The organism is Pannonibacter carbonis (assembly GCF_003012935.1).
GTDB lineage: Bacteria > Pseudomonadota > Alphaproteobacteria > Rhizobiales > Stappiaceae > Pannonibacter > Pannonibacter carbonis.
The window spans coordinates 460,184-502,342 of record NZ_PUDR01000001.1 but is presented as its reverse complement, the minus strand read 5'-3'; the positions used below and the strand labels follow the sequence as shown (position 1 = coordinate 502,342).

41 protein-coding genes, 1 tRNA gene and 2 rRNA genes (1 of these 44 running past the window's edge) are annotated in these 42,159 nt (G+C 64.1%); 20 read left to right on the top strand and 24 right to left on the bottom strand.

The window, feature by feature from the left end; all coding sequences use genetic code 11:
• The 4 genes from C8348_RS02275 to C8348_RS21865 form a co-directional block, all read left to right on the top strand.
• Positions 1 to 102: ribosomal RNA gene (locus C8348_RS02275) — 23S ribosomal RNA — on the top strand; the annotation flags it as partial.
• A 296-nt stretch (positions 103 to 398) separates the two neighbouring features.
• A 5S ribosomal RNA gene (gene rrf / locus C8348_RS02270) occupies positions 399 to 513 on the top strand.
• A 76-nt stretch (positions 514 to 589) separates the two neighbouring features.
• A tRNA-Met gene (locus tag C8348_RS02265) sits at positions 590 to 666 on the top strand.
• Between the two features lie 403 nt (positions 667 to 1,069).
• Entirely contained in the window at positions 1,070 to 1,699 is a 630-nt protein-coding gene (locus tag C8348_RS21865) for a hypothetical protein (protein ID WP_157950352.1), read from the top strand.
• A gap of 89 nt (positions 1,700 to 1,788) precedes the next feature.
• Here the strand turns inward: C8348_RS21865 and C8348_RS02255 are convergent, their stop codons facing one another.
• From C8348_RS02255 to C8348_RS02200, 12 genes are all read right to left on the bottom strand, one after another.
• Positions 1,789 to 2,394 (bottom strand): cupin domain-containing protein, encoded by a 606-nt coding sequence (locus C8348_RS02255; protein ID WP_106751631.1) that lies wholly within the window; start codon positions 2,392 to 2,394, stop codon positions 1,789 to 1,791.
• Positions 2,395 to 2,585: 191 nt separating this feature from the next.
• Positions 2,586 to 3,344, bottom strand: coding sequence for an SDR family NAD(P)-dependent oxidoreductase (locus C8348_RS02250; RefSeq protein WP_106751630.1), 759 nt, complete (start codon positions 3,342 to 3,344; stop codon positions 2,586 to 2,588).
• Positions 3,345 to 3,370: 26 nt separating this feature from the next.
• Entirely contained in the window at positions 3,371 to 4,564 is a 1,194-nt protein-coding gene (locus C8348_RS02245; RefSeq protein WP_106751629.1) for a M20 aminoacylase family protein, read from the bottom strand.
• Between the two features lie 2 nt (positions 4,565 to 4,566).
• Positions 4,567 to 6,429 (bottom strand): dipeptide ABC transporter ATP-binding protein, encoded by a 1,863-nt coding sequence (locus C8348_RS02240; protein WP_106751628.1) that lies wholly within the window; start codon positions 6,427 to 6,429, stop codon positions 4,567 to 4,569.
• On the bottom strand, positions 6,429 to 7,328 hold the full coding sequence (locus tag C8348_RS02235; RefSeq protein ID WP_106751627.1) for an ABC transporter permease: 900 nt from the start codon (positions 7,326 to 7,328) through the stop codon (positions 6,429 to 6,431). The genes C8348_RS02240 and C8348_RS02235 overlap by 1 nt, the downstream gene beginning before the upstream one ends.
• Positions 7,329 to 7,337: 9 nt before the next feature.
• Positions 7,338 to 8,324: an ABC transporter permease gene (locus tag C8348_RS02230; RefSeq protein WP_106751626.1), complete on the bottom strand. Its 987-nt coding sequence runs from the start codon at positions 8,322 to 8,324 to the stop codon at positions 7,338 to 7,340.
• Positions 8,325 to 8,426: 102 nt separating this feature from the next.
• Positions 8,427 to 9,989, bottom strand: a complete 1,563-nt coding sequence (locus tag C8348_RS02225; protein ID WP_106751625.1) for an ABC transporter substrate-binding protein — start codon at positions 9,987 to 9,989, stop codon at positions 8,427 to 8,429.
• A 430-nt stretch (positions 9,990 to 10,419) separates the two neighbouring features.
• Positions 10,420 to 11,517, bottom strand: a complete 1,098-nt coding sequence (locus tag C8348_RS02220; RefSeq protein WP_106751624.1) for an N-acetylglucosamine-6-phosphate deacetylase — start codon at positions 11,515 to 11,517, stop codon at positions 10,420 to 10,422.
• Complete coding sequence (locus C8348_RS02215; RefSeq protein ID WP_106751623.1) at positions 11,514 to 12,761, bottom strand: class II D-tagatose-bisphosphate aldolase non-catalytic subunit; 1,248 nt, start codon at positions 12,759 to 12,761, stop codon at positions 11,514 to 11,516. Before C8348_RS02215 ends, C8348_RS02220 begins: the two co-directional genes overlap by 4 nt.
• 25 nt (positions 12,762 to 12,786) lie before the next feature.
• On the bottom strand, positions 12,787 to 13,698 hold the full coding sequence (locus tag C8348_RS02210) for an ROK family protein (RefSeq protein WP_106751622.1): 912 nt from the start codon (positions 13,696 to 13,698) through the stop codon (positions 12,787 to 12,789).
• A complete protein-coding gene (locus tag C8348_RS02205) occupies positions 13,695 to 14,768 on the bottom strand; it encodes an SIS domain-containing protein (RefSeq protein WP_106751621.1) in 1,074 nt (357 codons plus the stop codon). The genes C8348_RS02210 and C8348_RS02205 overlap by 4 nt, the downstream gene beginning before the upstream one ends.
• Positions 14,765 to 15,625 (bottom strand): DeoR/GlpR family DNA-binding transcription regulator, encoded by an 861-nt coding sequence (locus C8348_RS02200; protein ID WP_106751620.1) that lies wholly within the window; start codon positions 15,623 to 15,625, stop codon positions 14,765 to 14,767. The genes C8348_RS02205 and C8348_RS02200 overlap by 4 nt, the downstream gene beginning before the upstream one ends.
• A gap of 234 nt (positions 15,626 to 15,859) precedes the next feature.
• Here C8348_RS02200 and C8348_RS02195 point away from each other — a divergent pair, with 234 nt between their 5' ends.
• From C8348_RS02195 to C8348_RS02175, 5 genes are read left to right on the top strand one after another with little or no spacing between them, the layout of a single operon-like run.
• Positions 15,860 to 17,014 carry a Gfo/Idh/MocA family protein gene (locus C8348_RS02195; RefSeq protein WP_106751619.1) on the top strand — a complete coding sequence of 385 codons (1,155 nt, stop codon included), beginning with the start codon at positions 15,860 to 15,862 and terminating at the stop codon, positions 17,012 to 17,014.
• Positions 17,011 to 17,895, top strand: a complete 885-nt coding sequence (locus tag C8348_RS02190; protein WP_106751618.1) for a carbohydrate ABC transporter permease — start codon at positions 17,011 to 17,013, stop codon at positions 17,893 to 17,895. The genes C8348_RS02195 and C8348_RS02190 overlap by 4 nt, the downstream gene beginning before the upstream one ends.
• Positions 17,888 to 18,730, top strand: a complete 843-nt coding sequence (locus tag C8348_RS02185) for a carbohydrate ABC transporter permease (RefSeq protein ID WP_106751617.1) — start codon at positions 17,888 to 17,890, stop codon at positions 18,728 to 18,730. Before C8348_RS02190 ends, C8348_RS02185 begins: the two co-directional genes overlap by 8 nt.
• Before the next feature lie 23 nt (positions 18,731 to 18,753).
• Positions 18,754 to 19,962, top strand: a complete 1,209-nt coding sequence (locus C8348_RS02180) for an ABC transporter substrate-binding protein (protein ID WP_106751616.1) — start codon at positions 18,754 to 18,756, stop codon at positions 19,960 to 19,962.
• A 57-nt stretch (positions 19,963 to 20,019) separates the two neighbouring features.
• Positions 20,020 to 21,141: an ABC transporter ATP-binding protein gene (locus tag C8348_RS02175; RefSeq protein WP_106751615.1), complete on the top strand. Its 1,122-nt coding sequence runs from the start codon at positions 20,020 to 20,022 to the stop codon at positions 21,139 to 21,141.
• A gap of 258 nt (positions 21,142 to 21,399) precedes the next feature.
• On the opposite strand, the gene C8348_RS02170 is transcribed toward C8348_RS02175, so the two are convergent.
• From C8348_RS02170 to msrB, 4 genes are all read right to left on the bottom strand, one after another.
• Positions 21,400 to 22,683, bottom strand: a complete 1,284-nt coding sequence (locus C8348_RS02170; protein WP_198646882.1) for an SH3 domain-containing protein — start codon at positions 22,681 to 22,683, stop codon at positions 21,400 to 21,402.
• 127 nt (positions 22,684 to 22,810) lie between these two features.
• Positions 22,811 to 24,307: a protein adenylyltransferase SelO gene (locus C8348_RS02165; RefSeq protein ID WP_106751613.1), complete on the bottom strand. Its 1,497-nt coding sequence runs from the start codon at positions 24,305 to 24,307 to the stop codon at positions 22,811 to 22,813.
• A 156-nt stretch (positions 24,308 to 24,463) separates the two neighbouring features.
• Positions 24,464 to 24,970, bottom strand: coding sequence for a peptide-methionine (S)-S-oxide reductase MsrA (msrA, locus tag C8348_RS02160; protein ID WP_106751612.1), 507 nt, complete (start codon positions 24,968 to 24,970; stop codon positions 24,464 to 24,466).
• A 1-nt stretch (position 24,971) separates the two neighbouring features.
• Positions 24,972 to 25,418 carry a peptide-methionine (R)-S-oxide reductase MsrB gene (msrB, locus tag C8348_RS02155; protein ID WP_106751611.1) on the bottom strand — a complete coding sequence of 149 codons (447 nt, stop codon included), beginning with the start codon at positions 25,416 to 25,418 and terminating at the stop codon, positions 24,972 to 24,974.
• Positions 25,419 to 25,556: 138 nt separating this feature from the next.
• Here msrB and C8348_RS02150 point away from each other — a divergent pair, with 138 nt between their 5' ends.
• The 4 genes from C8348_RS02150 to modC all read left to right on the top strand — a co-directional run bounded on the left by C8348_RS02150 (position 25,557) and on the right by modC (position 28,634).
• The gene (locus tag C8348_RS02150) at positions 25,557 to 25,958 is read left to right on the top strand and encodes a winged helix-turn-helix domain-containing protein (RefSeq protein WP_106751610.1); all 402 of its coding nucleotides are present in this window, start codon (positions 25,557 to 25,559) and stop codon (positions 25,956 to 25,958) included.
• A 64-nt stretch (positions 25,959 to 26,022) separates the two neighbouring features.
• Positions 26,023 to 26,835, top strand: coding sequence for a molybdate ABC transporter substrate-binding protein (gene modA, locus C8348_RS02145; RefSeq protein ID WP_106751609.1), 813 nt, complete (start codon positions 26,023 to 26,025; stop codon positions 26,833 to 26,835).
• A 15-nt stretch (positions 26,836 to 26,850) separates the two neighbouring features.
• Positions 26,851 to 27,552: a molybdate ABC transporter permease subunit gene (modB, locus tag C8348_RS02140; RefSeq protein ID WP_106751608.1), complete on the top strand. Its 702-nt coding sequence runs from the start codon at positions 26,851 to 26,853 to the stop codon at positions 27,550 to 27,552.
• Positions 27,549 to 28,634 (top strand): molybdenum ABC transporter ATP-binding protein, encoded by a 1,086-nt coding sequence (modC, locus tag C8348_RS02135; protein WP_106751607.1) that lies wholly within the window; start codon positions 27,549 to 27,551, stop codon positions 28,632 to 28,634. The genes modB and modC overlap by 4 nt, the downstream gene beginning before the upstream one ends.
• Positions 28,635 to 28,653: 19 nt before the next feature.
• Here modC and C8348_RS02130 read toward each other — a convergent pair whose 3' ends face one another.
• The 4 genes from C8348_RS02130 to C8348_RS02115 are packed head-to-tail and all read right to left on the bottom strand — an operon-like array spanning position 28,654 to position 32,666.
• Positions 28,654 to 29,793 carry a DmpA family aminopeptidase gene (locus C8348_RS02130; protein WP_106751606.1) on the bottom strand — a complete coding sequence of 380 codons (1,140 nt, stop codon included), beginning with the start codon at positions 29,791 to 29,793 and terminating at the stop codon, positions 28,654 to 28,656.
• A 30-nt stretch (positions 29,794 to 29,823) separates the two neighbouring features.
• Positions 29,824 to 30,648, bottom strand: a complete 825-nt coding sequence (locus C8348_RS02125; RefSeq protein WP_106751605.1) for an ABC transporter permease — start codon at positions 30,646 to 30,648, stop codon at positions 29,824 to 29,826.
• A 12-nt stretch (positions 30,649 to 30,660) separates the two neighbouring features.
• On the bottom strand, positions 30,661 to 31,560 hold the full coding sequence (locus C8348_RS02120) for an ABC transporter permease (RefSeq protein WP_106751604.1): 900 nt from the start codon (positions 31,558 to 31,560) through the stop codon (positions 30,661 to 30,663).
• Complete coding sequence (locus C8348_RS02115) at positions 31,557 to 32,666, bottom strand: ABC transporter ATP-binding protein (protein ID WP_106751603.1); 1,110 nt, start codon at positions 32,664 to 32,666, stop codon at positions 31,557 to 31,559. The genes C8348_RS02120 and C8348_RS02115 overlap by 4 nt, the downstream gene beginning before the upstream one ends.
• A 191-nt stretch (positions 32,667 to 32,857) precedes the next feature.
• On the opposite strand from C8348_RS02115, the gene C8348_RS02110 reads away from it, so the two are divergent.
• Positions 32,858 to 33,919: a polyamine ABC transporter substrate-binding protein gene (locus C8348_RS02110; protein WP_106751602.1), complete on the top strand. Its 1,062-nt coding sequence runs from the start codon at positions 32,858 to 32,860 to the stop codon at positions 33,917 to 33,919.
• Positions 33,920 to 34,000: 81 nt separating this feature from the next.
• A complete protein-coding gene (locus C8348_RS02105) occupies positions 34,001 to 34,855 on the top strand; it encodes a MurR/RpiR family transcriptional regulator (protein WP_106751601.1) in 855 nt (284 codons plus the stop codon).
• A gap of 39 nt (positions 34,856 to 34,894) precedes the next feature.
• Here the strand turns inward: C8348_RS02105 and C8348_RS02100 are convergent, their stop codons facing one another.
• Together C8348_RS02100 and C8348_RS02095 are read right to left on the bottom strand one after the other, a co-directional pair.
• Positions 34,895 to 36,244: an aspartate aminotransferase family protein gene (locus tag C8348_RS02100; protein ID WP_106751600.1), complete on the bottom strand. Its 1,350-nt coding sequence runs from the start codon at positions 36,242 to 36,244 to the stop codon at positions 34,895 to 34,897.
• Positions 36,245 to 36,264: 20 nt separating this feature from the next.
• A complete protein-coding gene (locus C8348_RS02095) occupies positions 36,265 to 36,936 on the bottom strand; it encodes an HAD family hydrolase (RefSeq protein WP_106751599.1) in 672 nt (223 codons plus the stop codon).
• A gap of 137 nt (positions 36,937 to 37,073) precedes the next feature.
• Here C8348_RS02095 and C8348_RS02090 point away from each other — a divergent pair, with 137 nt between their 5' ends.
• Together C8348_RS02090 and C8348_RS02085 are read left to right on the top strand one after the other, a co-directional pair.
• A complete protein-coding gene (locus C8348_RS02090; protein ID WP_106751598.1) occupies positions 37,074 to 37,262 on the top strand; it encodes a type II toxin-antitoxin system HicA family toxin in 189 nt (62 codons plus the stop codon).
• 63 nt (positions 37,263 to 37,325) lie between these two features.
• On the top strand, positions 37,326 to 37,742 hold the full coding sequence (locus tag C8348_RS02085) for a type II toxin-antitoxin system HicB family antitoxin (RefSeq protein ID WP_106751597.1): 417 nt from the start codon (positions 37,326 to 37,328) through the stop codon (positions 37,740 to 37,742).
• Positions 37,743 to 37,747: 5 nt separating this feature from the next.
• Here C8348_RS02085 and C8348_RS02080 read toward each other — a convergent pair whose 3' ends face one another.
• Both C8348_RS02080 and C8348_RS02075 read right to left on the bottom strand, forming a co-directional pair.
• Positions 37,748 to 39,022, bottom strand: a complete 1,275-nt coding sequence (locus C8348_RS02080; protein ID WP_106751596.1) for a Tm-1-like ATP-binding domain-containing protein — start codon at positions 39,020 to 39,022, stop codon at positions 37,748 to 37,750.
• A gap of 18 nt (positions 39,023 to 39,040) precedes the next feature.
• The gene (locus C8348_RS02075; RefSeq protein WP_106751595.1) at positions 39,041 to 39,802 is read right to left on the bottom strand and encodes an IclR family transcriptional regulator; all 762 of its coding nucleotides are present in this window, start codon (positions 39,800 to 39,802) and stop codon (positions 39,041 to 39,043) included.
• A gap of 140 nt (positions 39,803 to 39,942) precedes the next feature.
• Here C8348_RS02075 and C8348_RS02070 point away from each other — a divergent pair, with 140 nt between their 5' ends.
• The 3 genes from C8348_RS02070 to C8348_RS02060 form a co-directional block, all read left to right on the top strand.
• Positions 39,943 to 40,899 (top strand): tripartite tricarboxylate transporter substrate-binding protein, encoded by a 957-nt coding sequence (locus C8348_RS02070; RefSeq protein ID WP_106751594.1) that lies wholly within the window; start codon positions 39,943 to 39,945, stop codon positions 40,897 to 40,899.
• Between the two features lie 75 nt (positions 40,900 to 40,974).
• Positions 40,975 to 41,514 carry a tripartite tricarboxylate transporter TctB family protein gene (locus tag C8348_RS02065; RefSeq protein WP_106751593.1) on the top strand — a complete coding sequence of 180 codons (540 nt, stop codon included), beginning with the start codon at positions 40,975 to 40,977 and terminating at the stop codon, positions 41,512 to 41,514.
• A gap of 13 nt (positions 41,515 to 41,527) precedes the next feature.
• Positions 41,528 to 42,159: the 5' end (the start) of a tripartite tricarboxylate transporter permease gene (locus C8348_RS02060; protein ID WP_106751592.1), read on the top strand. 856 nt of this gene lie beyond the right edge of the window; 632 of the gene's 1,488 nt are visible here — the first part of the coding sequence; the start codon lies at positions 41,528 to 41,530; the stop codon falls past the right edge of the window.

Below are 42,159 nucleotides of genomic sequence, written 5' to 3'. Positions count from 1 at the left end.
TCCCTGAAGAGCCGTGGAAGACCACCACGTCGATAGGAGGCATGTGGAAGCACGGCAACGTGTGAAGCTGAGCCTTACTAATAGCTCGTTCGGCTTGATCACTCTCATTAATCAATGTCCATTCCATATAAATGTTCTCACGGACGGTCGCGCTCGCGCGCTGTCCTGCGAACCACGCGCGGCATCAACCGCGGCGGCACTCGGCCTTGCGAAGCATAGCTTCGTAATCCTTCGCCGCTCAGGGGCGTAGCCCTCCGCGAGGGCGGCCTAACGGCCGGCGGCCCTTGGCCTTGCGAACCTTCGGTTCGACACGTGCCTCGCACCGCCGATAACGCACAAATCATCGTCAGCAAAAACGCTGAAACAAGACCAGTTCCTCAATGTCTGCACTTCGCCGGCCTGGTGGCCCCAGCGGGGGGCCCCCACCCGATCCCTTCCCGAACTCGGCCGTGAAACCCCCCAGCGCCAATGGTACTTCGTCTCAAGACGCGGGAGAGTAGGTCGCCGCCAGGCCTGCAAAGTGCAAACAAACAAATCTCCAACACATCAAGAAACAAAGCTCCGCGGACAATACCGCAATACACCTCAACGCGGGGTGGAGCAGCCCGGTAGCTCGTCAGGCTCATAACCTGAAGGTCGCAGGTTCAAATCCTGCCCCCGCAACCAAAACTCACAAAAAATCACCATCACACCGATCTAAATTGCATCGGCAAAAGAACAAAAAAAGAACATAGACGCCGCGTCGCAGGATTGAATTGTCCGAGGCAGGAGCCCGGCGTACCCGTCGGGAAGGAACCCTGGCCCTCGAAGGCGTGCATCACGACCCATTCAAGGAGGTCGCCCTAGCTCATGTAGCGATATTCGGCGAGCGTCTTCAGAACCTTCCCAAGTTTCTCTTCTAGGCGCACGCCTGTCTGGACGCGTTCCATCATGATGCAGAAGCTGCTGTCGTACATTGGTAGCGCAAGCTGATTTTGCGTTTTTGAAAGCGAGTAAGCAGCATGTGACCTGTTGCCTTTCGTACCGACAGGCTCGAGACACCTCATGTCGGGTGTTTCTGCGATCAGCTTTGCTTTCTGATGACCTGCGGAAGCCGTCTTTTCAGAAGGTCAACAAGCTCGGGTTGCATGAACTCGAAACTGTCCGGTATATCAAGACAAACGAGCTTCCGAGCCTTGAGAGACCCGCCGGCCTGCCGTTTCAGGCGCACCAACTGCCGCTTCTCCATCACAACAATCACGTCGGCCCAGGCCAAATGCTCGGCAGTGAGCCTTTCGTCGGCGTCGGTACTAAGGCCGGCAAAGTCTGTTGGCAGTCCGAATTCCGCGGCCGCGATAGCTGCGGCGGTCGGGCTGCGTTTGCGTGCCTTGCCGCATATGAAAAGAACATTGGTCATGGCGCAATTGTCATCGATCGCAAGCTGGTTGGCCAGCGACGATTTGCTGTCGCTGCGATCCGCGCCGCGCCGCGACGTGGCTTCGCTGGCTTCTCAATCCACCTCGCCGCCACTTCCGGCCTGCCCGACGCCAATGTCGATCGCTTCAACGAGCTGTTTACCCGCACGGAAAAGGCCGTGACCGTCGACAGCCAAGGCGTCAACCAGTGCGTCTGTGGCACGGACAAGGCCGAGGAACTCAGTGAGCAGGACGTGCTGGGCAAAATCACAACATACGCGTGGCGAGAACGGGGGAGTGTATAGAAACGACCCCTCAAGCCGACCGGACCAACCCAGCCAGACACACGGTGGCGAATGCCCCCATCGGCTTCAATCTAGGACCGATGCTGACTCTAGAAGGTCGGCGGCGTGCAGACCCACAGGATGCTTGCCGGTTCACTGCCGATGTTGCGATAGGAATGCGGGATGTTGGACCGGAAGCAAAAGCCGTCGCCAGCCTCGAGCGCATAGGTCTGGTCGTTGAGATCGAGCGCAACCTGGCCCGCGATCACATAGCCGACTTCCTCGCCTTCATGCGTGATCGACCCGCCCGAGCGCCCGCCCACTTCAAGATGGTGGATGTTGCATTGCAGGAGGTGACCCTCCTTGTAGGGAATGATGCGTTCGAGCATGACGCCGCTGGTGCGTCCGTTGCTCTTTTCCAGCGAGATGAACGGGCGCTCGCCCTTGCGGAACACCACATTGTCCTGCGGCCCTTGTTCTTCGAACAGCCAGGAGATGTTGGTTTCGAGCGCGTGCACGAGCCGGTGAACCAGTGGCAACGACGGCATCACCTTGCCGTTCTCGATCTTCGACAGAAGACTTTCCGAACAGTCGCCTCGTTCTGCCAGCTCCTTGAGAGTAAAGCCCTTTGTCTGGCGTGCCAGCTTCAGCTTGATGCCAAGGTTGCGGCGTGCATCGCCGAGATCAACCGTTGAAGCAGCCTTGCTTCGTGTCATGCCCTTGTCCCCTTGCGGAGAAACTGTCTGGCGCTCCGTTGCGCCTGTTCCAAACCGCTCAGCGACCCGCTCGTGGTTCCCATGATGTCGCTCCATGCGGCGATATAAGCGCAGATGCGCTTGGTGATGCAACTGCCCCTACGCGAGGCAGGCGCCACTTTCCCCCGGCTTGTTCCCCGTCAATACGTCTTTCAGTGCGCCATGCCGCCATCGACCATCATCGACTTTGCCGTGATGTAGCGCGCCTCCTCCGAAGCGAGGAAGACATAGATCGGTGCAACATCTTCCGGCGTGCCCTGCCGGCCGAGCGGCACGACGCGGCGCACGATCTCGGCATGGGCCTCGACACCGCCCATCAGGTCGATGGCGGGCGCGTTGAACGGCGTATCGATCCAGCCTGGCAGCACCGAATTGACGCGGATGTTCTGCGGGGCCAACTCCTGGGCAAGGGCCACGGTGAAGGCGATCACCGCGCCCTTGGCCGCAGCATAGGATGCCATTCCGGCAGCACCACGCAGACCCGCCAGCGACGACGTGGTTATGATGGCGCCACCTCCCGCCCGTGCGATCGCCGGACCTGCATATTTGGCGGCAAAGAACGTGCCGCGGGCGTTGACGTCGAAGATCGCGTCCCAGGTTTCCGCATCGAACTGTTCGATCAGTCCGGTGCGCTGCAGGCCGGCCAGATAGACCAGCGTGTCGAGCCCGCCGAGGGTCGCTTCGGCCGTCTCGACGACGGACCGCACCGAGGCCTCGTCGCGGACGTCGCACTGGAGCGCGATGGCCGCGCCGCCGGCCGTGCGGCACAGCGCGGCGCAGGCTTCTGCCTCTTCTTTGTTGATGTCGGCGATCACCTGGCTTGCGCCATTGCGGGCGAACTCGATGGCCGTGGCCCGGCCGATGCCGGTTGCTGCACCGATGAGGAGGGCGCGTTTACCGGAAAGTCTCATGTCCTGTCTCCTTGAACCGGGTTGGGTCAGTTGCGTGCGCCGGTGCCAGGGGCATCCAGTGCCTCGCCGGCGACCTCGATCCAGTAGCGTGCGCCGATCGGGATCAGGTCGTCGTTGAAGTCGAAGTCGGGATTGTGCAGCGCCGTGTCGCGGCCGTTGCCGATCCAGGCATAGGCGCCGGGCCGGGCCTGCAGCATGAAGGCGAAGTCTTCCGACGCCGTGCTCGGGGTGAACTGCTCGACAATGTCCAGTCCACCGGGTAGCCGCCGGGCGGCCCTGACCATCGCAGCCGTGGCCGTCGTCTCGTTCAGGGTCACCGGATAGGCCGGCTTGATGTCGAGATCGATGGCCACGTCGTGGCTGCGGGCGATGCCCTCGGCGATCTCGCGCATGCGCCGGTGGGCGATGGCGCCGGCCGTGTCGTCGAAGTAGCGCAGCGTTCCCTGCAGGTCGACCTGGTCGGGCAAGGCATTGAGCGACTGGCCGCCATGGATCTGGGTCAGCGACAGCACGAGCGGATGGTGCGGGTCGATGGCGCGCGAGACGATGTTCTGCAGGCTTCCGGCCAGCGCGCCGGCCGCGACGATGGAATCCGTGCCGAGATGCGGCATGGCCGCATGCACGCCCCGCGCCCGGATCCGGAAGGAAAACAGGTCCATCGCCGCCATCATGGCACCCGGCCGGACGGCGACCTGGCCCAGCGGCAGGCCCGGCCAGTTGTGCAGCCCGAAGATGCTGTCCATCGGATAGCGGTCAAAGAGGCCCTCCTCGACCATCTTCTGCCCGCCGCCCGCGGCCTCCTCCGCCGGCTGGAACACGAAATGGATGGTACCGGCCAAATCTGTCTGGCGGCTCAGATAGTCGGCGGCGGCCAGCAGCATTGTCATGTGGCCATCATGGCCGCAGGCATGCGAGACCCCGGGTCGGAGCGACCGCCAGGGCACGGTGCCCGTCTCGGGGATCGGCAGCGCGTCCATGTCGGCGCGCAGGCCGATCTTGCGGCCCGGCCCTGTGCCCCGAAGCGTGGCGACAAGGCCGGTGCCCGCCAGGCCCTCGGCCACCTCGAGCCCCATGTCCCGCAACCGTCCGCCTACGAAGGCGGCGGTCTCATGCTCGGCGAAGGCCGTCTCCGGGTGACGGTGCAGATGCTGGCGCCAGTCCCGGTAGATCGGGAGACGTTCGGTGAGGAAGCGGGTCGGATCCGGGGTTTCTCGGGTCATGGTCACGTCTCGAGGCAGGCGGCGGCGCGCCCGGCAGGCGCGGGCGGCAGGGAGGGCGGCGGCAGGTGGCCGGGCTCGAGATGGCAGGCCGCCCCGTTGCCCTCGGCAGTGGCAACAAGATGCGGCTCCTCGGTGGCACAGCGGGCGGAGGCGAACGGGCACCGCGTCCGGAACGTGCAGCCGTCCGGGATATGGATCGGATCCGGCGGCTCGCCTTCCATCAGATAGGTCTCCGGCAGGAAAGGCTTGGGCTCGACCGTCAGGACGGAGCTCAGCAACGTGCGGGTATAGGGATGGGCGGGGGTCTCGAAGATCGTGTGATTGTCGGCAAGCTCGACAATGCGGCCGAGATACATCACGCCGATGCGGGCACAGACGCGCCGCACCATGGCAAGATCATGCGAGATGTAGAGATAGGTGATGCCGTGGCGCTTCTGCAGCGCCTCGAACAGGGCGAGAAGCCGCGCCTGCTCCACCTGGTCGAGCGCCGACAGCGTCTCGTCGAGGATCATCAGGCTCGGTTCGAGGATCAGGGCGCGGGCAATGTTGATGCGCTGGCGCTGGCCGGCCGAAAGGCCAACCGGCAGGTTGTCATAGAGATCCGGTGACAGTCCCACTTCGGTCATCACGTCGCGCACGCGCTGTTTCAGCGCTGCGCCGCGCGCCAGCCCGTGGATGCGCAAGGGCTCCTCAATTGTGCGGCCGATCGAGGCATGGGCAGGGATGGCGTTGTAGGGGTCCTGCAACAGCAACTGGAACCGCCGCCGCATCGCCAGCAGCGGCGTGCCCTTCAGCCCGGCAATGTCGCGGCCCTCGACCTTGATCGAGCCCTTGTCCGGCTGCTCGATGGAGGACAGCAGCCGGGACAGGGTGGACTTGCCGCAGCCCGATTCCCCGATCAGGCCGAAGCTCTCGCCGCGCCGCACATCGAAGCTGACGCCGCGCACGGCGCGCACTTGGTTCTCGCCGAAGAGCCGGGCACGGTCGCGCACGACGTAGGTGCGCTCGACGTCGCGCACTTCCAGCACGATGTCGCTGCCCGGGCTCGGTTCCGGGGTTTCGGCCTCAGCCCACAGCCGGGGCACCTTGGCGATGAGGTCGCGGGTGTAGGCATGCTCCGGCGCGGCGGTAATCCGTGCTGCCGGCTGCCGTTCGACGATGCGGCCGGCATTGATGACGATGACATCGTCGGCCGTGTCGGTGACGACGCCGAGCGACGAGGAGATGAAGACGATCGACGTCTCGAAGGCACTCTGCAGGTCGCGCAGCAGCCGGATGATCTGCGCCGCCACCGTCACGTCCAGCGGCTGGGTGATGTTGTCGGCGATCAGGAGCTTCGGATTGGACACCAGCGCGTCGACGATCATCGCCCGCTGCATCATGCCGCCGGAGAACTGGAACGGGTACTCGTCGAACCGGCGAACGGCCGAGGGGATGCGCACCGCGTCGAGCGTGTCGACGACGCGCTTGCGGGCATCCGCCTCGGAGATGCCGGGCTCGACTTCCTTGAGTTTCTCGACGATCTGGTGACCGACCGGAATGGTCGGATCGAGGGCGATGGTCGGGTTCGCGCCGATATAGGCGATCTCGCGACCGCGCAGGTTCGCCATCGCCTGTTCCGGCAGGGCGAGAAGGTCGCGGCCCTGATAGAGGACGCGGCCGGAGGTCAGCCGCAGCGGCTTGTGGATCCAGTTGATCAGCGCGTTCGAGAGCACCGTCTTGCCTGAACCGCTTTCGCCGATGATGCCAAGCACGGAGCGCGGCGCCACGTCGAAGCTGACATCGGAGAGGATCGGGCGGGATCCGGCTGCGCTGTCGAGCACGACCGACAGGCTCTCCACCCGCATGATTGGTTCGGTCGCCATCACAGTTGTCCCTGGAGCACGAGGTTGCGCGAGCGCTCGAGCACGCCGCCCATCAGGTTGAGGCTGGTGAGCGCGAGGGCGAGCAGGAAGCCCGGCACGATGGTGATCCACCAGGCGTTGAGGAGATACTGGGTGCCGGCCGAGATGATCGTGCCGAAGGTCGGCGTCGGCGGCTGGATGCCGATGCCGATGAAGCCGAAGATCGCCTCGAAGATCATCATCCGCGCGATGTCGAGCACGGCGACGAAGGCAATCGATGGCAGGATCGACGGAGCAATGTGTAGCGCCATGATCCGCAGGTCCGATGCGCCGAGGATCTTCGCCGCGCGCACATACTCCTTCTGACGCTCGGCGAGCGTGACCGAGCGCGCGACGCGGGCGTAGGCAGGCCAGCTGGCAAGCACCAGAACGGCAATCACCGTGAAGGCGTTTGGCCGCGACATGCCGAGGATGGTGATGGCGAGGATGACCACCGGGATCGACATCTGCACGTCGGTGATGCGCATCAGCACGACATCGACCCAGCCGCCGCGATAGCCGGAGTAGATGCCGATGGCGCAGCCGATCACGAACATGATGACCACCGAGACGATGCCGATGGCGAAGGCGTTGCGCAGGCCGATCAGCGAGCGCAGCAGCAGGTCGCGGCCGAGCTGGTCGGTGCCGAGCAGATAGGGATAGCGCCCGCCCTCCATGAAGATCGGCGGCAGGAAGCGGTCGGCCACCGTGATCTTCGTGGCCGATGCGTCGATGACGAACGGGGCGACCACGGTCAGCACGGCGAGGGCTGCGAAGATGAAGAAGGCCACCTTCATCTCGGTCGTCGCCCAGGCGCCGGCAAGGATGCGGTGGGCGACCGAACGGCTGCGGGGCCGGGCAGAGAGAGGGATGTCAGTCATCCGGGGTCCTCAGAACTTCAGGCGGCGGTCGATCGTCGTCGAGGCGAAATCGACGAGGATGTTGATCAGCACCAGGACGGCGCTGGCGAGGATGGCAACCGCCTGGATGATCGGGAAATCCCGCTGGAACACGGCGTTGATGGTCAGCAGCCCGATGCCCGGGAACGAGAAGATGTATTCGACCACGAACAGGCCGCCGAGCAGCATGCCGATCATCTGCGCGCTGAAGACATTGAGGAGCGGCACGGCTGCGTTGCGGACCACGTGCCGGTAAATCATCTTGCTGCGCGGGATGCCGCGCACCTGGCCGACGTTGAAATAGCCTTCCTGCACGTTCGCGGCGATCGACACGGCGATGGCGCGGATCAGGATCGGCGACATCTCGATGGCCATGACGATGGCCGGGATGATCGCATAGGCGATGCCGCGATAGCCGATGGCCGGAAGCAGCCCGGATTTCGCCGACAGCAGGTAGATCAGCACCACGCCGACCCAGATGTTGGGCAGCGAGACGAAGAAGGACGAGATGTAAAGTCCGAGCTTCTGTTGCCATCGTCCGGCATTGAGGCCGGCGGCGAGCCCGATCGGGATGGCGATCAGGAAGGCGAAGATCAGGCCGAGGCTGGCAAGGATCAGCGTGTAGGGCAAGGCGGTGAGGATGAGGTCCATCACCGAGGCGCGCTGCGACAGGTCCGGCGCACCGTCCTGAGAGCCGCCGCTCGCCCCGCCCTGCTTGCCGCGAATGAAGGAATGGCCGAAGTCACCGCTGGCGACCTGCACGATGAAGCGGCCGAACTGGACGGGAATGGGGTCACGCAGGCCAAGTTCGCGTGCTGTCTCTTCCATGGCCGTCGCCGTCGCCATCGGCCCCAGGATGATGCGGATCGGGTCACCCGGCGCGATGCGCAGCAGCGTGAAGATGACGAAGGCAACGAGCAGGACGATCAGCAGTCCCTGGCTCAGGCGCCTGATGAAGAACTCGATAGCAAATGCCATAGACGGGATTCCTGGCAGGGCCGGGGCCTGAAACGGACACGACGGGGTGTGCTGCCGGCCGGATGATCCGGCCGGCAGTCCGCTGTCTGGAGAGAGGCAGGCTTAGGAGATGGTCGCCTTGCGCAGGTCGATCGGCCCGTTTGGCAGGAACGTGACGCCGTCGACCTTGTTGCTCATGGCGCGAAGGAACACGCTCGAGAACAGGGAGATACTCGGTGCCTTCGCAGCGATCAGCGGCAGCGTCTCGGTTTGCAGGATCTTCAGCCGTTCTTCGGTGTTCGGCGCATTGCGCTCCTTGTCGAGCGAGGCGTCGATCTCCGGATCGTTGATGCCGTTGATGAGCGCGAACTGCGAGTGGTAGTTCGGGCGCAACACCAGGTCCGGCTCTGGCGAACCGGTGATCCAGCCGACGTCGACGATGTGGCCGGGGCCCTGGCCGTCGGCGCGGCGATAGAGCTGCTCTTCCCAGGCGGCAGGTTCCAGCGTGGTGAGCTTCACTGGGAAACCCTGCTCCTGCAGCATCGCCGAGATGAGCTCGCCGTATTCGCGCGTCTTCGGATAGAAGCCGACCGAGGTGATGTATTCGATTTCCGGCAGGCCCTGGCCGTTCGGGTAGCCGGCCTCGGCCAGCAGCGCCTGCGCCTTCTCCGGGTTGTATTCCGGGTAGCCCTCGACATCAGTGAAGCCGAACTTCACCGGCGACAGGTGGCAGTTGGACGCCTGGCCTGCCTCGCCGACAATGGCGAGAACCTGATCGCGGTCGATCGAGTGGAAGGCGGCGAGGCGCACGCGCACATCGTCGAACGGCGGCTTGTTGCAGCGGAAGTGCAGGTACTTGTTTTCGCTGGACAGCGAGCGGTCGGTCTTGATGCCGGCTTCCTTTGACAGCGAGACATACTGCTCGGGCTCGAGGCGCTCGGTCAGGTGGTACTGTCCGTTCATGAGGCCGAGCACACGGGTGTTGGCGTCCGGCACATAGGCCCAGATCAGGTTCTCGATCGCCGGCTTTCCTCCATGATAGCCGTCGAAAGCCTGGAAAGCGATCTGGTCACCGGTGGTGCTGACATACTTGAACGGTCCGGTGCCGTTCGGGCGCTGCTTCAGTGTGTCTGGATTGGCGACATCGTCTGCACAAAGGATTGGCAGGAACGAGGAGACATACCAGAAGTTCAGGGCAGGATAGCCATGAGCCTTGGTGGACAGCCGTACAGTGAGGTCATCGACGACCTCGACGTCAACGCGTCCCGGATACCAGGCCGAAGCCGGGCGGCTCGGGTCTGAGGCATACTCATAGGTCGCCTTGACATCCCGGGCCGTGAACGGTTTGCCGTCATGGAAGGTAACGCCTTCGCGCAGCTTGTATTCGAGTGTGAACTCGTCGATCTGGCTCCACGACACCGCGAGATCGGGCAGGATCTCGCCCGGGTTTTCTGGCGTCATCGGGCAGTGCGTCAGGCGGCCGAACAGGAAGCCTTCCGCCGTGATCTGCGGCGCGACGGTGTGCGAGCTTGGATCCCAGGACCCGGTCACTGTACCGGCGGCCGCAAAGATCAGCGTATTGGAGGCCTGTGCAAAGGCCTGCGAGAACAGGCTGGGCACCCCGATGGCTCCCGCGACGCCGACGGCCGCCGTACCTGCAAGAAATTGTCGCCTTGTCGTCTTCATGATGTGGCTCCCTCCGCTTTTTGACGCACGAAATCACTTCCCCTCCGATGAGGGAATGCGGGCCGCAACGCGCGTGAGTAAGCGATGGCGCGCCATGTCCGTGACCCTCCCCCAGCACCTGCCGAGCGAGCGCTGCAGCAGGTACGTCACGCACGGTAAAGAGGCTTGAAATGAAATTCAAGTAACTTGAATAAGCTGAAACTTGACTGAACGTGCAGTTTTTGACGGTGTCCGGTCAGCCAAGGGTACTGCCCTGCTATGCCCGGCGGCAGTGGAGCACGCCTGACCAAAATAGAGCCGAGTGCATCGGCCTCCTGACGTGAGAGGCCGATACACTCGGTGCCGGCAGCCGGATGTGCTGCGGAATCATGTTTGGAGTCGGGATGTAAATCCCCGGCTTTGGTGCAAGCCTTGCGCTGGCATCCTCTGATCAGGCGATCAGGCGCAGATCAGGTCCAAGCGCGATCATGTCGCCCGCCGGCAGGCCAGTTGCGATGCCGAGCGGCGGCAAGTTCATCGCCGCGCGCGGTACGTCGGTGGCCATGGCAATCGCCTCTGCCAGCGGCAGGCCGATGTGGTGATGCGCGTTGGCAAGGCTCGTCACCATGTCGATATGGGCGCCGGCCAGCGAGCCCTCCGCATTCACCAGCGCTCCGTCGCGGACGAAGATGTCCTGGCCGTAGATGGTGAAATGGTCAGGCCCGCCTACGGTCGCCATGGCGTCGGAGACGAGGAAGGTCAGGTTCTTCCCCGGCCGGGCGGCGCAGGCGATCTGAGCCATGCGCCAGTCGACATGGATGCCGTCGGCGATGAGCCCGACATGGGCATTCGAGCGGATCGCTGCCGCCACGATCCCCGGCGCGCGGGAGGTCATCGGCGGCATGGCATTGAAGAGATGCGTGAAGGCGGAAAGCCCCGCCGCCAGCGCCCTGTCCGTTGTTGTGGCGTCCGCTTCCGTGTGGCCGGCCGAGACGATGACACCGAGGTCGGCGAGCCGGGTGATGGTCTCGGGGGCCGTGCGCTCCGGTGCCAGTGTCAGCAAGACGGGAATACTAGCCGCCCGCAGCCGCTCGCAGTGGTGGATCGTCGTTTCGTCCAGCGGCCGGATGAAGGCTTCCTTGTGCGTGCCGCGCCGGGCCGGGGCGATGTGCGGGCCCTCGATGTGCAGGCCGAGAAAGCCCGGCGTGCCCTTCATCTCCAGCGCCGCATTGACGGCGCGGGCCAGCACCTCGGGCGCGTCGGTGATCACCGTCGGCAGGATCCAGCCCGTGCCGAGGCCGCGGTGCGCGGCGATGATCGCAGCCATGCCCTCCGGCGTCGGTTCGGAATTCAGCATCACGCCGCCACCGCCATTCACCTGCAGGTCGGTCAGGGCAGGCAGCAGCAGATAAGGCTCGGCATCCGGGCGCGCGTCATCGCTGCGGCGGGGCCGCACGGCGGTCACTGTGCCATCAGTCACCTCGACCACCTGTCCGCCTACCAGATCGCCATTCCGGTACAGAAGTTCCGGCGCAATCAGCCGCGTCATGCTGCCTCTCCCATGTAGGGCTCAAGGGCGAGCTGCACGCTCGAGATCAAAATGGCTCGGGAGAGCGGAATGCCGCGCCGCGCCAGATTTTCTGCAGTCGTGGCGACGGAGTGCGGGATGTAGGCCCGCAGCAGCGGTTCCGGAATTGCCGCGTTTGCCAGTCGCTCATGCAAGTCCTTGAGTTCCGACTGCGCGTCCGGTTCGTTCCAGTAGTAGCGGATGCGGTCGGCATAGCCGAAGTGGCGCAGCGCCCGGTCATCCGGGTAATGCCCTTTCCATGGCTTCGGGTTTGCCAGCATCAGCCGTTCCATTGTCGCGCTGATATGCGGTGTCCCATGCAGCCAGCTGTCGACATGCGACAGGCCGTACAGTGCCTCGCGCCAGGCAAAGGTCAGTGCCGGGCCCACCTTCAGAATGCCGAAGTGACGGCGGGCGAGATCCGGATAGACGTCTTTGCGCTGGTAGTCGGTCGAATGCGCCTCGAAGCAGAGGTCCGGATAGCCGTCCAGCGCCGCACTCAGGAGGTCAGGCTGCATCCGGTCGAAATGGTCGATATGTGCGGGGCCGAACTCCAGTCCGGGCTGCACGACCAGCCCGCGCACGCGGGCAAAGGCTGCGTCCAGACCCAGTGCGGCAAAGGCTTGCCGGTGAGCTTCCAGCGTTGCCCTCGCCCGTTCCGGCGAGGTCGGCGTGATGCCGTGCTCGTCGGCGCGGGCGCCGCCCGGAGGTGGCACTTCGGTGCCGATGACGTATAGCACTTCGCCCGGCGAGGTCTCCTCGCACACCTTGGCAAGCGCAGCGGCGCGTGTTGCCGCCAGCTCGTCGCCGACCTGTGCCGGCTCGCCGGCGCAGCCCTCCGAACAGTCGAGATGGATCTTGCGGAACCCGGCGCCTACATAGTCGCGCATCATCACCGCCGCATGGCCCATCGCCACGTCGGCCGGTTCTGACCGCCAGGCTTGCGGGCCCAGATGATCGCCGCCGAGGATGACCAGATCCATGTCGGATCCTGCAGCCGCCGCAATCTGTCCGACATAACGGGCGAAGTCCTGCGGCGTCATCCCCGTGTAGCCGCCAAACTGGTTCACCTGGTTGCTGGTCGCTTCGATCAGGACCGTCTGCCGCCGGTCTTGCGCCAGCATCAGCGATGCCATCAGCACATCCTCATGCGCGGAGCAGACGGAAGGCATGGCCTTCCCCGATCCCGCGCGGTTTGCGCGCAGGAAACTCGTCAGTTTGTCCATTTGTCAGTCCTATGCTGGCGGGCGTTCAGGCTGATGTGCTTGAGGCCGCGCGAAGAGCGATGAGCGCCATGCCGCGTCCGCCCGAGCTGTCGCCATGTTGGGCGATGCGCAGGGCAGGGGGCCGGCTGGTGCCGAGGCGCAGCCGCAGCAGTGCCTGCTCCAGCCGCGCAGTGAGGTCGGGCAGGCGGGAGACACCGCCGCCGAAGGTGATGCAGTCCGGGTCGAACAGCAGCTGCAGCGTGTCCAGCGCCTCCGCCGTCACGTCGGCCCAGATGTCCAGCACCTCGTCGCCGCGCGGATGAGCGGCAATCTCCGCCGCGCTCACCTCTTCCCCCAGTTTCCAGCGGGCAAGGTTCGCAATCCCCTTGCCCGACATGTAGGGCTCGAAACAGGCGCTCCGGCCGCAGCCGCAACGCCACTCCGGCAGGCCGTGCCGGCGGAGCGTGCGTGCGGGAACGCCGACATGCCCGATCTCGACGGCCAGCTGGTTGTGCCGTGGTGGCGTGCCGCCATCAATGGAAATCCCCGCGCCGACGCCGGTGCCGATGATCAGCCCGACCACGCAGCGGAATCCCTCGCCGGCACCGCCATTGGCCTCCGACAGCGCGAAGGACACGCAGTCGTTGCCATAGACGAAGCTCCGGCCAACGCTTGCCTGCAGCGCGGCGGCAATGTCGCGGCCCGAGGTCGGGATGTTCGAGGCAGTCGAGGCCCCGCTCACCGGGTCGACGATGCCGGGCAGGCCGATACCGATCGGCAGGTCGGCGCGGCCGGACTGGGCGATGAGCCAGCGCGCTTCCTCGGCAAGGCCCGCGATGAAGGCGTCGAAATCCTCGTGCCGCGTCGGGCTGCGGCGGCTTGTGACGAGGCGCATCCCTTCATCGAAGAGCTGCGCCTCCATCTTCGTGCCGCCAACGTCGATGCCGCCGCAGATCATCGGGCGAGCGCGTAAAGCTTCACGCCGGAGACGACGCGGCTGAGCGCACCACCGGCAAACGGGTTGTCGACGTTGAGACCCAGGCTGTCCGACCAGCGGGTCGCCAGAACCTGCGCAACGCCGACATAGAGCACGGCATCGACAGCCGCGACGCCTGTTCCGGCGATGCTGATGTCTCCGGCCGGACCAATCGTCAGCACCCGGTTGTCAGGAAACTGGCGGCGGATCTCGGCGGCGATGTCGGCGTCATAACGCGCGGTGTGGTGATCGGGGTGCAGCAGCACGTAGATGTCGCTGCCCGGCGTGATCGCGGCCTTCGGACCGTGCCGGAAGCCGAGCGTGCTGTCCCACTGCGTCATGGTCTGGCCGGCGGTGAGTTCCAGAATTTTCAGGGCGCATTCCCGGGCTGCACCGGTCAGCGCGCCGGAGCCGAGGAAGATTGCCCGTTCAGGGCGGGGCTGATCCAGTTTCGCCGCCCGGCCGAGAATGCTCTCCAGCTCCGTTGCAAGTGTCGCAATCTGTGCAGGAACGCTCCCGTGGCCCAGGATCGCGGCGGCCGACAGCAGCATGGTGGAGAAGCTGGAAGTCATGGCGAAGGCGCGGTCATGGGTTGCCTCGGGCAGAACCAGCACGCGCTGTTCGCCGGGCCCGGGAGCGGCCCGGGTCGCCAGGGCACTGTCAGCGTTGCAGGTGATGTGCAGCCGGTCGGCCTCGGGCAACAGCTGGTCCATCAGGTCCAGCATGCCGACCGTTTCCGAGCTGTCGCCGCTGCGGCCGAACTGCACCACCAGCAGGCGCTTGCCCGTCGGGCGGATGGTCGTCGGCGCGGCCACGTAATCCGTGGTGGCCACCGCAACAAGGCGCGGGCCATTTGTCATTTCGGCGGCGAGGATCTGGCCGATGAAGGCCGAGGTTCCCGCACCGCACAGCCAGACCTCGTCAACGCCGCGGCGGTTGATCCACCCGGCAATCTCGCGGGCCTGGCTGGCCAGTTCATTGGCAAAGCCGCGCCAGATGTCCGGCTGTGCGTGAATCTCGCGCCAGGTGTGCCATCGGGAGAGTTCGGTCATTCTGCGGCTTCCTTGTCCTTGGCAAAGACGAGCTGGACCCCGAGGTCCGCAATGGTCGTGGCGACGGGATCCTCGGGGTCGAGATCGGTGACAAGCACGTCAATCTCTTCCCAGGTGCAGATCCGGTGCAGGCTCGGCTTCATGAATTTCGACCGGTCGGCCAGCACGATCACGCGCTCGGCCGCCTGTGACATGGCTCGGGTCTGGTGCGCCTCATCCTCGCGGAACGTGGAGAGGCCGTTGATTGGATCAAGGCTGGTTGCGCCCATGATGAAGGTGTCGAAACGCATGCCGGCCAGCGAGGATTCAACCAGACGCCCGGTGAGGGATCTCGCATTGGGGCGGATCCGGCCGCCTGTCAGCATCACATCATGGCGACCGTGGCCCATCAGGGTCTGGGCCACGTTCAGGTCCGTGGTCATCACCGTCAGCGGATCCACCTTGTCCAGCAGGGCTGCGAGCAGTTCCACGGTCGAGCCGTTGTCGATGAGGATCGCCTTGTCGCCGGCAATCAATGGGGCGGCAGCCCGTGCAATGCGGCGCTTGCTCTCCAGATTGATCGTCCGGCGGTCCTGCAGGACGGGCTCGATGAAGCGTGGCTCGCTGCCGCTGGCGCCCGCCAGGGCAAGGGCCAGATCGATCCGAAACTCGGCCAGTCCGCTGTACCCGAAGTCCTTGCAGAACCGGATCAGAGTCGGTTCGCTCGTTCCAAGCGCAGCGCAGATCTCGCGGGAGGTCAGGCGAATGAACGATTCCGGTTCGGAGCGGACATAGTCGGCTATCCCGCGCAGCTTGGGCGTGAGCTTGGCATAGCTTGCCTCGATCTCCGCCAGAATGTCCCGCACCTGTCCAGCCATGGTCTCCGCCTGTTGAACTCGCTCACTGTCGATCGGGATCGAAAGAGGCGGTAAGAATTTTTGCTTGGCTAAAATAGAAACTAAAAATTTTAGCTGCAACAAAAAAATTAGTTGCGCATACCTAAAATCTGTGTTGGTTTGACTCAACTTTCTCCAGGGGGAGGCTTGTGCCCTGCACAAATATCAAGATGGTTCTTGATGTGTCTGGGCTTTTTGCAGCTTTGCGAGGGTGGAATGAAGGTCGCTGTAATCGGATTGGGTGCGCGTCTGGCGAAGCTGATGGCCGACTTTGTGTCGGTTGCGCCGGATTTTCAGGTGGTCGCCTATGTGGATCCGAGCGCGGACCGTGTTGAAAAGCTGACGGCATTGGGCATGTCGGCCAAGGCCTACCCTGACGCGCCGAGCCTCTATGCGGCCGAAGAACTCGACATGATCATGATCGGCTCGCCCAATCATCTCCACCTCGGCCATATCCGCGAAGCGCTTGAGACTGACGTCCAGCACATCTTTGTCGAAAAGCCGGTGGTGATCAGCAAGGCGGAAACGCTCGAGATCGCCCGGTTGATGGCGAAGCACGATGGTGCGCGCCGGCTGATGGTCGGGCTTGTGCTGCGCTATGCCCCGCTCTACCGCGCCCTGCGCAAGGCTCAGGCGGATGGCCAGATCGGCGAGATCATGTCGATCGAGGCGTCGGAGCACATCGCCCCGTATCACGGGTCGTTCTTCATGCGCGACTGGCGGCGCGATTCGGCGCTGTCCGGTGGCTTCATGCTGGAGAAGTGCTGCCATGACCTCGACCTCTACCAGGGCGTGGTCGGTGCAAGGCCGGTGCAGATCGCCAGCTTCGGTGGTCGCAAGAAGTTCCTGCCGGCCCACCGCCCGGCGACGGACCCGTCCTATCTCAAAGTGATGTCTCCACGCTGGAACGGCACCACCGACGCCTTTTCCGGCGACGGTGATCTCGTCGACTACCAGACCGCCATCGTGTCTTACGCCAATGGCGCGACAATGGCCTTCCACACCAACCTCAATGTCCCGGACGAGTTCCGCCGCTTCTGTGTCGTCGGGCGCGATGGCATGGCGGAAGGGGACTTCATCCGCAACTCCTTCCGCGTGACAGCTTCCGAAAGCGGCGAACGGCTGACCGAGTTGGCCGAACTTGGCAGCGGCGGCAATGCCCATCACTATGGCGCCGATGTCGCCATGGCGCGCGACATCCTCGCCTATGTGCGCGGGGAAGAGACCAGCCTGCCGGTGTCCGTCATCGACGCGCTGGAGGCCGGTGTCACCGCGCTCACCATGGATGAGGCACGGCGCGAGGGACGCGTCGTCGACCTCACCGGCTTCTGGCAGGACTTCGACGCCGCGCTGGCAGGGAAGGCCGCATGACCCGCCGGCGTGATCTCTTCCCCTATCTTCTCCTGCTGCCGGCGCTGGCGCTGACCCTTGCCATTGTGGCCTGGCCGCTGGCGGAGACATTCCGGCTCTCCTTCACCGATGCTTCGATGAAGCCGGTCACCACCTATGTCGGCTTTGCCAACTACGCGAAGATCTTTCGCAGCGGCTTTGAAGAAATCATTGGCCGGACGCTGCTCTGGGCGTCGCTGTCTGTGTCACTGAAGATCCTGCTCGGCCTGCTCGTGGCCGTGCTGCTGAACGCCGCCGTTCCCGGCCGCGCGCTGTTCCGCATCCTGGTGATGCCGCCCTGGATCGTGCCGATCGCCATCGGCGTGTTCATGTGGAGCTGGATGTACAACGGCCAGTTCGGGATGATCTCCGGCCTGCTGCAGCGCTTCGGCCTGATCAGCGAACCTTTCGAGTTCATGGCCTATGGCACCAGTTCCTTCATCGCCACCGTCGTCACGGATGTCTGGATCGGCGTTCCCCTCGTCTCGCTCTATTTCCTGGCCGCAATGCAGGGCATTTCGAAGGAACTGTACGAGGCAGCCTGGGTGGATGGCGCGAGCCGCCTCTACAGGTTCCGCCGTGTGACGCTGCCGCTGCTCCTGCCGTCGATCGCCACCATGGCACTGCTGTCGGCGATCTGGACCTTCAACAGCTTCGACATCATCTGGATCCTGACCGAAGGCGGCCCGCGCGGGGCCACCACAACGATGATCATCGACACCTACAAGACCGCGATCAGCCGCTTCCGCTACGGCGAAGGCGCGGCGCGGGCGGTGCTGATCCTCCTGTTCCTGTCGGCCTTCACCTCCGTCTACGTCTACCTGCTGCTGCGCCTGACGCGGAAGGGAGGCACCCATGATTGACCGTTACCGCTGGTACGAGCTGGTCCTCATCTACGCCGGCATCCTGCTGACACTGATCTTCCTGCTGGCGCCGTTCCTGGAAGCCTTCATGGTCAGCCTCAGGCCGCTGGAGTTGATCTTCCGCATTCCCTATCGGTTCTTCACCGACGACATGAGCTTTGATGCCTATGCCGCGATGTGGAGCAGCGTACCTGGTCTGCCGCTCTACATCTTCAACAGCTTCTTCATCGCCGTGTCCGTGACGGTGCTGGCACTCGCCTGCATCATCCCGGCCGCCTATGCGGTGTCGCGCTTCACCTTCTTTGGCCGCGACGCCATCCTCGCCGCTTTCCTCGGCATCAACATGATCGGCGCCGCCGTGCTGATCATTCCGCTCTACAAGCTGATGCTCTCGGCCGGGTTGCTCAACACCTATCTGGCGATGATCATTCCGGGTGCGGCCTTCTCCGTGCCCACCGGCATCTTCCTCATGCGCAGCTATTTCCTGCGCATCCCGCGCGAGCTGGAGGAAGCCGCTTATGTCGATGGCGCCGGGCGTCTCTACACCCTGTGGCGCGTGATCCTGCCGGTGTCCCTGCCGGGCATCATGGTTGTCGCCATCACCACCTTCATCGCCGCTTATGCGCAGCAGTTCCTGTTCGCCCTGACCTTCAACGCGGTCGATGCCTACAACCCGCTGCCCATGGGGCTCTACCAATTCTTCGGCCGCGAACGCGTGCTGTGGAATGAGCTGATGGCCGCGAGCCTGACAGGAATCCTGCCGGTGCTCCTCGTCTATCTGTTCCTGCAAAGACACATCGTGGCCGGGCTGACTTCCGGCGCGGTGAAGGAATAACAGTCACTTCTCGGGAGGAAAACATGCAACTCAAGACGCTTCTTCTGGCTGGCGTCCTGTCTGGCGTCGCCTTCGCGGCCCAGGCGCAGACCACACTTACCTTCATTAATTGCGGCGGCAAGGATGATCCGACCGCCCCGGTCCAGGCCAAGCACATTGCTGAATGGGAAAAGGCCAATCCGACCTTCAGGGTCGCCGAGGAATATCTGCCCTGGGGCCAGTGTCAGGAGCGCGCCACCACACTCGCCGGTGCCAGGAATGCGCCCGCTCTGGCCTACATGGGCTCGCGCACGGTACGCATGCTGGGCGCCGCCGACATGATTGTTCCGGTCAGCCTGTCAGACGAGGAAAAGGCCTCCTATGAACAGTCGGTTCTGGCCACCGTCTCCTTCGACGGCAAGGAATGGGGCCTGCCGCGCGCCTTCTCCACCAAGGCGCTGTACTGGAACAAGGATCTCTTCGCCAAGGCCGGCCTGCCGACCGACAAGGGCCCGCAGACTTTCGAGGAAGTGCTCGCTGCCGCCAAGGCGATCAAGGAAAAGACCGGTGCTGCTGGCTTCGGCATTCCGGCGGCCTCGTTCGACAACACGATGCACGAGTTCCTGAACTGGCTTTATTCCAACGGCGGCAGCGTCGTCGATGCCGAAGGCAAGGTCACCTTCGACAGCAAGGAAAACGTCGAGGCGCTCGAGTTCTACGGCGAGCTGGCCAAGTATGCGCAGCCAGGCCCGGTCGCCTATGACCGCGCCAAGCTCGAGCCGCTCTTCGCTGAAGGCGCGATTGCCATGTACACCAACGGTGGCTGGGGCCGCGCCCGGGCGGGGAACGTCAACTATGGCCTGGAGATGATCCCGGCTGGCCCGAGCGGCAAGAAGTCGACCCTGCTCATCACCGACAGCATCGTCGTGTTCAAGGGCACGGGCGTCGAGGAAGCTGCACTGGATCTTGCCAAGTATCTGACCACGCCCGAGCGCCAGTTCGAGATCGACGTGGCCGGTGGCTGGACCCCGATCCGCAACGTCGCCGGCGTGAAGGACATCGTCGCCAAGGATCCGTCCTGGACCGTGTTCATCGATGCCATCCCGACCGGTGGCCCGGAGCCACTGATGGTTGACTACATTGCCATGCAGGACGCCATGAACGAGGCAATCCAGTCGGTTGTCACGGGTGACGTCGCCGCCAAGGACGCTGTCAAGAAGGCCGCCGAGGCACTCGCCGACCTCAACAACTGATCCGGAATCGGACCGGGACGGGAGGCTCTGCCTCCTGTCCCATCACGGGAGGAATGTGTGGGACAGCTCAAACTCAACGCCCTTGTGAAGCGCTTCGGCTCGGCCGAAGTCATCAAGAGCGCAACGCTCGATATTGCCAATGGTGAGTTCGTCGTCTTCGTCGGGCCGTCCGGTTGCGGCAAGTCCACGTTGCTGCGCATGATCGCCGGCCTCGAGGACGTCAGCGGCGGTACCATCGAGATTGATGGCCGGGTGGTGAATGATCTGGCGCCGGTCGAGCGCGGAATTGCCATGGTGTTCCAGTCCTATGCGCTCTATCCGCATATGACCGTCTATGAGAACATTGCCTTCCCGCTGCGCGTCGCCAAGGCACCGCAGGCGGAAGTTGATCGCCGAGTCCGTCAGGCGGCTGAGGTGCTGCAGCTGACCACGCGGCTTGAGCATCGTCCGGGCCAGTTGTCCGGCGGTCAGCGCCAGCGCGTCGCCATCGGCCGGGCCATTGTGCGCGAGCCGCGCCTGTTCCTGTTTGACGAACCTCTGTCCAATCTTGACGCGGCCCTGCGCGCCGAAATGCGGTTAGAACTCTCCCGCCTGCATGCCCAGCTCGGCAACACGATGATCTATGTCACCCATGATCAGGTCGAGGCCATGACCATGGCGGATCGCATCGTGGTCCTGCAGGGAGGCGTGATCGAGCAGGTCGGCACGCCGCTCGAACTCTATCACAAGCCGGCAAACCAGTTTGTCGCCGGCTTCATCGGCAATCCGAAGATGAACTTCCTGCCGGCAACCGGCGTCGGAGTGACGGAGGCCGGTGTGCAGTTGCGCCTGTTCAACGGGCTGGAGCTGGTCGTTCCCGTCGACGGCGTGGTCGCTACCGGAGAGGCGCTGACCGTTGGCATCCGCCCGGATGACCTGCACCCCTCGGAAGTCCCGGGGCTCCAGGTTGTCCCTGAAGTGATCGAGCGGCTCGGCAATGTGTCGATCTGCTACGCCGATGCCGAAGGTGGCATTTCGGTCAATCTCGTGGCTGGCGGGTTGGCAGATCTCGCCCGTGGCAAACCGGTCAACATCGGCATTGACCCGGCTTGCTGCCATGTTTTCCGTTCGGACGGATCTGCTCTGGTCCGCCGTTTCGACATCACGCTCGCGCGCGACAAACCGCATGCGCTGGCCTGATGTCACGCCGCGATGGCCGTGGCTTGGAGAAGGATTGAACGCCGGCCGGAGCGGTGTTTCCCGCATCGGCCAGCTCGCCTGACGCAGGTGGTTTCAGCGTTCCACTGGACCACAAACGGCGAAGGGCTCACACGAACCAGTGCGCGGAGGGAGGCGGCCCCACACTGCCTGTCCCTCAACAAGCCTGGTCCCTCCCGTCGAACCTGGCCCGGCCGCACGCCGGGCCATTCTTTTGCGAGAGAGACGCACTGCCCTCCGTCAGCCACCGAACGGCAGGGCATCGGCGATCTCATAGCGTTCGCCGCCAATCCGGATCAGTGTCAGGTCGCCGACCCGTTCGGCCGCGAAACTCAGACCCGGATCTGTCGCCACCACCCGGCCGCCGCGAAACTCGATGAAGCGTTCGCGCCCCGATGGCAGCGAGATCCAGACTGCCGCGTTGCCGGGTTCGCCGCGCTGCGCCCGGAACGGACAGGTTCCCGTCGGCTGGCCGAGCGCGGTTGCGCAGGGCAACAGGCCGGTGATCTCCTGCGGCGGCCGCGGGCGTTGTGGCTGCACGGGCACCGGCGCGCCGGGGCCGGCAGGGGACCCGGCCTCGACAAGAAAGCGTCCGCTGACCCAGCCGGTCATCCGTTCGTTCAGGCCTGTCGCGATCTGGCACCAGCGGCTACCACCGGCCATCCGGCATCCCAGGTTGCGCACCACCATGCCGTTGGCAAGCTGGCTGACGACAGGATTGCCCGTGCCGGGTGCGCTGCGCATGTTCAGGGTGTCGGCGCCGGCCAGGCCGGTCACCATCCAGTAGTCAGGACCGCCGGCCAGGCCATCGGCAAAGTCCGGCTGCGGCGCGGGCTGCGGTGGCGGCGCGGGCGATGTGCGGACTTCGGCGATGAACCGCCGGTTCACCCAACCACTGATGCCCTCCTCGTTGCCGAGCGAAACCTTGCACCATTCTGTCTGGCCACCGGCCTCACAGCCAAGGTTGCGCAGCAGGGTTCCGTTCGGCAGTGCTTCGAGCACGCCAAAGCGCTGGCCCGGACCGGCGCGCATGTTCAACCTGTCGCCGGGCTGCAGGCCGGTTACCACCCAACTGCCGCGACCTCCGATTTCCGGGGACGGACGGGCAGGACCGTCGCCGCGCACGGCTACCGACAGGGTGAACCGGCTTGTTTCGCCGCGCCGGGCTGCGTTGCGCATCAGGTAGACCTGAATGCGATAGTCGCCACTCTGCCGCAGGACAGCCGAAAAGCGGTTGCCCTCTGACGGGCCGATGAAGATCGCGGTGTCGCCACGTGGCGGCAGGATGTTGAAATAGGTCGAGGCGTTGTCCGCGCTAAGGTCGACACTGAGCCGCTGCCCGCCACGGGCGCTCAGAATGTAGTCGATGCTTTCCCGGCCACGCAGGCGCCCGGCAATCTCGGCCGAGGACTGGCCGCGCGCGAATTCGACCCGCGCGCTCCGTGCTTCTTGCGCAGTCGCGGTAGTAAGGGGCGCCATCAGCAGACAGGCGAGACCAAGTAGTAGAATTGCCGGACGTGTCACGTCAGTCGCTCCGTTGCGCAGGGGACGGTCCGCTGACCATACGCGAATGGTCAGATGGCAGCATGTCTGTTTTATCACAGATCGTCGACAGGACGCCGCTGCTGTACGCGTCACAGAGCTTCGTCGATCAGGTGCCGCAGAAAGTGCGGTATTGGCCGAAGTCTGCCGGTGCCGGTTCAGCGAAGGCCTCAAGACCTGCGCGCTCCGTGAAGGGATCGGACAGCACATCCAGCAGGCTGTTGAACGGCGCAAGATCGCCCGCGACCGCCGCGGCCAAAGCTTCCTCAACCTTGTGATTGCGCGGGATGTACAGCGGATTGACGGCAAGCATTGCCCGCATGCGCTGCTCTGCGGGCATGGAATCCCGGTCAAGCCGCGCCGTGTAGGCTTGCAGGAATGCCCTGAAGCGCTCGCCGTCCTCACCCGCTGGACCCGGGTGCTCGGCCAGTCCGCCGGCGACGGCCGCCAACCGGCGGAACGTCAGGGTGTAATCGACAGCGGGAGCTTGTTCCGAAGCCCGCAGACTTGCCAAAAGGTCTGCGGCCAGCGTCGCGTCGCCCTCTTCTGCACTCTCAAGCCCCATCTTTGCGCGCATGCCGGCGGCCCAAGCCGCCTCAAACCGCTCCGGAAAACCGTTGATTGCTTCGCTCGCCTGGTCAATGGCCGTAGACTCATTGTCGTCGATCAGGGGCAGCAAGGCCTCGGCAAGCCGGGCAAGGTTCCACTGTGCGATGGCTGGCTGGTTGCCGAAGGCATAGCGGCCGTGGGTGTCGATCGAACTGAATACGGTTCGCGGATCGTAGGCGTCCATGAAGGCGCAAGGGCCGTAGTCGATGGTCTCGCCGGAGACGGTCATGTTGTCCGTGTTCATGACGCCGTGAATGAACCCGGTCAGCATCCACTGCGCCACCAGCTTCGCCTGCCGGTCGATCACCCTGGACAGGAACCCCAGCACCGCGGCGCCTGTGATGTCGCCGTTCTCGATGAGGTCGGGATCGTGCCGGGCAATCGTGTAGAGGGTCAGTTGGCGCAGACGGCTGACTTCGGATCTGGCCGCAAAGAACTGGAACGTGCCGACGCGGATGTGGCTGGACGCCACCCGGGCCAGGACAGCCCCAGGCAGGATCGTGTCGCGCAGCACCTGTTCGCCAGTGGCGACCGCCGCCAGTGCCCGCGTCGTCGGAATGCGAAGCGCATGCATGGCCTCACCGATGATGTATTCCCTGAGCACGGGGCCGATGGTCGCCTTGCCATCACCGCCGCGGGAAAACGGCGTACGGCCCGAGCCTTTCAGATGAATGTCGCGGCGCTGCCCGTTGCGGTCGATCACCTCGCCGATCAGCAACGCGCGGCCGTCTCCGAGCTGAGGGGAAAAGCCGCCAAACTGGTGACCGGCATAGGCTTGCGCCAGCGGCGCTGCGCCCTCGGGCATCTGGCTGCCGGAGAAGAGGACGGCCGCCTCGTCGTCCGGCAGGCTTTCCGGATCAAGCCCCAGTTCGGACGCCAGCTCCTTGTTTAACTTCAACAGCCGGGGAGCCGGCGCAACATCGCCGCGCCACGGCACATAGAAGCCATCGAGGTCGCGGGCGTAGCTGTTGTCGAAGGCGAATGTGGCGTGCGTCATGCGGACGGTCCGATCCCTAAAATTCTCATCAAATCTAAGGCTTCTTCGCCAGTTGGTCACGCCCGCAAGTCCATCTGGCGCCATCAGCGCAGCCTCAATCGGTTGCGCTGATGAACGCGGCGTTAATTCCGTCGATGAAACTTGCCAGCAGTCGGGTCACTCTGCGGCCGCACGCCGGGGCAAAACCCAGTTGGGACGCGGAAAGTGGCAGGTGTAGCCATTGGGGTAGCGCAACAGATAGTCCTGGTGCTCAGGCTCGGCCTGCCAGAAGGGGCCAGCCGGTTCGACTTCCGTCACCACCTTGCCCGGCCAGATCCCGGAGGCATCGACATCGGCGATGGTGTCCAGCGCGACCTGCTTCTGCGTCTCGTCGACGTAGTAGATTGCCGAGCGGTAGGACAGGCCGATGTCGTTGCCCTGGCGGTTCCGCGTGGTCGGGTCGTGGATCTGGAAGAAGAATTCCAGCAGGCGGCGGTAGTTGATCTTCGCCGGGTCGAACACGATCTCGATGCCCTCGGCATGGGTGCCGTGGTTGCGGTAGGTCGCATTGGGCACGTCTCCACCTGTGTAGCCGACGCGGGTCGCCAGCACGCCGGGCAGCTTGCGGATCAGGTCCTGCATGCCCCAGAAGCAGCCGCCGGCGAGAATTGCAGTTTCGCTCATGTCAGATGTCCTCTACCTGGTCGAGATAGGCACCATAGCCCTCGCGCTCCATGTCATCGCGGGGAATGAAGCGCAGGGCTGCCGAATTGATGCAGTAGCGCAGGCCGCCGCGGTCGCGCGGGCCGTCCGGGAACACGTGGCCGAGATGACTGTCGCCGTGGGCGGAGCGCACTTCCGTGCGGATCATGCCATGCGTGGTATCGGTGAGTTCGTTCACATGCGCCGGCTCGATCGGCTTGGTGAAGCTCGGCCAGCCGCATCCGGATTCGTATTTGTCTGAAGAGGCAAAAAGTGGCTCGCCCGAGACGATATCGACGTAGATCCCTGGCTGCTTGTTGTAAAGATATTCGCCGGTACCGGGACGCTCAGTTCCACTTTGCTGGGTTACGCGATACTGTTCCGGTGACAGCCGGGCAATGGCTTCTTCGGACTTCTTGTACTGCGCCATGTTTAAACCTCCGTCATCAATGAGCCAGATATGGTGCATTCCAGACGGTTTGCCCAGTTGCCGGATCTACACCTCAGCGTGAAAGTCCGGTGAGCGGATCAATCGTCGCCAAGTCAAAGGCAGTGAGAGCAGATCGTCATGACAAGTCCTTCGTCCATGCCCGCAAACGAGCCCGCGTCTGCCCCCTGGCCGAAGCTGCGCCTGCGGCTTGTCTTTGGCGACGACGCCATGCTTGGGCCGGGCAAGGTCGAGCTGCTTGAGTTCATTCGCGAGGAAGGGTCGATTGCAGCTGCGGGCCGGCGCATGAACATGAGCTACAAGCGGGCCTGGATGCTGGTCGAGCATCTCAACGCCGCTTTCCGGGAGCCGCTGGTCGACAGCTCCCGGGGCGGAGCAAAAGGCGGTGGCGCCCAGCTGACCGCCACGGGCGAGCGCGTCCTTGCGGAGTACCGCAAGCTGGAAGACCGGATCGCGGAGGCCGGATCCTCCGAAATCGACACGATCCGCTCGCTGCTGCGGGATATGTCTGACGAGAAATAACGCTTGCTCCAGAGGTCCGGTCTTGCAATGGTTCTTTTCCGGTCTGACGCATGCGGAGAAAATAATGCCCCGGCTTCCTGAGGTCTGGTTGCAATTCATTGCCAAGGGGCTTGGCACCGTCCTTGGCGCCGTGATCCTTGCCGTCGGGGGCTGCGGACTGCTCGTCTCGGCAGCCAAAGCGGCTGAGGTCACGGTCTTTGCCGCCGCATCGCTGAAAACCGTACTCGACGAAATCAATGCTGCCTATCAGGTCGCAGGTGGCGGCAGGGTGACCGTGTCCTATGGCGGCAGTTCTGCACTCGCGAGGCAGATAGAGCAGGGTGCCCCGGCCGATGTTTTCTTTCCCGCTGCCGCAGACTGGATGACCCGGTTACAGGAGGGCGGACTGATCCGGGAGGCAAGCCGGATAGACCTGCTTGGCAATTCGCTGGTTCTGGTCGCGCATGGTGCGGATGCTGCGAAAACAGAGATTAACGCCGGCCTCGATCTAGTTTCCATGCTTGGCGACGAAAAGCTGGCCATGGCGCTGGTGGACAGCGTTCCAGCGGGTATCTATGGCAAGAGTGCACTAACGTCGCTCGGGCTTTGGCCTTCTGTCGAAGCAAGGGTGGTCCAGTCCAACAATGTCCGCATCGCCTTGTCCCTTGTGGCCTCCGGCGACGCGCCATTCGGAATAGTCTATGCAAGTGACGCCAAGGCTGAAAGCAATGTCAGCGTTGTCGGTACTTTCCCTGCCGGCAGCCATGCCCCCATCGTTTTTCCGGTCGCTTTGACGGCTGATGCAAAGCCCGAAGCTGAGGCATTTCTCGCCTTTCTTCTCGGCGCATCAGCTCGTGCCGCATTTGAGCGGCAGGGTTTTAAGGTTCTGGCCAACTGAGGGACGAACCGGCTCATGCAACTGGAGTGGCTGAGTGCAGAGGAATGGCAGGCAGTGGTCCTGTCGCTCAGGGTGGCGTTCTGGGCCACGCTGGTCAGTCTGCCGCTGGGTATCGGCGTTGCGCTGGCATTGGCGCGGGGCCGGTTTCCCGGACGCCAACTGCTCAATGGCCTTGTGCACCTGCCGTTGATCCTGCCGCCCGTTGTGACCGGCTATCTTCTTCTGCTTACATTTGGCCGCCGTGCGCCGCTGGGCTCATTTCTCTATGACACTTTCGGCGTCGTCTTCGCCTTTCGCTGGACAGGAGCCGCACTGGCTGCCGGGGTGATGGCCTTTCCACTGATGGTCCGGGCAATCCGGCTGTCCATTGAGGCCGTGGATCCAAAGCTGGAACAGGCAGCCGCCACACTTGGGGCGTCGCGGGTCTGGGTGTTTGTGACCGTTACTCTGCCCTTGATCCTGCCAGGTATTATTGTCGGCGCGATACTGGCCTTTGCCAAGGCGATGGGGGAATTCGGCGCGACCATCACTTTTGTTTCCAGCATTCCCGGCGAAACGCAAACCATGTCGCTGGCTGTCTATACGCTCCTGCAAGTCCCGGGCGGAGACGCAGCGGCTTTCCGTCTTGTCCTCGTTTCCCTCGTTCTGTCGATTTCCGCGCTGCTCCTGTCGGAAGTGGTTGCCCAGCGTGTGGCGCGGAGGATTTCCGGACGATGACGCTCGATGTCCGCCTCAGGCACCGCTTTGCCGGATTTGACCTCGATGTCGCCTTCCGCAGCCCGGGCGGTGTGACCGCCCTGTTCGGCCGCTCAGGCTGCGGCAAGACCAGCATCGTGCAGGCCGTCGCCGGCTTGCTGCGGCCGGATGAGGGCAAGATCACACTCGCAGATGCTCAGTTGCTGGATACTGCCAGGCGGATCGAAGTTCCAGTGCATCGGCGGCGCATGGGCTACGTGTTCCAGGAGGGCCGCCTGTTTCCCCATCTCTCCGTGCGCCAGAACCTTCTGTACGGCCATTGGTTTACTGGCGGCGGCACGGCGACAGAGCTGTCGCGGGTGGTCGACCTTCTCGGGATTGCGGCCCTTCTTGACCGTGCGCCGGCGAGCCTTTCCGGCGGCGAGAAGCAGCGTGTGGCGATTGGCCGGGCCCTGCTTGCGCGCCCGCGTCTCCTCCTGATGGACGAGCCGCTTGCCGCGCTGGACGAGGCGCGCAAGGCGGAGATCCTGCCTTATCTCGAACACCTTGCCCGCGAAAGCGAGGTTCCGATCCTCTATGTCAGCCACTCGCTGGCCGAGGTCGCGCGTCTTGCGGCGCATGTGGTGGTGCTGGAGGCGGGCCGGGTGGTCCGCGCAGGGCCGGCTTCCGCCGTCCTGTCAGATCCGCTGGCGGCCGGAACGCTGGGTGCGGCCGGGTCTGGCGCGTTGCTGGAAGGTATCGTGCTTTGCCATACAGTCGACGGCCTGACCGAAGTCCGCATCGCGGCAGGCACCCTGCTGCTGCCGCGCCTCACGGCTGCTCCCGGATCTGCCGTGCGCCTGCGCATCTCGGCCGAAGACGTGATCCTGTCGCTGCAGGCACCCGTCGGCCTGTCCGCGCTCAACATCCTGCCAGCCGAAGTCCTGGCGCTTGAGCCTGCCGGGCCGGGCCGGGTTCTGGTGCAGCTGCAGCTTGGTTCAGACCGGCTGCTTGCGTCCCTGACCGAGCGCTCCGCCCTTGCGCTGGGCCTTGCACCCGGTGAGCCCTGCCACGTGGTGCTGAAGTCCGTCGCGCTGGCCTCGTCCGGTGATGCTCCGGACTAGAACCTCTGTTGTGCGGACGTCAGTCCTTCACCCGGCCATAGCGGCGCATGACCTCCACCAGGGCATCGTGGTCGATCGCCTGCACCAGCGCGATGTCGTGCTCGGTGCCGCCCAGGTCGCGCGCTGCGATCATGGAGTTGAGCACAGCCTCCTCCACGCCCTCCACCGCCGCCTGATAGACGGGATCGAGCAGGTCGTCGTTCACCATCTCCAGCGCGTAGCGGGCCGGGGCCTTGTGCGGCAGCGGCCGGGCATTGGCCGTGGAGAAGGCAAGGAAGATGTCGCCCGACGAATTGCCGCCGGCGGTGCCGCCGCGCGCAATGCCGAGCGCCCCGCGCCGGGCCAGACGCTTCAGCTGATGCGGGGCAAGCGGCAGGTCCGTGGCGATGATGATGATGATCGAGCCGCGCTCGTGGTCTTCCGGGCCGTCGCTGTCTGCCATCGGCATGTGACGTCCGACGGGCACGCCGAGCGGTGAGAACCACTCGCGGATGCCATGGTTCGCCTGCACCAGCACACCCACGGTGAACTCGGTGCCGTCAAAGGTCACCTTGCGCGAGGCGGTGCCGGTTCCGGCCTTGAAGCGATAGGCGATCATGCCCGTGCCGCCGCCGACATTTCCTTCGGCCACCGGTCCGGGTCGGGCCGCGTCCAGCGCTGCGCGGGCATCGGCTTCTGTCAGCGGCAGGCCATTGATGTCGTTGAGCACACCATCATAGGTCTCGGCGACGACAGGCATCAGCCAGAGGTGGTCGCCAGCGTTGTAGGTTTCGGGATGGCTGTCCAGTATCCAGCGGATCGCCGCCTGATGGCACGCGCCGACCGCATGTGTGTTGGTGATCAGCACCGGACCAACAAAGAAACCGCCGTCCTCGATCCAGTGGCTGCCGGTCATCTCGCCATTGCCGTTGAAGCGGTGAATGCCGGCATAGACGGGTGACGGTTCGGCCTCACGCGGGCGTGGAAGGATTGCGGTCACACCGCTGCGCACCGGCCGGCGGCGTCCAGGACGCGGGGCGTCCTCGATCACGGTGCGGAAGCCGACCTCGACGCCCGGCACGTCGGTGATGGCGTTGAAGGGGCCAGGCGTCCCGGGCAGGTCGAGGCCAAGATCGCGCGCGCGGGGGCTGCGGGGCGCGGAAGACGCGGTATGGGTCATGGGGCGTTTCCCTTGGAACGTCTTTGTGGTTCAGCGCTTGCGATTGCGCAGGTAGAGCCCGGCGAAGGCAATGGCGAAGGAGAACACCAGCATCATCACGGCCAGCGCATTGACCTCCGGTTTTATGCCCCGCCGCAACATGCCGAAGATGTAGATCGGCAGGGTCTGCGTGTTGGTGCCGGAGATGAAATAGGTGATCACCAGATCATCCATCGAGATGATGAAGGCGAGCAGCGCGCCGCCCATGATCCCCGGCATCAGCTGCGGGATCAGGATGCGGCGGAACGTCGTCCACTCGCTGGCGCCAAGATCCGCCGATGCCTGTTCGAGGCTCCGGTCCATGCCGGCAAGGCGGGCCGAGACGACGATGAAGACATAGGACGTGAGGAACGTTGTCTGGCCGGTGATGATCGTGCCAAGCCCGAGCTGTCCGCCGATGCCGACGAAAAAGATCAGCAAGGCAATGCCGAGAACAATGTCTGGCATCAGCATCGGCACGAACAGCAGCACCCGGTAGAAGCGCTGGGCCGCGAAGGGGTGGCGGTAGAGCGCGATCGCGGCACTGGTGCCCAGCACGGTCGAAAGCGCCGTGGTCGAAAAGGCGACGATGAAACTGTTCTTCACGGCCGCCAGCAGCTGTTCCGTCGTCTCGATGTAGAGCGCGGCCTCCGAGGCAGCGTTGCGAAGCCCCAGAATCTGCCGGTACCAGTCCAGCGTGAAGCCGGACCAGCGCATCATGTTCACCGGATCCGAGTTGAACGAATAGATGACGATCAGCGCGATCGGCACATAGATGAAGGCGAAGAAGAGGACGGTGAAAGCCAGCAGCGCTTTTGTCCCGAGGTGTCTGAACATGGGTCCTCTCCCTCAGGCGTGGCCGGAACCGGGCTGATCGGCCCGTTCCTGGCGAATGGCGATGAACAGCAGCACCAGCACCACGGCCATCACCAGCATGGCGAGCGCCGAGCCGAAGGGCCAGTTGCGAGCAGCCAGGAATTGCTGCTCGATGAGATTGCCGAGCATCATCGACTTTGCCCCGCCCAGAACGGCCGGCACGATGAAGTTCCCAAGCGCCGGGATGAAGACGATGATGCAGCCGCCGGCAATGCCCGGCAGGGTCAGCGGCAGGATGATGCGGCGGAACGTGTCGAACGCGCCCGCGCCCAGATCCTGCGAGGCGCGGATCAGCGTCCAGTCGAGCTTCTCGACGCTCGCATAGAGCGGCAAGAACATGAAGGGGATGTAGATGTAGACCATCCCCAGGATCACCGCGCCTTCGGTGTAGAGAAGGTCCAGTGGCCGGTCGATCAGCCCCAGCGCGCCGAGCGTTTCGTTGATGAAGCCGGTCGGACGCAGGATCAGCACCCAGATGAACAGCCGCACGATCAGGCTGGCGAAGAAGGGCAGCGTGATCAGGAACAGGGCGAAGTTCTTCCAGCGTTCGGGCAGGGCTGCGATCTGGAAGGCGGCCGGATAGCAGATGAGCAAGGTCACCGCGACCGTGATCAGCGCGATCGACACCGAGCGAGCGAAGATCGACAGATAAACCGGATCGAAGACCTCGAACTCCGGATCGGCAAAGCCAAGAATGCGACCGTAGTTGTGCGGGTAATAGGTCCACTCCACCCCGCCGTAGAGGCCCGGCATGAGGAAGCTGTAGACGACCATGATCGCCAGCGGGAGCAGCAGGAAGATCCCGAGAAACAGCGTGACTGGCCCTAGCAACAGCGCAAGCTGCTGCCGTTTGCGGGCCTTCAGCGTGCTCATGCCGCCTCGCTGACGGCCGGGAACAGATGCACTGATGCCGGGTCGTAGGTCAGCACCGCGCGGCGCCGGCCTTCGGCTTCCGCGATCCGTGACTGCTGCGATGCGGGCAGCGTGGCGACCACCTTCTGGCCATCGTCCGTGCGGCCGTGGATTTCGAACACCATGCCCATGAACACCACCTGGTCGATGCTCACCGGCAGCTCCGACAGGCCGTGGGTGCCGGTATCCGGCGCCAGTGCAAACTGCTCCGGACGGATCAGCGCCGTCACCGGCCCGCTCGAGGGCAGGGCCATGCGGGCATGGACCGTCAGGCCGGCGCTGGTGCGGACGATGGTCTCGGCCCCGCTGCCCGATCCGCTGCCGGTGAAGAGATTGCTGGCGCCGATGAAGGACGCGACGAAGCCGTTGGCCGGGCGATTGTACACCTCGCCGGGGCTTGCCAGCTGCTGGATCTCACCGCCGTTCAGGACGGCGATCCGGTCCGACATGGTCAGCGCCTCTTCCTGGTCATGGGTGACGAAGACGAAGGCGATGCCCAGTTCATGCTGCAGTGTCTTCAGCTCGATCTGCATGGCTTGCCGCAGCTTGCGGTCCAGTGCCGACAGGGGCTCATCAAGCAGCAGCAGCTTCGGCCGGGCGACAATGGCCCTTGCGAGGGCGACGCGCTGCTGCTGGCCGCCGGACAACTGGCGCGGCAGGCGCTTTTCCAGCCCGCCAAGGCCGACCATCTCCAGCGCGGCCCCGACGCGGGCGTTGCGCTCGGGCCGGGCAACACGGGCGATATCGAGGGCGTAGCCGACGTTGTCGCCCACACTCATATGCGGGAACAGCGCATAGCTCTGGAACACGGTGTTCACCGGCCGCTTGTTGGGCGGCCTGTGCGTCATGTCCTCGCCATCGATGAAGATGCGCCCGGCGTCCAGCTCGACGAAGCCGGAGATCGCATGCAGCAAGGTGGTCTTGCCGCAGCCGGAAGGGCCGAGAAGGGTCAGGAATTCGCTGGGTTTGACGCTGAGATCGATACCGGCCAGGGCCGTTACCAGAGTTCCTTCCGGTGAGGCAAAACTCTTTCGTGCCCCGTCAAGTCTGACGCTGCTGTGGTCCATGGTCCGGACTCCGCCACTGATGTTCCCCTGAACAGGTTTTGTTATTGAAGTACCTGTTCCATATTTTAGTTATCATGATATCGTTTGGATGCGGATGTCAATGCAGCGAGTTCGGCGAACCGGACCGCTGGCCCATTGGGGAACAGGGGCGGCAGCCGCGACCGCTGAATTCAACAGGGGAGTTTTGCAACATGACCACCAATCGCCGCCTGCCCAGCCGCGCGCTTGCCAGCACCGCACTCGGCCTTGCCTTTGCCTTTGCAGGCACGTTTTCCGCCGCCGCGCAGGGCACGCTGAACCTCTACAACTGGGGCGAATACATCAATCCGGAAGTGCTGAAGGCCTTCGAGGCGGAGACGGGCATCAAGGTCAATCTCGACACCTACGGCTCCAACGAGGAAATGCTGGCCAAGGTCCAGGCAGGTGGCACCACCTACGACATCGTGTTCCCGTCGGTGCACATGCAGGACATCATGGCCAAGCTCGATCTGCTCGAGAAGACCGACATCAACACCTATGAAGGCTTCAAGAACATCGAGCCGACGTTCCTGCGCGCCAAGTCAGACCCCAAGGGCGAATATTGCATGCCCTATGCCTGGGGAAGCGTCGGCATCGTCTACAACCGCGAGGTTCTGGGCAAGGACGTCACCGGCTGGAAGGATCTCCTCGCAACCGTCAGCGCCAAGAACCTCAAGTTCACGTTGCTTGATGACATGCGCGAAGTGCTGGGCGTTGGTCTCATTCTGAACGGCAAGTCGGTCAACTCCACCGACGCGGCCGACCTGAAGTTGGCGGCTGATACGATGATCGCGATGAAGCCGCACGTGGCGGCCTTCACCTATGACGCCCGCCCGATGGTGCAGGCGGGCGACGTCGCCGCCGGGCATTTCTTCGTGGGCGCGATGGTCGATGTCTTTGGCGCACCAGAGAAACTCGGCTACGTGATCCCGGAGGAAGGCGCGACCATGTACCAGGAGAACATCTGCGTCCTGAAGAGCGCGCCGAACAAGGACAACGCGCGCCGGTTCCTCGAGTTCTACACCAAGCCGGAAATCGTGGCGCTTAACATCGCCCAGCAGACCAACGGCACCGCCAATGCGCCGGCGCGCTCGCTGACGCCGGACAACATCAAGAACTCCAAGGAAATCAACCCGCCGGCCGAGGTGATGGCCAAGCTGCAGATCTTCGAGGATCTGGGGGCTGACCTGCGCAAGGTCGATCGGGTGTGGACGCAGGTGAAGACGGCGCAATAGTCTTTAGCCGAGTATGCAACATGTCAGTCACGGCGGCGCGTCTGCCGTGGCTGACTTTTCAGGCAAGATCGAGAGTAGCCCATGACACCGGTCGTTCTGACAAGGCTGAGATCGCCCGACGCGCGTCAGACCAAGTCGGACATTCTCATTGCCAACTATCTGGAGCGGAACCTTGCTGAGGTTCCGTTCGAAACCGCCAAGTCGATTGCCGAACGTGTCGGTGTCAGCCAGATGACCGTCGGCCGGTTCCTGCGCCGCCTCGGCTACAGTGGACTTGAGGAGCTGAAGCAGGATCTGCGCGAAGGCTCCGCCCGCACCGCCTGGGACGTGCGCGGCGGCTTTGACCGGCTGAAGGAGGATGCGCAGGACGGACGGCTTCTGGCGCAGCTGATCCAGCAGCAGGTTGATGATCTCACCCGCATGTACGAGATCACCACCGCGCCGCAATGGCAGCAGGCGGTTGACGCCATTGTCGCGGCCGAGGAGATCTACGTCGCGGCCTATCAGAATGTGCGCGGCGTTGCCCAGTATTTCGCGGCGCAGCTGTCCTATGCCCGGCCACGCGTTCAGTTTGTCGACGGGCTCAACGGCACCTATGCCGAACTGCTGGACGGCAGCGTGCCGAACCGGCTGCTGATCCTTGCCGACGTCCGCCGCTTTGCCGCAAAGGCCCAGCCCCTGGCCCGCGCGGCGCGGGAGGCGGGCGTGACTGTCCTGCTGATTTCCGACGACGCCTGCACCTTTGCCGATGACTGCGCCGATATTCCGATCATCATGCCCGGTGCGCGCGGTCCGCTCTGGGACGGTGCCGTGATGATGGTCGCCGTGTTCGATCTTCTCATCGCCAACCTGATCGTCGCCCTCGGCGACAGCGTCAACGCCCGGGTCGACCGGCTGACGGCGCTGCAGGACACATTCGGCGACTTCGAGGATTGAGCCCGGGAGACCCGGGCTCCTGTTGCGCCAATATGCCTCTCAGGCCTTGGAAAGGCCGGCCGCCAGACCGTCGGCGATTTTTGCGACATCGGCAGAGGTGATCACCAGCGGGGGCGACAGGATGATGTTGTTGCCCGACACCCGGATCATGATCCCCGCCTCGTAGGCTCCGTCGGCAACGGCGGCCATCACCTTCTTGTCGAGAGGCTTCTTGCTGGCGCGGTCGCTGACCAGTTCGAGCGCTGCCATCAGCCCCTTGCTGCGCACGTCGCCCACCACATCGAAGCGGGCCTCGAGGTTCGCCAGCACGGCGGCCAGTTCCTCGCCCCGGGCGGCGGCGTTGCCGGCGAGGTTCAGGCGCTTTGTTTCGGCAAGGGCGGCAAGCCCTGCCGCGCAGCCGACCGGATGACCCGAATAGGTGTAACCGTGGCCGATGGCGCCGAAGGAGGTGCGGTCCGCCTCGAAGACGTCTGCGACCTTCTGGCTGATCAGGGTGGCACCCAGCGGGAAGTAGCCGGAGGTGATGGCCTTGGCGATGGTCATCATGTCCGGCTTCACGCCCCACAGGCGCGAGCCCGACCAGGCCCCCGTGCGGCCGAAGCCGGTGACCACCTCGTCGGCGATCAGCAGGATGCCGTGCCGGTCGAGCACCTCGCGCAGCATCGGCATGAATGTCTCGTGCGGGACGATGACGCCGCCCGCGCCCAGCACCGGCTCCATGATGAAGGCGGCAATTGTGTCGCCGCCCTGGAAGGCGATCTCGTCCTCCAGCGCCCGAATGCAGAGTTTGGCGAGTTTCGCCGGATCGGTCTCGTCAAAGGGATTGCGATAGGTCCAGGGGGCGGGGATGTGGAAGCAGCCCGGCAGTAGCGGCTCGTAGTTGCGGCGGAAATTGGCGTTGCCGTTGACCGAGGCACCGCCGAAATGGGTGCCGTGATAGCCCTTCTTCAGCGCCAGAAATTTGGTCCGGTCGGCCTCACCCTTGATCTTCCAGTACTGCCGGGCAAGACGCAGCGCAGATTCAACCGAATCCGAGCCGCCGGAGGTGAAGAAGCTGCGCACCATGCCTTCGGGCGCGAAGAACTCCGCCAGCTCGTAGGCCAGCTCGATCGAGGGGCCGGTCGAGGTGCCGCGGAAACCGGAATAATAGGGCAGCTCTGCCAGCTGGCGGGCGATTGCTTCCTTCACCGGATCGCTGGAATAGCCAAGGTTGACGTTCCACAGGCCGCCGACCGCATCCAGCACTGACCGGCCGTCGATGTCGGTTACAGTCACGCCTTCACCCTTCATGATGACGCGGGGCGGATTGGCCTGCATCTCGGCCGGATGGGCCATGGGATGCCAGATTGAGCGGGCGTTGTTTTCCGTCAGGAAGTTCATGTCGCGCATGGCGCACTCCTCTTGGAGGATCAGAAGGGGGAGGGAAGACCGAGATGGCGGAGCGCCTCGGCGTAGGACTGGTCAGGGCGTGTGACATCGAAGTGCACGCAGATCATGCCGGCCGCCTCGCCGCCGCGGATGTTGCGAAGCTGGTCATCGACAAAGACGCAGTCGCCGGCCGGTAACTGCAGCGTGTCCGTGACAGCGGCATAGGCGCGAGGATCGGGCTTCAGGATGCCGCTGTAGGTCGCGTCGACGATCACCTCGAAGTCGGCGAGGAAGGGCAGCTTCTGCCGGAAATCCGCGCCGTAGAAGAGATCCAGCTCGTTCGACAGGATGGCGAGCCGCTTGCCGGCCGCCTTGGCAAGGGCGATGGATTTCAGCGCTTCCGGCCGCATGACGGCTTCGGGATCGGCCCCTCGGGCGCGTTGGACGAAGGTTTCCATCTTCGTCCAGGTCTCGCCCAGCAAGGCCCCGGTCTCGCGGGTGCGCGTCATCCAGTAGTCGCGTTCGGAAATTTCGTCGCGCTGCATCGCCTGCCACAGCGCATCTGTCTGCGGTCCCTCAACCGGCGCAAATGGCCCGCGCCAGGTCAGCGTGCCGGGTGCAAGTCCGAGCGCTGCCTCGGTCAGGTCATGGGTCTCGAACAGCGTCCGCGTCACCACGCCGCCGAAGTCGAGGACAAGAGCCTGGGCCGTCATGTGCGTTGCTCCTGCTGTGTGCCGATGTGCGTTGTGGCGCAACCCGACCGTTGGTTTCGATCAAGCGCTTGAGAGAATCCCCTCTCGCCACGGCCCTCAGAAATGTGTATATTCATACACACTTTTTGAGGGCGGACATGGAGCGCGATAGCCGAAAGCTGATCCGTTTGCTGGAGGCAGATGGCTGGGTGCTTGTGGCTGTGAAGGGAGACCATCACCAGTTCAAACACCCTGACAGGCCGGGCCGTGTGACGGTCCCGCACCCTGTCAAGGATCTGAAGACGGGAACGGTCTATTCGATCTACCGCCAGGCGGGCTGGCACTGATGTCTGACGAGAACCGGACGAAGCGCGTTCGTTTGCCCAGAGTGTTTTAGCCGAGAGACGCTGATGAGATACGTCGCATTTCTGCATCAAGACGATGGTCCTGGTTACGGCATCTCGTTTCCAGACTTTCCCGGTTGCGTCAGTGTTGGTGATACCGTTGACGACGCTATCCGGAACGGGGCCGACGCGCTTGCCTTCCACGCCGAAGGGATGATTGAAGATGGCGAAGGCCTTCCTGTCGCTCGGGATCTGGCCAGCATTTTGGCCGATCCCGCGCTCGCTGAATGGCGCGAGGGTGCGGCCTTTGCCTATGTTCCTGTCGTCATCGACCGTGGATCGCCCCGCAGGGTGAACATCTCGCTCGATCCGGGGCTCCTTGGGGCTCTCGACGAGGCCGCGAAGAGCCGGGGCATGACGCGCAGCGCGTTCATCGCAAGTGCAGCTTGGAACGAGATCCTTGGATTGCGCAGGTCGCGCTGACAGGGTCATGCCGCCGCTCCCTCCGCTGCCGGGGCACCCGGTTCGATGATGCCGGCCGCGACCCAGCGGTCGAACAGGGCGAGGGCGGTGTCGGTGAATTCAGCGCTGTTGATGTGTCCGTTGATCTCGACCAGCTCGGCATTGGCGGGAACGGTCTGGCGCATCTCGTCGAGGAAAGCAGCAAGGCTCTCGGGGTCGTGCAGCGGCTCGCCCTCCTGGTCCCATTGCTGGATGCCACCGTTCGGCAGCAGGAAGGTGACGGGTCCGGTCGCCTTTGCCAGCTTGCGCCCGATTTCGCGGGCCACTTCGCGCCGGCCATCGGGGCCGGTGGTGACGGAGGCCAGCAGGCGGTTGTGGGCGTGGTAGGGGCGGTCGGCGAACTGAGCTGGAACTGGCTGCCAGGTCGGAAAATCGACCATGTCGATGGCGCCGGGGGCGACGATCTGCGGAATGCCGGCAAGGCCGGCGCTTTCCAGCCGGTCGGCACCTGAGGTCACGACGGAGCCGTTGAGGTGATTGGCCACCTCCTGCAGGCTGAAGTCGAGCACGGCGGCAAAGCGCTTCTGTGCGGCGAGCGCTTCAAGGGCGCGGCCGCCCATGCCGGTGGTGTGGAAGACCACGACCTCGTAGCCGCGTTTCTCCAGTTCAGGGCGCAAGCGCACCATGTAGGACAGGCAGCTCTTGCCAAGGGAAGACATGGCGACGACCGGACGGGCCTGAAGCGGGCGCTGGGCGCTGCGGGCCGCGCCGACTACAGCGCCGCAAGCCTGCGAGAGCACGGCGCGGCAGGTCTCGTTGAGACCATAGAGCCCACCGGCCCAGAGGATCATCATCAGGTCAGCGGCGACCCGTTCCGGCGGCACCAGATGCGAATAGGAAATGGTGGAGACGACAAACTTCGGCACGCCGAGCGGCAGGGCAAGGGCCACATCCAAGGCTAGATCCGTGCCCATGGTGCCGCCGAGGATCAGTGCGCCATCGATCTCGCCGCGCTCATGCAGCTGACGCGCCAGAGTGGAGGCGCCGAGGGCCATGGCGGACATGGCGGTGTTCTCGTCACCACTTGCTGCAATGGCTTCGATGGTCGTTTCTGCCGCGGCTGCGACCGCATGCTTGTCATGTTCAGGAATATACGGCGGGTCACCAAGCACGCTGACATCCATCATGACGGGGCGTCCCCCAGCCTCCTGGATCTTCTCGGCCATGTAGGTCAGCTCGTCGGCCTTCGTGTCGCCGGTGCCGACAAGCAGGATCGCCGGCGGTCGTACGCCTCTGGTCATGGTTCAAGGTCCCTCTGGTTATCTTTTTTGGCGGATGTCCAGTCCGTAAAGCGCTGCGGACAGGCGGCTGGCCGCAGCCTGCGCTGCCGAATTCAGCTCGGCGAGGCGCGCGTCATCGACACGCACTTCCGGCGCGGCGATGGAAATCGTTCCGACCGGCAATCCATCCGCTGAGAGGACCGGCGCCGCGGTGCTGATCACCCCGGGTTCGAGGCCATTCCGGCTGACCGAGGTGCCGCGCGCCCGCGTCTCGTTGATGCGCGCGCGCAATGCTTCGGGATCGGTAACGGTGTGCGGCGTGAAGGCCTTCAGCGGCTGCGCCAGAAACGCCTCGCGGCTTTCCTCGGGCAGGAATGCCAGCAGGGCGAGGCCTGACGCTGTGGCATGCAGCGGATAGCAGGAGCCAACATCGACGATGACGCGGTTGGCGCGGGGCGATGTTTCCACATGCACGGTCCACAGCTCGTGGCCGGAGAACTCGCTGAGGTGGCAGGTTTCCTCCGTTTCCTCGTTGAGCGCCTTCACCACAGGGATCGCGGTGCGCAGGAACGGGAACCGGGCTTCGCGGATCCGGGCGAGGCGAACCGGAGCTGCGCCGATGCGGTAGCGCTTGGTTGCCTTGTCCTGCTCGATGAAATCGTGTGCCTCAAGATCGACCAGCAGCCGGCGGGCGGTCGCCTTGTCAAGGGCAGCAAGCCGGGCGATCTCCGACAGGCCGGTGTCCTCGCTGAGCGAGGCAACCAGGTTCAGGAGCGACAGCGCCTTGCCCACAGTGCTCACGGTGATCCTCCCAGATCGATAACATCGCAATTAACTTGACAGCAGCCGGATTCATTTGCAAGTCTATATTTGAAATGAAGGTTCACATAATGAACCGATAAGGCCAAAGGTCAACGGGAACAGCAGAAGAGGACGGAACCATGCAGAAGGCATTTCTCGCCGCTGTGGCGGCAGCAGTGACAGCAACGGCCCCGATTGCGATGTCGGGCGCGGCACAGGCCGAGTATCCGGAAAAGCCGGTCAGCTTCGTGGTGCCCTTTCCCCCCGGCGATCTGGAAGACGTGTTGACGCGGATGATCGCGGAGGACTTCCAGGCCAAGTACGGCGTCGCGGCAGCGGTCATCAACAAGCCCAGCGATGGCGGGCCGTTCCCGGGCGCGGTTGATGTTGCGGGAGCCAAGCCGGATGGCAGCACCATCGGGTCGTTCGTTGTTGATATTCCGGTGATCGGGCCGGACGTCGGCATCCCGGCGCTCAACCCCAACCCGTTCGAGCCGGTTGGCATCTTCCTGACCTATCCCTTTGTCATCGCGACGCTCAAGGATGCGCCCTATGACACGATGGAAGAGCTGGCCAAGCACGTGAAAGACACGGGCGATAGCGTTGCGCTCGGGCACTTCGGCTCGTTCCTTCTGCCGACCCAGGCAACATTGGCCGCAGCAAAGGTGATGGGCTTCGAGTGGGGTGCGGAAGCCGCCAATGACGCGCTCGACTGCAACACGCTGGCGTCGGGCGACTTCGATGTTGTGACGACCACGATGCAGCAGATCCTGCCGTGCCTCGACAAGGTGCAGATCCTCGCCACTATTACGGACAGCCCGATCCCGGTCATACCGGATGCACCGCAACTCGCATCCGTTGCTCCGGAGTTGAAGCTGTCGCTGTGGAACGGCCTGTTCGTGTCCAAGGGAACGCCGCAGGAGATCAAGGACAAGATTGCTGCGGTCGCCATGGAGACCATGGCGTCCGAGCGGGCGCGCAAGCTATCTGCGGACACGGGTGCGATCCTGTACTGGAAGGACGCGGCCGCGTCTGAGGCGCAGATTGAGGCCGACAAGGCTGTCGTTGCCCGCGTCAACGGTCTTCTTGGTCAATAAAGTGACCGGGCCGGCAGTCTGACCCTGTCCGGCCCGTCTCTTCGAACTCTCCCAAACCTCAGGGAAGGCCAGCTCATGCAGCCGGACGATCCGACTCCGCATGTCTTTCCAACGGCCCGCCGTCCTGGCGAATTGCTGTTTGCGATGTTGTTCCTGGGACTGTCGGTTCTGCTTCTGGCGCAGATCGGCTGGCAGACAACCTGGCTGCCAGGCAAGGGTCTGGCGGCGCAGCCGCGCACCTGGCCGTTTGTCGGCCTTGCCGGCATGGTGCTGTTCGGAACGCTGCATCTGATCGCCACCAACCGCGTCCGGCGCACGCCGGGACGCTGGCAGGAGGCGATGCTCTGGCTTCGCTCGCTCGAGTTCGTCGCCTGGTATCTGGTCTATGTCTTCAGCGTGCCTTACCTCGGCTATCTGCCGGCAACACTGGTCTTTTGCCTCAGCCTGACCTGGCGTTGCGGCTATCGCAGCCGGGTCGCACTGTTCGCTGCGGCCGGCTTCGGTCTGGGTGTTGTCTTTTTCTTCCGGACGCTTCTGTCGGTGAAAATTCCGGGCGGTGCGCTCTATGACGCCCTGCCAGCCCCGCTCGACATCTTCTTCCTCACTTACTTCTGACCCGGGGCGGAACATGGACCTTCTTCTTGCCAGTCTCGATATTCTCGCCCGCTGGGATGTGGTGGTAGCCCTGATCATCGGCTCGGTTGGCGGTGTCATCGTCGGGGCGATGCCAGGTGTAGGTGCCGCCGTTGCCATCGCGATCCTGCTGCCTGCAACCTTTTCGCTGGAACCGATCGTCGGCCTGACCGCGCTTCTGGGCATCTATGGCTCGTCAATGTTCGGCGGGGCGATCCCGGCGATCCTGATCAACACGCCCGGCACGCCAGTCAATGCGCTGACCACCTATGACGGCTATCCGATGACACGGCGCGGCGAGGCAAGGCGAGCCCTCAGCCTTGCCTATTCGGCCAGCTTCTTTGGCGGCGTCTTCTCGATCCTGTGCCTGATGGCGCTGGCTCCTGTGCTGGCCTCGATTGCGCCGATGTTCGGTGCCAGGGAAATCTTTCTTGCCGCGCTCCTTGGGATTGTCCTTGTCATTCTGACCCATCGCGGCCAGATCCTCGTCGCAGCCATGCTGGTGTGCCTCGGTATCTTCCTGAAAACGGTTGGGCTCGAGGGTACCGCTTATACCCAGCGCTATACGTTCGGCCAGACCTGGCTGGCCTCGGGCATCGACCTGATCGTTGTCGTGCTAGGACTGTT

What these genes read in the sequence shown, in the direction of transcription:
- C8348_RS02255 (WP_106751631.1), bottom strand. Translation starts at nt 2,394, where the DNA reads ATGACACGAAGCAAGGCTGCTTCAACGGTTGATCTCGGCGATGCACGC.
- C8348_RS02250 (WP_106751630.1), bottom strand. Translation starts at nt 3,344, where the DNA reads ATGAGACTTTCCGGTAAACGCGCCCTCCTCATCGGTGCAGCAACCGGC.
- C8348_RS02245 (WP_106751629.1), bottom strand. Translation starts at nt 4,564, where the DNA reads ATGACCCGAGAAACCCCGGATCCGACCCGCTTCCTCACCGAACGTCTC.
- C8348_RS02240 (WP_106751628.1), bottom strand. Translation starts at nt 6,429, where the DNA reads ATGGCGACCGAACCAATCATGCGGGTGGAGAGCCTGTCGGTCGTGCTC.
- C8348_RS02235 (WP_106751627.1), bottom strand. Translation starts at nt 7,328, where the DNA reads ATGACTGACATCCCTCTCTCTGCCCGGCCCCGCAGCCGTTCGGTCGCC.
- C8348_RS02230 (WP_106751626.1), bottom strand. Translation starts at nt 8,324, where the DNA reads ATGGCATTTGCTATCGAGTTCTTCATCAGGCGCCTGAGCCAGGGACTG.
- C8348_RS02225 (WP_106751625.1), bottom strand. Translation starts at nt 9,989, where the DNA reads ATGAAGACGACAAGGCGACAATTTCTTGCAGGTACGGCGGCCGTCGGC.
- C8348_RS02220 (WP_106751624.1), bottom strand. Translation starts at nt 11,517, where the DNA reads ATGACGCGGCTGATTGCGCCGGAACTTCTGTACCGGAATGGCGATCTG.
- C8348_RS02215 (WP_106751623.1), bottom strand. Translation starts at nt 12,761, where the DNA reads ATGGACAAACTGACGAGTTTCCTGCGCGCAAACCGCGCGGGATCGGGG.
- C8348_RS02210 (WP_106751622.1), bottom strand. Translation starts at nt 13,698, where the DNA reads ATGATCTGCGGCGGCATCGACGTTGGCGGCACGAAGATGGAGGCGCAG.
- C8348_RS02205 (WP_106751621.1), bottom strand. Translation starts at nt 14,768, where the DNA reads ATGACCGAACTCTCCCGATGGCACACCTGGCGCGAGATTCACGCACAG.
- C8348_RS02200 (WP_106751620.1), bottom strand. Translation starts at nt 15,625, where the DNA reads ATGGCTGGACAGGTGCGGGACATTCTGGCGGAGATCGAGGCAAGCTAT.
- C8348_RS02195 (WP_106751619.1), top strand. Translation starts at nt 15,860, where the DNA reads ATGAAGGTCGCTGTAATCGGATTGGGTGCGCGTCTGGCGAAGCTGATG.
- C8348_RS02190 (WP_106751618.1), top strand. Translation starts at nt 17,011, where the DNA reads ATGACCCGCCGGCGTGATCTCTTCCCCTATCTTCTCCTGCTGCCGGCG.
- C8348_RS02185 (WP_106751617.1), top strand. Translation starts at nt 17,888, where the DNA reads ATGATTGACCGTTACCGCTGGTACGAGCTGGTCCTCATCTACGCCGGC.
- C8348_RS02180 (WP_106751616.1), top strand. Translation starts at nt 18,754, where the DNA reads ATGCAACTCAAGACGCTTCTTCTGGCTGGCGTCCTGTCTGGCGTCGCC.
- C8348_RS02165 (WP_106751613.1), bottom strand. Translation starts at nt 24,307, where the DNA reads ATGACGCACGCCACATTCGCCTTCGACAACAGCTACGCCCGCGACCTC.
- msrA (WP_106751612.1), bottom strand. Translation starts at nt 24,970, where the DNA reads ATGAGCGAAACTGCAATTCTCGCCGGCGGCTGCTTCTGGGGCATGCAG.
- msrB (WP_106751611.1), bottom strand. Translation starts at nt 25,418, where the DNA reads ATGGCGCAGTACAAGAAGTCCGAAGAAGCCATTGCCCGGCTGTCACCG.
- C8348_RS02150 (WP_106751610.1), top strand. Translation starts at nt 25,557, where the DNA reads ATGACAAGTCCTTCGTCCATGCCCGCAAACGAGCCCGCGTCTGCCCCC.
- modA (WP_106751609.1), top strand. Translation starts at nt 26,023, where the DNA reads ATGCCCCGGCTTCCTGAGGTCTGGTTGCAATTCATTGCCAAGGGGCTT.
- modB (WP_106751608.1), top strand. Translation starts at nt 26,851, where the DNA reads ATGCAACTGGAGTGGCTGAGTGCAGAGGAATGGCAGGCAGTGGTCCTG.
- modC (WP_106751607.1), top strand. Translation starts at nt 27,549, where the DNA reads ATGACGCTCGATGTCCGCCTCAGGCACCGCTTTGCCGGATTTGACCTC.
- C8348_RS02130 (WP_106751606.1), bottom strand. Translation starts at nt 29,793, where the DNA reads ATGACCCATACCGCGTCTTCCGCGCCCCGCAGCCCCCGCGCGCGCGAT.
- C8348_RS02125 (WP_106751605.1), bottom strand. Translation starts at nt 30,648, where the DNA reads ATGTTCAGACACCTCGGGACAAAAGCGCTGCTGGCTTTCACCGTCCTC.
- C8348_RS02120 (WP_106751604.1), bottom strand. Translation starts at nt 31,560, where the DNA reads ATGAGCACGCTGAAGGCCCGCAAACGGCAGCAGCTTGCGCTGTTGCTA.
- C8348_RS02115 (WP_106751603.1), bottom strand. Translation starts at nt 32,666, where the DNA reads ATGGACCACAGCAGCGTCAGACTTGACGGGGCACGAAAGAGTTTTGCC.
- C8348_RS02110 (WP_106751602.1), top strand. Translation starts at nt 32,858, where the DNA reads ATGACCACCAATCGCCGCCTGCCCAGCCGCGCGCTTGCCAGCACCGCA.
- C8348_RS02105 (WP_106751601.1), top strand. Translation starts at nt 34,001, where the DNA reads ATGACACCGGTCGTTCTGACAAGGCTGAGATCGCCCGACGCGCGTCAG.
- C8348_RS02100 (WP_106751600.1), bottom strand. Translation starts at nt 36,244, where the DNA reads ATGCGCGACATGAACTTCCTGACGGAAAACAACGCCCGCTCAATCTGG.
- C8348_RS02095 (WP_106751599.1), bottom strand. Translation starts at nt 36,936, where the DNA reads ATGACGGCCCAGGCTCTTGTCCTCGACTTCGGCGGCGTGGTGACGCGG.
- C8348_RS02090 (WP_106751598.1), top strand. Translation starts at nt 37,074, where the DNA reads ATGGAGCGCGATAGCCGAAAGCTGATCCGTTTGCTGGAGGCAGATGGC.
- C8348_RS02085 (WP_106751597.1), top strand. Translation starts at nt 37,326, where the DNA reads ATGAGATACGTCGCATTTCTGCATCAAGACGATGGTCCTGGTTACGGC.
- C8348_RS02080 (WP_106751596.1), bottom strand. Translation starts at nt 39,022, where the DNA reads ATGACCAGAGGCGTACGACCGCCGGCGATCCTGCTTGTCGGCACCGGC.
- C8348_RS02070 (WP_106751594.1), top strand. Translation starts at nt 39,943, where the DNA reads ATGCAGAAGGCATTTCTCGCCGCTGTGGCGGCAGCAGTGACAGCAACG.
- C8348_RS02065 (WP_106751593.1), top strand. Translation starts at nt 40,975, where the DNA reads ATGCAGCCGGACGATCCGACTCCGCATGTCTTTCCAACGGCCCGCCGT.